General features: G+C 58.3%; 38 protein-coding genes and 4 pseudogenes. 16 read left to right on the top strand and 26 right to left on the bottom strand.

Features of this window, described 5'->3' with window-relative positions; all coding sequences use genetic code 11:
• Positions 1-121 precede the first annotated feature (121 nt).
• Positions 122-703, top strand: a pseudogene (locus EQG66_RS13310) (transposase); the annotation flags it as partial.
• Positions 704-1033: 330 nt separating this feature from the next.
• Here the strand turns inward: EQG66_RS13310 and EQG66_RS13305 are convergent.
• The 5 genes from EQG66_RS13305 to EQG66_RS13285 form a co-directional block, all read right to left on the bottom strand.
• Positions 1034-2677 carry a flavin-containing monooxygenase gene (locus tag EQG66_RS13305; protein WP_029995535.1) on the bottom strand — a complete coding sequence of 548 codons (1644 nt, stop codon included), beginning with the start codon at positions 2675-2677 and terminating at the stop codon, positions 1034-1036.
• Between the two features lie 61 nt (positions 2678-2738).
• The gene (locus tag EQG66_RS13300) at positions 2739-3641 is read right to left on the bottom strand and encodes an alpha/beta hydrolase (protein ID WP_029995534.1); all 903 of its coding nucleotides are present in this window, start codon (positions 3639-3641) and stop codon (positions 2739-2741) included.
• Positions 3642-3809: 168 nt separating this feature from the next.
• Entirely contained in the window at positions 3810-5015 is a 1206-nt protein-coding gene (pcaF, locus tag EQG66_RS13295) for a 3-oxoadipyl-CoA thiolase (RefSeq protein ID WP_029995533.1), read from the bottom strand.
• 22 nt (positions 5016-5037) lie between these two features.
• The gene (locus EQG66_RS13290; RefSeq protein WP_223806615.1) at positions 5038-7107 is read right to left on the bottom strand and encodes an FAD-dependent oxidoreductase; all 2070 of its coding nucleotides are present in this window, start codon (positions 7105-7107) and stop codon (positions 5038-5040) included.
• Positions 7104-8558 carry an NAD-dependent succinate-semialdehyde dehydrogenase gene (locus EQG66_RS13285; protein WP_029995531.1) on the bottom strand — a complete coding sequence of 485 codons (1455 nt, stop codon included), beginning with the start codon at positions 8556-8558 and terminating at the stop codon, positions 7104-7106. The genes EQG66_RS13290 and EQG66_RS13285 overlap by 4 nt, the downstream gene beginning before the upstream one ends.
• 161 nt (positions 8559-8719) lie before the next feature.
• Between EQG66_RS13285 and EQG66_RS13280 the strand changes: the two genes are divergently transcribed.
• The 6 genes and pseudogenes from EQG66_RS13280 to EQG66_RS13255 all read left to right on the top strand — a co-directional run bounded on the left by EQG66_RS13280 (position 8720) and on the right by EQG66_RS13255 (position 15379).
• Positions 8720-9511: an IclR family transcriptional regulator gene (locus tag EQG66_RS13280; protein WP_029995530.1), complete on the top strand. Its 792-nt coding sequence runs from the start codon at positions 8720-8722 to the stop codon at positions 9509-9511.
• Between the two features lie 20 nt (positions 9512-9531).
• Positions 9532-10692 carry an acyl-CoA dehydrogenase family protein gene (locus tag EQG66_RS13275; protein ID WP_029995529.1) on the top strand — a complete coding sequence of 387 codons (1161 nt, stop codon included), beginning with the start codon at positions 9532-9534 and terminating at the stop codon, positions 10690-10692.
• Positions 10693-10721: 29 nt separating this feature from the next.
• Positions 10722-11876 carry an iron-containing alcohol dehydrogenase gene (locus tag EQG66_RS13270; RefSeq protein WP_029995528.1) on the top strand — a complete coding sequence of 385 codons (1155 nt, stop codon included), beginning with the start codon at positions 10722-10724 and terminating at the stop codon, positions 11874-11876.
• On the top strand, positions 11873-13081 hold the full coding sequence (locus EQG66_RS13265) for a CaiB/BaiF CoA transferase family protein (RefSeq protein ID WP_051170537.1): 1209 nt from the start codon (positions 11873-11875) through the stop codon (positions 13079-13081). The genes EQG66_RS13270 and EQG66_RS13265 overlap by 4 nt, the downstream gene beginning before the upstream one ends.
• Positions 13082-13142: 61 nt before the next feature.
• Entirely contained in the window at positions 13143-14021 is an 879-nt protein-coding gene (locus EQG66_RS13260) for a helix-turn-helix domain-containing protein (protein WP_081663831.1), read from the top strand.
• A gap of 46 nt (positions 14022-14067) precedes the next feature.
• Positions 14068-15379 (top strand): annotated as a pseudogene (locus tag EQG66_RS13255) (IS701 family transposase).
• A gap of 61 nt (positions 15380-15440) precedes the next feature.
• On the opposite strand, the gene EQG66_RS13250 reads toward EQG66_RS13255, so the two are convergent.
• A complete protein-coding gene (locus EQG66_RS13250; RefSeq protein ID WP_129405073.1) occupies positions 15441-16373 on the bottom strand; it encodes a tetratricopeptide repeat protein in 933 nt (310 codons plus the stop codon).
• Between the two features lie 121 nt (positions 16374-16494).
• Here EQG66_RS13250 and EQG66_RS15400 point away from each other — a divergent pair, with 121 nt between their 5' ends.
• The 3 genes from EQG66_RS15400 (at position 16495) to EQG66_RS13235 (ending at position 19429) form a co-directional block, all read left to right on the top strand.
• Positions 16495-17829, top strand: coding sequence for a DUF6946 family protein (locus tag EQG66_RS15400; protein WP_181951813.1), 1335 nt, complete (start codon positions 16495-16497; stop codon positions 17827-17829).
• Between the two features lie 152 nt (positions 17830-17981).
• Complete coding sequence (locus EQG66_RS13240) at positions 17982-18317, top strand: killer suppression protein HigA (protein WP_124809294.1); 336 nt, start codon at positions 17982-17984, stop codon at positions 18315-18317.
• A gap of 14 nt (positions 18318-18331) precedes the next feature.
• Positions 18332-19429, top strand: a complete 1098-nt coding sequence (locus EQG66_RS13235; protein ID WP_164975688.1) for a HigA family addiction module antitoxin — start codon at positions 18332-18334, stop codon at positions 19427-19429.
• A gap of 47 nt (positions 19430-19476) precedes the next feature.
• Here the strand turns inward: EQG66_RS13235 and EQG66_RS13230 are convergent, their stop codons facing one another.
• A complete protein-coding gene (locus EQG66_RS13230; protein WP_124809296.1) occupies positions 19477-20100 on the bottom strand; it encodes a S24 family peptidase in 624 nt (207 codons plus the stop codon).
• A 130-nt stretch (positions 20101-20230) separates the two neighbouring features.
• Here EQG66_RS13230 and EQG66_RS13225 point away from each other — a divergent pair, with 130 nt between their 5' ends.
• The 4 genes and pseudogenes from EQG66_RS13225 (at position 20231) to EQG66_RS15725 (ending at position 22801) form a co-directional block, all read left to right on the top strand.
• Complete coding sequence (locus EQG66_RS13225) at positions 20231-21322, top strand: IS110 family RNA-guided transposase (protein ID WP_124809297.1); 1092 nt, start codon at positions 20231-20233, stop codon at positions 21320-21322.
• A gap of 571 nt (positions 21323-21893) precedes the next feature.
• Positions 21894-22094: pseudogene (locus EQG66_RS15640) on the top strand (Arm DNA-binding domain-containing protein); the annotation flags it as partial.
• A gap of 159 nt (positions 22095-22253) precedes the next feature.
• Positions 22254-22558: pseudogene (locus EQG66_RS15635) on the top strand (amidohydrolase family protein); the annotation flags it as partial.
• A gap of 117 nt (positions 22559-22675) precedes the next feature.
• On the top strand, positions 22676-22801 hold the full coding sequence (locus EQG66_RS15725; protein ID WP_281273948.1) for a hypothetical protein: 126 nt from the start codon (positions 22676-22678) through the stop codon (positions 22799-22801).
• A gap of 214 nt (positions 22802-23015) precedes the next feature.
• Here the strand turns inward: EQG66_RS15725 and EQG66_RS13215 are convergent, their stop codons facing one another.
• From EQG66_RS13215 to ligK, 17 genes are all read right to left on the bottom strand, one after another.
• The gene (locus EQG66_RS13215; RefSeq protein WP_129405072.1) at positions 23016-23750 is read right to left on the bottom strand and encodes an SDR family oxidoreductase; all 735 of its coding nucleotides are present in this window, start codon (positions 23748-23750) and stop codon (positions 23016-23018) included.
• 40 nt (positions 23751-23790) lie between these two features.
• On the bottom strand, positions 23791-25239 hold the full coding sequence (locus EQG66_RS13210) for an amidohydrolase family protein (RefSeq protein ID WP_129405071.1): 1449 nt from the start codon (positions 25237-25239) through the stop codon (positions 23791-23793).
• A gap of 78 nt (positions 25240-25317) precedes the next feature.
• A complete protein-coding gene (locus EQG66_RS13205; protein ID WP_129405074.1) occupies positions 25318-26322 on the bottom strand; it encodes an NADP-dependent oxidoreductase in 1005 nt (334 codons plus the stop codon).
• Between the two features lie 68 nt (positions 26323-26390).
• Positions 26391-27320: a 3,5-dioxohexanoate:acetyl-CoA acetone transferase gene (gene kce, locus EQG66_RS13200; protein ID WP_425470253.1), complete on the bottom strand. Its 930-nt coding sequence runs from the start codon at positions 27318-27320 to the stop codon at positions 26391-26393.
• 62 nt (positions 27321-27382) lie between these two features.
• On the bottom strand, positions 27383-28276 hold the full coding sequence (locus EQG66_RS13195) for a fumarylacetoacetate hydrolase family protein (protein WP_129405069.1): 894 nt from the start codon (positions 28274-28276) through the stop codon (positions 27383-27385).
• A 162-nt stretch (positions 28277-28438) separates the two neighbouring features.
• Complete coding sequence (locus EQG66_RS13190; RefSeq protein ID WP_129405068.1) at positions 28439-30823, bottom strand: TonB-dependent receptor; 2385 nt, start codon at positions 30821-30823, stop codon at positions 28439-28441.
• Positions 30824-30867: 44 nt separating this feature from the next.
• Positions 30868-31422 carry a VOC family protein gene (locus EQG66_RS13185; RefSeq protein WP_129405067.1) on the bottom strand — a complete coding sequence of 185 codons (555 nt, stop codon included), beginning with the start codon at positions 31420-31422 and terminating at the stop codon, positions 30868-30870.
• Positions 31423-31451: 29 nt separating this feature from the next.
• Positions 31452-32468, bottom strand: coding sequence for an NADPH:quinone oxidoreductase family protein (locus EQG66_RS13180; protein ID WP_129405066.1), 1017 nt, complete (start codon positions 32466-32468; stop codon positions 31452-31454).
• Positions 32468-33244, bottom strand: coding sequence for an SDR family oxidoreductase (locus EQG66_RS13175; RefSeq protein ID WP_129405065.1), 777 nt, complete (start codon positions 33242-33244; stop codon positions 32468-32470). Before EQG66_RS13175 ends, EQG66_RS13180 begins: the two co-directional genes overlap by 1 nt.
• A 67-nt stretch (positions 33245-33311) precedes the next feature.
• Complete coding sequence (locus EQG66_RS13170) at positions 33312-34589, bottom strand: cytochrome P450 (RefSeq protein ID WP_129405064.1); 1278 nt, start codon at positions 34587-34589, stop codon at positions 33312-33314.
• 33 nt (positions 34590-34622) lie between these two features.
• Positions 34623-35627 carry an MBL fold metallo-hydrolase gene (locus EQG66_RS13165; protein WP_129405063.1) on the bottom strand — a complete coding sequence of 335 codons (1005 nt, stop codon included), beginning with the start codon at positions 35625-35627 and terminating at the stop codon, positions 34623-34625.
• Positions 35628-35731: 104 nt separating this feature from the next.
• Positions 35732-36394, bottom strand: a complete 663-nt coding sequence (locus tag EQG66_RS13160) for a TetR/AcrR family transcriptional regulator (protein ID WP_129405062.1) — start codon at positions 36392-36394, stop codon at positions 35732-35734.
• Positions 36395-36935: 541 nt separating this feature from the next.
• Positions 36936-37778 (bottom strand): class III extradiol dioxygenase subunit beta, encoded by an 843-nt coding sequence (locus tag EQG66_RS13155; protein WP_129405061.1) that lies wholly within the window; start codon positions 37776-37778, stop codon positions 36936-36938.
• Between the two features lies 1 nt (position 37779).
• Positions 37780-38199 (bottom strand): protocatechuate 4,5-dioxygenase subunit alpha, encoded by a 420-nt coding sequence (ligA, locus tag EQG66_RS13150; RefSeq protein ID WP_129405060.1) that lies wholly within the window; start codon positions 38197-38199, stop codon positions 37780-37782.
• Positions 38200-38317: 118 nt separating this feature from the next.
• Positions 38318-39217 (bottom strand): amidohydrolase family protein, encoded by a 900-nt coding sequence (locus EQG66_RS13145; protein WP_129405059.1) that lies wholly within the window; start codon positions 39215-39217, stop codon positions 38318-38320.
• Positions 39214-40284, bottom strand: coding sequence for a 4-oxalomesaconate tautomerase (locus EQG66_RS13140; RefSeq protein ID WP_129405058.1), 1071 nt, complete (start codon positions 40282-40284; stop codon positions 39214-39216). The genes EQG66_RS13145 and EQG66_RS13140 overlap by 4 nt, the downstream gene beginning before the upstream one ends.
• Complete coding sequence (gene ligK, locus EQG66_RS13135) at positions 40277-40951, bottom strand: 4-carboxy-4-hydroxy-2-oxoadipate aldolase/oxaloacetate decarboxylase (RefSeq protein WP_129405057.1); 675 nt, start codon at positions 40949-40951, stop codon at positions 40277-40279. Before ligK ends, EQG66_RS13140 begins: the two co-directional genes overlap by 8 nt.
• A gap of 99 nt (positions 40952-41050) precedes the next feature.
• Here ligK and EQG66_RS13130 point away from each other — a divergent pair, with 99 nt between their 5' ends.
• Entirely contained in the window at positions 41051-42196 is a 1146-nt protein-coding gene (locus tag EQG66_RS13130; RefSeq protein WP_129405056.1) for a LysR family transcriptional regulator, read from the top strand.
• Positions 42197-42202: 6 nt separating this feature from the next.
• On the opposite strand, the gene EQG66_RS13125 is transcribed toward EQG66_RS13130, so the two are convergent.
• Complete coding sequence (locus EQG66_RS13125) at positions 42203-43042, bottom strand: class III extradiol dioxygenase family protein (RefSeq protein WP_129405055.1); 840 nt, start codon at positions 43040-43042, stop codon at positions 42203-42205.
• Position 43043: 1 nt separating this feature from the next.
• On the bottom strand, positions 43044-43412 hold the full coding sequence (locus EQG66_RS13120) for a protocatechuate 4,5-dioxygenase subunit alpha (RefSeq protein WP_129405054.1): 369 nt from the start codon (positions 43410-43412) through the stop codon (positions 43044-43046).
• 209 nt (positions 43413-43621) lie between these two features.
• Here EQG66_RS13120 and EQG66_RS13115 point away from each other — a divergent pair, with 209 nt between their 5' ends.
• Positions 43622-43846 carry a hypothetical protein gene (locus EQG66_RS13115; protein WP_129405053.1) on the top strand — a complete coding sequence of 75 codons (225 nt, stop codon included), beginning with the start codon at positions 43622-43624 and terminating at the stop codon, positions 43844-43846.
• The last annotated feature ends 111 nt before the right edge of the window (positions 43847-43957 follow it).

The following is a 43957-nucleotide window of genomic DNA, read 5'->3' as shown; positions in this document are numbered from 1 at the left end:
ATGACGGCGATCCCATAGACGACCTTCTCCCCGGCAACTGGCAAGATACCAATGCCGCCGAAACAAGGTTCGAAATGAGTTACATCCCGCAAGCCGCCTGATACGTGCCAGTGAAAATGCGCTTACGACCAATGCCGCGCTGCGTGCTGATACGGTCATCGTTGCCATCGTCGATGCCTGCGCGGTCAAGCGGGCCACGGCCCAGTATCCGGTCCTGCGCAACTATGCCGAAACGCACTACGGCGCGAAGAGTTGGAAGTGCCAGCGCCGCGTCGTCGCCCGGATCGAGGCCAGCACGCTGGGCATGGACATCCGCTATGTCGTCACCTCACTGACCGAAGGCTCAGCCGAGCATATCTATGACACGCTCTACTGCGCGCGCGGCCAGACCGAAAGGCTGATCAAGCGCCACAAGGCTCAACTCGCTAGCGATCGCACCTCGTGCCGATCCGCCAACGCCAACCAGATGCGCCTCATCCTCCACACCGCTGTCTACTGGCTGATGTGGCGCATCCAACAGGAAATCCCCAAGACAGCCGCGCTCGCCACAGCCGAGTTCGCAACGCTACGCCTGCGGCTGCTCAAGGTCGCTGCCCGCGTCATCGAAACCTCCTCGCGTATCCATCTCGCCTTCGCGTCAGCCTGCCCGGACGCCGGCGTGTTCAAAGCCATCGCCACCATTCTCCGGCCAGCACCGACATAGCCAGTGCGGCAGTGCCGATGAAAGCCCGAGCCCTCGTCCATCAACCTCGAAAAGCCCATCGCTCCTGCTGCGGGGAAAAACGCCGGCGCCGGCGCTCGCCCAGATCACGCGGCAACCGACCCACCAAACCCTAAACACCCCAGTGCAGCGGGCTCATGAATAAGCCGGGCTAGAGGCGATGCCGCGAAATCGAGCCTTGATTGCTGACAACCCCTCGATCGACGGGCCACAAGCAGCGTGTCCCCCGCACGACCGAACCTGTCACGGCCTTGCGGGGGATGGGGAATGCAACAGTCCGGTCGTTCAGACGCGAACGAATTTCGATGGTCATCAAAGCGCGGTGGTTGCAGTCTGACGATCGAATATCATCGATTCGTAGCCCGAATTCCGTACCGATTGAAGTTCTGAACGGTAATTGCCGAGACCACCGAGATAAAACATCACTGCGTTTTTCTTGCCAGGAATGTTCGCCCCGAAAATCCACGATTCCGCCTTAGGGAACAGTGTCATGTTGGCAATTGTCCGGCAGGTTTCCACCCAGGCATCTTCGGCTTCCTGCGTCGGCTCGATAGTGGAGCGGCCGTCAGCTTCCATGGTTGCAATCGTGTCGGAAATCCATTCCACCTGGCTTTCGAGACTGGGAGGAAGGTTTGTGAATGGACCGTTGGGGCCCAGGATCATGAACATGTTCGGAAAGTCGGCTTCCATCATCCCGAGGTAACCCAGAGGGCCATCGGCCCACTTGTCCCGGATGGTGACGCCACCGCGTCCCCGAATATCGATCTTCGTATAGTTTCCATCGACCGCATCGAAACCTGTAGCGAAAATCACCGCGTCAAGTTCGTGTTCGATCCCACTGGCCAAGCGGATGCCTCTTGTCGTGAATTCTGCGATCGGATCGTCCTTGACGTCTGCCAGCGATACGTTTTTCCGGTTGTAAACACCGTAATAATCCGTCGCGCACAGCGGGCGCTTGGCATAGATATCGCCGGGCGTCAGTTTCCGGGCGATTTCTGGATCCTTCACGATCTTGGCAATTTTCCGCTTGATGAAGTTTGCCGCCGAGGTGTTAACCTCATCGCTGATCGCGACATCGTTGAAGGTCTCGAACATGAAGCGGAATCCACCACCGCGCTGCCACGCTTCCTCGAATACGCACTCCCGCTCGGCCTCGGGGACGTCGATTCCCGCAACGGTGCTCTCGACAAAACCGAAGGCGACATTCGAACTCTTTATCTGCTTCCAGATTTCGTCATAGTTGGCCTTGTAGGTATCGATCGTCTCAGTGTCTTCGGGCCAGTTTCCGATCGGAACGACGTATTGGGCAGATCGTTGGAATACGGTCAGGTGCTTTACCTGGGGCGCCAGGGCAATGATCACCTGAATTCCGGTTGAGCCCGTCCCGATTATGCCGACACGCTTTCCGCTGAGATCGACCCCTTCAGGCCACGCGCCTGTATGGTAAATGTCACCGGCATAGTCGTCGATGCCACAGAACGTCGGCTTGTTGATCGCCGAAAGAAGTCCCAGGCCGGTAATGAGATACTTGGCCGATGCCGTCTCACCCTTGTCCGTTACTACATGCCATAGCCCAGTCGCTTCGTCGAAACGGGTCGATACTATCTTGGTGTTGAACTGATAGCTGCTGCGCAAGTCGAAGCGGTCAGCGACATTGTTGAGATATTCCAAAATCTCGGGCTGAGTGAGATAGCGGGTCTGCCAGCTGCCTTGATCAAGGAGTTCCTTGTCGAATGAGAAGCGATAGCAGAAGCTCTCGGTATCCGAGAGCGCTCCCGGGTAACGATTCCAGTACCAGGTCCCTCCGACATCGCTCGCATTGTCATAGGCCTTTACGTGGAGACCCTGGTCATTACGCAGCTTGTGGACCGCATAGAGCCCTCCGAAGCCTCCGCCGATCACAATTGCGTCAAAGTCCGCGCCAGGGGTCTTTGTCGCGGTCACATTTCTGATCATATTTACCTCCAGCGCGGGATTTCCGCGCAAACCATTGTTGCAAGATGCGTTTTTCCGGCGGTCAAAGTGCGCGATACCACGCTGAGATCCTGAGCAATTCGTCGTCCGCCTCATGCGCGCGCCCGGCAAGGGCCGGAAAGACATGCTGCATTCCGGGGACGACCGAGAGGGTGACGGAAACGCCTGCGTTGCGAGCTTTTTCGCTCAACGACTCGGCATCGCTCAGCAATGCCTCGGCTCCACCGGCATTGATATAAAGCGGCGGGAAGCCCTGAAAGTCATTCTCGAGTGGATTGGCCAGCGGATCCAGCGGGTCCGCAGTGCCGCCAAGAAACATCGAGATCATGCCCTCGAGTATCTGGCGCCCGACAAGAGCGTCCGTCGCCGCGTTGGCTTCGAGTGTCGCGCCACGCAGCGCCATGTCCAGCCAGGGAGAAAAAGCTATGATGCTGCCCGGAAGTTGCCGGCCCAGCTCACGGAGCCGAAACGCAATGGCAATGGCGAGATTGCCGCCCGCACTGTCCCCCGCAGTCGTTATGAATCCAGGGTGGAAACCTCTTTCGATCAAACCGAGATATGCGGCGATCCCGTCTTCGATCTGGGCAGGGAACGGAAATTCGGGGGACCGCCGGTAATCGGGAATGAACGCAGTTACGCCCAGAGCGCTGGCAAGATGCCCTGCGAGCTTGCGATGACTATCTGCCGATCCCACGGCGAAACCTCCGCCGTGGGTGTAGAGAATGACGCGCGCGGAATCGGCGTCTTGCGGAAATGCCCATATTCCCGGGACTCCGCCGACTTCATCTGATTTGTAGCTTACGCCCTCGGGTTCACGTGCTGGTTTGCCCCACTCGTCGAACATACTGCGCAAATCGGCAATCGACATTGCGGGATTGGCGGCCATCCGGCTGCTCCAATCCTCGTACAATTCGCGCAGGAAATCTGCTTCCCGATTGTCCGCCATTTGGCCTCTCCATCCATCTTTTTTTGAACGCCCCAATCGATCGTTGTCCGAAACTTCGGGCGGCCGAGAGCTGATCCAGTGGAGAAGCTATGTCGTGCTTGGCTTCAGGTCTTGAATTTTACTGCGCGTTCCGTTGTCGTTTTTTGCGGCCACCCAGAGGCAGGTCTCCTAGACCCGCTCCAGCAGCAGCGCGCTTCCTTGTCCGACGCCCACGCACATAGACACAATGGCGTAGCGCCCGGTCCCTTGAGCAAGTTCAATCGCTGCGCTGCCCGTAATCCGTGCCCCGGACATGCCCAGCGGATGACCGAGCGCGATCGCTCCGCCGTTGGGATTTACGCGATGATCTTCATCATCCAGACCCAACGACCGCGTGCAGGCCAGCGCCTGGCTGGCAAAGGCTTCGTTCAGTTCGATCACGCCGATGTCGCCCATCGTCAGCGATTGCCGAGCGAGTATCTTTCTGATCGCCGGAACCGGACCGATACCCATGATCCGGGGAGGAACCCCAGCTGCCGCAGCGGTCACCACTCGGGCAAGGGGTGTCAGCCCATATCGACGAACAGCTTCCTTCGACGCCAGCAGCAATGCTGCGGCACCATCGTTCACCCCGGATGCGTTTCCTGCCGTGACGGTCCCGTCGGTACGCACGATTGGTCGTAGTCGAGCGAGGTCATCTATGGTCGTGTTCGGTTTCGGATGCTCGTCAGCGTCAATTATCGCGGCTTGCCCCCGCTTCACTGGGGCGCTGACCGCCACGATTTCCCGCGCCAATCGTCCGTTGCTGCCTGCTCTGGCAGCCTTGGCCTGCGACCGCAGGGCAAAGGCATCCTGATCGGTCCGCCCGATCGAATACTCCATCGCGACGTTTTCGGCGGTCTCGGGCATCGAGTCGACGCCATAGCTCGTCTGCATCGCCGGATTGACGAATCGCCATCCAATGGTCGTATCCTCCATGGCGACAGCGCGTGAGAACGCGGTTTCGGCTTTTAGCTGAACAAACGGGGCTCGACTCATGCTCTCCACGCCGCCAGCGATCACAAGCTGGAGTTCACCGCACCGTATCGACCGGGCACCAGTGATAACCGCCTCAAGACCTGAGGCGCAAAGGCGATTCAGGGTCAGGCCGGGAACTTCCTCGGGTAGGCCCGCGAGCAGGGCAGCCATGCGGGCCACGTTTCGGTTGTCCTCGCCTGCCTGATTTGCGCAGCCAAGCAGGACCTCATCGATCTCGACCAGGTCGATCGACCGATTTCGCTCGATCAGGGATCTGATCGGAACAGCGGCCAGATCGTCGGCGCGTACCCTGGCAAGGGCCCCGCCGTGGCGGCCGATCGGCGTGCGGATGAAATCGCAGATGAACACATCAGCCATGTCTTCAGACCTATCTTCAAGTTCAGGCATCCGCGAACGACCTGGCGTCGCGAACCAGGTTCGTGATCAGTGAAGGGACTCTCCAGCCCAGAGGGTCGGCGGACGAAAACTCGGTGATCCTTGCAACCACGCAAGCCGGAGTCAATGTGTCCGCGTGATACATCAGTCCCCCTCGCCAGCGAGGGAATCCGTAGCCATGAACCAAGACCAGATCGATGTCCTGTGTCGAGGCGGCGATTCCTTCTTCAAGAATAAGGCAGGCTTCGACGATCATGGACGTGATAATTCGATCGACAATCTGCGCCTCACTCAAAGTCCGACGGGCAAAGCCTTCTTTCGCCGAGATCGCCACGATGAGGTCTTCGACCAAGGCGGACGGCCGGAGCCGACCCGCGTCATCGTAATCATACCAGCCAGCCATCGATTTACGGCCAAGTCTACCATGCTCTTCGACCAGGCACTCGAGTATGGGAAGCATTCTTGCGTCGGCGCGGCCGTCCAGGCGTTGTCGCTGGCGATTGGCATATGCAATATCGAGACCCGACATGTCCTGGGCTTCATAGGGGCCCATGGCCATGCCGAATCCCCGCATTGCCGCATCGATGCTCGACGGTGTTGCGCCCTCGGCAAGAAGGATGTCCGCCGTTTGGCGATATCGGGTCAGTATCCGGTTTCCGATGAAGCCATCGCACACACCGGCCACGACCGGCACTTTGCCTAGCATCCTGGCGAGCGCGATGCCCACGCCAAGAGTTTCCGGAGCCGTTCTGCCACCACGCACGATCTCGAGCAGTTTCATCACGTGCGCAGGACTGAAGAAGTGCAATCCCAGGAAGCGCGCGGGCTCGGGAACACTTTCCGCCAGAAGATCGACATCCAGGTACGAGGTATTCGTTGCGAGAATTGTCGAAGGCGGCAGATTGTCACCAAGGGCTGCAAAGATAGCCTTTTTGACAGCGAAATTCTCGAACACGGCTTCGATGGCGATGTCAGCCGCCCCGAGATTTTCGAGCCCCACCACCACGTTCGTCAAACTGCTGATACTGTTAGCCTCTTTCTCGGTCAGGACCCCCTTCTTTGTGCCTTGTTCGACCAGCCCCGAGAATCGCCGCCGGGCATCTGCTGCCCGCTGGGCATCCATCTCGACCAAGGTCACCGTGATTGAGGCTCGGGCAAGGGCGTAGGCTATGCTCGCGCCCATATTCCCCCCGCCTACGACAATCGCCCGTTCGATCGGACGGTCTGGTCTTGGGTAACATGACCGGGTTGAAGCGGCGCGCTCGGCGAAGAAGATGTGGCGCAATGCCTTGGCCTGATCGGATCCGCGAAGTTCGAGGAAGGCCTCCCGCTCGCGATTCATCCCGACATCAAGGTCCCAGTCGGTACTCCCGGCCACCAGTTCCAGCGCGCGCTCGGGGGCCTTCTGCCCTCGGGCGCGGCGGGCAGCATCCCTGGCAATGGCCGACACCGCATCTGGATGTGCCGCTGGCGCGGGACGCCGGTCGGCGACCAGCATGGTATCGAGTTGATTCCGGTCCATGCCGAGAGCGGCGGCGACGGGATCGGATGCAACACTATCGACAAGTCCGATATCATGCGCCTCCCGTGCCGACAGCAGCCTTCCGTGCACAATCATGTCGAGCGCGTGGGGGATGCCCACAATACGGGGCAGACGCTGCGTTCCACCAGCGCCCGGCACTACCCCGAGCGTCACTTCGGGCAGGCCCAGCCGGGCCGAAGGTGCGGCAACCCTGCACCGGCAGGCCAGCGCAATCTCGAGGCCTCCGCCAAGCGCGCTCCCATTGATCGCAGCGATGGTCGGCACGGAGAGTTGCGCGATCTCCCGCAGCACGTCGTTCAAATGCGGCTCTATCGGAGCATCGCCAAATTCCCGGGCATCGGCCCCGGCCACGAACGCCTTGCCTGCCCCGGTTATGACAATTCGCTCGGGATCGCTGGCGGCGGCCGTGCGTATCGCCGCAAGCAGGGCGGCACGTACCGCAGCCTTCAGGAGGTTGAGCGGAGGATTGTCGATGGTCAGAAGCGCAACACGATTTCGCCACTCGATCCGCACCAGTTGCCCATCGCTCACGCACAAACTCCTGCGAAACGCGAAACGAATTTCGTGTTGAGGTAGCCATCGAAAGTCTCGCTGCCGCCTTCGGTGCCATATCCACTGTCACGGACCCCTCCGAACGGGGTTTCGGGCAAGGCCAGTCCAAAATGATTGATGCTGACCATGCCGGCCTGCAGGCATGCCGCAGCGCGGTCCGCGCGTTCAAGCGAGTTGGTGAAGACATAGGACGCCAGGCCGAACGGCAATGCGTTTGCCCGATCGATGGCATCGCTCATGTCGTCAAAGCGCGAAACCACGGCGATGGGGCCAAAAGGTTCATCCCGCATCAGCGCGATACGATCGTCCGCAGTATCGACGATAGTCGGTGCGAAGAAATAGCCCGCATTCCCCTGTCGTGTGCCGCCGGCAAGGATGGCGGCTCCACCGGCGCGCGCGTCGTCGACCAGGCGTTCCATTTCGGCAATCCGCCGGGCGTGACACACTGGCCCCATCTGGATATCGGGCTCAAGGCCGTCACCCACTTTGACCGTCGCAAAGGCATCAACCAGAGCTGCGACAAAGCGTTTGTGAACGCTCGCCTGCACAAAGAACCTGGTCGGCGATATGCAGACCTGTCCTGCGTTGCGCAGCTTGTTGCCGGCCAGCACCCTTGCGGTCGCCTCGGCGTCTGCATCATCGAAAATCAGGACAGGCGCATGACCGCCAAGTTCCATCGTGGCGCGCTTCATGTGACGACCAGCGAGTTCGGCAAGGCTCTTGCCGACTTCGACCGATCCGGTGAAGGTGATCTTGCGAACATCGGGATGGGCCACCAATGTTTCTGAAATCATTGCGGCATTGCCCCAGACGAGATTGAGGCATCCATCAGGCAATCCCGCTTCCTGCAGATAGCGGGCGATGGCCATACACGCAGACGGGGCTTCCGCAGGGCCTTTCAGGATCATTGTGCAACCGCAGGCCAATGCTGCGGCAACCTTTCGCACTGCCTGGCTCAAAGGGAAGTTCCATGGCGTGATTGCCAGGCAGACGCCCACCGGTTCCCGCAGAACCTGCTGCTGTACAGCAGGGGATCGCGATGGGATTATGCGACCGTAGATGCGACGCCCTTCTTCGGCGTGCCAATCGATATGATCGGCCGAAGAACGCACTTCAACAATCGCTTCGGCCAATGGCTTTCCCTCGTCGAGGGTAATGGCGGCTGCAATTGCCTGTTCGTTCTCACGAAGCAGATTGGCAAACCTGCGCAGTATGGCGCTGCGATCAAGCGGCGAAAGCTGCCGCCACCCTTCGAATGCCACGCGGGCCGATCTCACCGAAGCCTCGAGATCATCGGGCGTCGCTTTCGCGATAAGCCCGATCTGCTGGGCGGTCGCCGGGTTGATGACGGGCTGGGTTTCGCGCTCTTCCGGGCCGATCCACGTGCCTGCGATGAACAGTGCGATGTCTGCATAGTCATGTTGAGTCATAACAATCCTCTTCACCGTCGAGTTTTGGCAACCACGCGGAACTGGACAAACCCGATTTTATTCCGCTCTGCGGAAATATATTCCGCAATATTGACAAACCTCTTACTACCAGTGTAGAGACATTTCAAGTCGGCAACGGCCGGGGTGAGAGGAGTATTGCGGTGCGACCGCGCAAGGAGCTTTCAAAACAGGAAGGTACGGACCGCGATTTCGTGGTTGCCCTGGCGCGTGGACTCGAGGTCTTGCGCGCTTTCCGCAGGGAGGGTGAGGCGCTGGGCAACGGCGATTTTGCCGCTCGGACCGGCTTGAGCAAATCGACCATATCGAGATTGACTTATACGCTGCACCGCCTTGGCTACCTCAGCTTCGACCCGGAAACAGCCCGATACCGCCTCGCCCCGCCGGTACTTTCGCTGGGATTCTCATGCCTTGCCGGATTGCCGGTCATAGATCTGGCCAAGCCGTACATGCAGGAACTTGCAGACTATTCGGGCATGCCTGTTGCGCTGGCAGGCAGGGATCGCCTGACGATGATATACTTGGAGCGTTGCCGCGGCTCGAACCCGATCACGCTCGCGATCGACGTGGGAGCCCATATCAAACTGGCGACCACGGCCGTGGGCCGCGCCTTTCTGGCGGGGATATCCGAAGAGCGCAGATCTGAAATTATCGAGGACATCCGCCACCACGAGGGTCAGGCATGGCCGGCAATCGAGAGAGGGATAAATGATGCTCTCGAGACCTACGCCAAACACGGATACTGCCTCTCGATCGGCGAATGGAAGGCGGATGTGAACTCCGTTGCCGTGCCCTTCATCCCTGCAAACGGTGCGCCCGTTCTGGCCTTCAATTGCGGCGGGGCGGCATCTCATCTGACTCGCGACTGGATCGAAACCGACATTGCTGCCCGGCTGATTGAACTTGTCCGCAACGTCAGCGCCATTTCGCCCTGAGCCTTTAGGAAGCCCATTTCATGTCAATGGACAACGAAACTCTTTCACAGTTCCTGGACACGCTGGATCGCTTTGTTCGCGAGCGGCTCATTCCGTGCGAAACCGAGGTGGCCGAGAATGATGCAATTCCCCAGGCTCTTGCCGAGGAAATCCGGAACATGGGTCTTTTCGGCATGTCGATACCCGAGGCGTTTGGTGGCCTCGGCCTGACCATGTCCGAAGAGGTAAAGGCGGCATTTATTCTTGGTCAAGCATCTCCCGCATTCCGATCTCTGTTCGGCACGAACAACGGCATTGGATCGCAGGGTATCATCATTGACGGCACGCCTGAGCAAAGGGAGCACTACCTGCCTCGCCTAGCCACGGGCGAATTGATTTCATCCTTTGCCCTGACAGAGCCCGATGCTGGCTCCGACGCTGGCTCACTTTCCACATCCGCGAAGCGGGACAGCGAGCACTTTGTGATAAATGGCACCAAGCGCTATATTACCAACGCTCCGCTGGCAGGGTTATTTACGGTGTTCGCCCGTACCAAGCCGGGAACCAAAGGTTCCTCCGGGGTCACCGCCTTCCTCGTGGACGGGACTACCCCTGGTATCTCGTTCGGTGCACGCGATCGCAAGATGGGACAGAAGGGATCGCAGACCTGCGATGTGATCTTCCAGGATGTGCGTGTGCATGAATCGTCGATCATCGGCGGGCCTGAATTCGAAAACAAAGGGTTTCGGACAGCGATGAAGGTCCTTGATCGCGGCCGCTTACACATATCAGCTATATGCGTCGGGGCCGCCGAGCGGCTGATCAAGGAAAGCCTCGCTTACGCCCTGGAGCGTAAGCAGTTCGGTGAACCCCTAGCCGAAAAGCAGCTTATTCAGGCCATGCTGGCTGACAGCAAGGCCGAGGCTTTTGCCGCACGATGCATGATCGAGGAAACCGCTCGTCGGCGCGACGCGGGCCAGGACGTGTCAACCGACGCGGCGTGCTGCAAGATGTTCGCCAGCGAGATGGTCGGCCGGGTCGCGGATCGCGCAGTCCAGATTCATGGCGGCGCGGGCTATATGTCTGAATACCCGGTGGAGCGGTTCTACCGCGATGTGCGCCTGTTCCGTATCTACGAAGGCACCACCCAAATTCAACAACTGATAATCGCCCGAAACATGATCAAGGAAGCCGCCTTCTGATCGGAGCAACTTCCTCACCGGAGAAACTTATGGACCTCAACTTCCTGTCTTGTCCGCGCATTATTTGCAAAGCGGGATCGCTGTCCCAAGTCGGTGACCTCGTCTGCGAGCTGGGAGGCAGCCGAGTCCTGCTCGTCACCGATCCTGGCATTGTGGCTTGTGGATTTTCCGAACAGGCCATGTCCAGCCTCGGTGCGGCAGGCATCGCGGTCGAGATTTTTGACCGCGTAGCAGCAGATCCGCCCATGGCAATCGTCTCGGAAGCTGTTGGATTCGCCAAATCGTTCGGAGCCGACGCAATTATCGGCCTAGGTGGAGGAAGCTCCCTCGATACGGCCAAGGTGGTCGCGCTGGCAGCGGCGAGCGGCCAGACTATCGACGGCATGATTGGTGTCGGCAAAGCAATCGGCCAAAGGCTTCCACTCATCCAGATTCCCACAACCGCCGGCACTGGCTCGGAAGTGACGTCGGTTTCCGTCTTGACCAGTGCCAAACAGGAAAAGCTGGCTGTTTACGCGCCGCAACTGCTTCCAGACATTGCGCTGCTGGACGCAGCGCTTACACTCGGCATGCCTCGCAAGATCACGGCAGCGACCGCACTCGATGCCATGGTCCACGCCATCGAGGCTTCGACGAGCAGGACTCGCAAGAATTTGATTTCCGACGGTCTGGCAGACAAGGCCCTTTCGCTCCTGGGGCAAAACTTGCCGCGCGTCCTCGACACCCCATCGGATCTAGCCGCACGCGAAGCAATGTTGCTGGGCGCAACCCTTGCAGGCATGGCATTCATCAACGCCAGCGTGGGTTCGATCCATGCACTATCGTACCCGCTGGGAAGCCATTTTCACGTGCCGCATGGACATGGCAATGCTCTGGTTGCTGCACCAGTGATGCGCTTCAATCTGGTAGTCGCAGAAGCTGAATACGCGCATCTTGCCAAGGTATTCTTGCCGAATCGGACCTTTGCAAGCAACGCGGAGGCTGCCAATAGTCTCATTTCGGCAATGGAGGAAATGTTCGCAGCGAGCGGTCTGGAAACGCGGCTATCGCAGCTGGGCATTTCTGCCGATGCCGTTCCGGCGATGGCGCGCGAAGTCACCACGGGACTTACTCGCCTGATAGCCAACAATCCTTGCGACATGTCTTATGATGATGTCGTGTCACTATACGAAAACGTGCTATGACCTCGGGTCCCCTCACAGGAATCCGTGTCGTTGACCTCAGCCGTGTTCTCGGCGGACCATACTGCACGCAAGTTCTCGCCGACTACGGCGCCGACATCATCAAGATCGAACCACCTCAAGGAGACGAGACGCGAGGATGGGGCCCTCCATTCAAGGATGGTCTCAGCGCCTATTTTTCGGGCGCAAATCGCAACAAGCGATCGATCGGCATCGACGTTGGCAAGCCCGAAGGACGCACGGTCGTGCTCAAGCTGCTGGAGAGCGCGGATGTGCTGGTCCACAACTTCAAGAGCGGGACTTTGGAAAAATGGGGGCTGGGCTACGATCAAGTGCTTCAAGCGCTGTTCCCGAAGCTTGTCCTTTGTCATGTGACGGGCTTCGGCGCTGACGGTCCCCTGGGCGGACATCCGGGTTATGACGCGGTGGTCCAAGCAATGACCGGATTGATGAGCATCAACGGCGACCCCGGAAACGGGCCGGTCCGTATGGGCACTCCGGTGGTTGATATCGGGACCGGCCTTATTGCCTGCAATGCAATCCTTGCCGCATTGATCGAGCGCGGCAGATCGGGGCTTGGCCAGAAAATCGAGGTTCCGCTCTACGACTGTGCGATCAGCATGCTGCATCCTCAGGCCGCCAACGCCCTGATGTCAGGCAAAATTCCGGTAGCAACGGGCAACGGACATCCGAACATCGTGCCTTATGACATGTTTGAGACGCGCACCGGAAAGATCTATCTTGCCGTTGGCAACAATGGCCAGTTCGCCAAACTTTGTGCAGTTTTGAAACGCCCGGATATTGCCGTGGACGCCCGCTTCGTCGATAATGCCGCAAGAATCGCGCATCGCAGGGAACTTGGCGAGTTGCTGACGCAATGCCTTGCCGAGCTTGAGGCCGAAACTCTCGAACATATGCTGCTGAATGCCGGCGTGCCGACAGGCGTTGTGCGCAACGTGAGCGAGGCGCTGGCGCATCCCCATACCATTCACCGAAACATGGTGGTGAAGATGGGCAATTACAGCGGCACGGGAATTCCGGCACTGTTCGGCCGGACGCCCGGGTCTATCCGCAGTGCACCGCCAAGCTTCGGGCAGGACAGCCGGTGCATTCTGCTTGAATCTGGGTACAGCGAAGCTCAAATTGCACAGATGGAAGAGCAAGCCATAGTGTTTGGTGCAGGAGAGAACGAAACTGGCCAGGTTTGAAATGGCCGATCTCGACTGAGATTTTTCCAATCACCATGCGCTCTGGGTTGGGGGGTGAGCCATGAATGATCTAATTCCGCCAGAAGATATCACGAAATGGATTCCTGGACGCAAAACGATCGACAGCACTGCACAAGGCTGGCGCGGATTAACATTAATGGGTTATCGTTACGCTGGCCTCGAAGTCGAGATTCCGCCGATGCGGGATTATATGATCGTGGTCTATCAAGACGCCGATACCAGCATGCGCCGTCGTTGCAATGGCCCTTGGCAAACCGAGAAACTTCGGCCGGGCTCCATTTCCCTGCTCACACGGGGTGAACAATCGACGTGGCAATGGGACGATGCGATCAACGTCAGGCATATCTATCTTGGCCATAGTGCGATCAGCGAAACCGCTGCCCAAATATTTGACCGGGACCTCGCGAGCATCGATATTGCAGACCGTGTTTGTACGACGGATAATATGATCCAATTCTGTCTAAATATGCTTGAACAGGAATACAGTGGTTTTGGAGTAGGCGAGTGCCTCTTCATTGATGCATTACGAACGCAACTTGCAGTCCACCTGATCAGAAACTATGCTGATATTGCAATAAAGGAAACTCATATTGGTACTTTAGGATCAAATTTGCGGAAGGTGGTTTCAGAGTACATCGAGGAATCGCTAGGCGATCGAATTCATCTCGAGGATTTGGCATCGATCGCGGGATTAAGCCCGTTTCATTTTTCCCGAAGGTTCAAGCTCGAATTCGGCGTGACACCACATGCATTCGTAATTCAACGAAAAATTAAGAAAGCAAAGGCATTGCTTCTCAAACGGGATCTGCCTTTGAAAGCGATTGCGGCTGATTGCGGTTTCTCCGATCAAAGCCATATGAACAGAACATTCAGAAAGGTGTTAGGCATTACACCAGCGGAATATCGCCGATCTGCCTAGCACTACTTTGGCAGAAATGTGATTTTGGGGATTCCCCTGACGTCGAATGCGTGATTCATGGAGAGCCAGCTTTGACGGAGGCTGGCGATGGGCGAGAACTGGCAGGCAGACTTGGAGCGGTGGCTTGGAGCGGTGGCTTGGCCCGTATTTGGAGGGGCTGGGGAACAAGACAGGACGTCGGATGTGTCCGGCCTATATCGCCGGCCTGATTGGGCCGGGTGATCGCAAGAGCATTCAGCCCATGGCGGCCCGGTCGGACGCGGTCGCTTATGACCGGCTGCATCATTTCATCGGTGCCGGCCTGTGGGACAGCGCCCCGCTGGAAGCGACCTTGTGGAGCCAGGCGGACGAACTGGTTGGCGGTGACGACGCTTGGCTGATCATCGACGACACCGCCCTGCCGAAGAAGGGCAAGGCGTCAGTGGGTGTCGCACCCCAATACGCCACGGCGCTGGGCAAGAACGCGAACTGCCAGACGCTGGTGTCAGTGACGTTGGCCTCCGGCGAAGTTCCACTCATGCTGAGCTTGCGTTTGTTCCTACCGGAAAGCTGGACGAGCGATGTTGGGCGGATGGACAAGGCCGGCGTGCCTGCTTCCTTGCAGGAATATCGCACGAAGCCAGAGATCGCGATCGAGGAGATCGATCGCGTTATCGCGGCCGGGGTGCGCTTCGGCTGCGTGCTGGCCGATGCCGGTTATGGGTTGTCCGCTCCGTTCCGGCAGGCACTGAGCGAGCGCGGCCTGTGCTGGGCCGTCGGCATCCCCCCGGCACCAGAAGATCTACCCGGCCGACGTGCAACTGATCTTTCCGGTCGCTGGTCGCGGGCGGCCCCGGGTGCGGCACGTGCCGGACGTCAAATCCCGGGCCGCACACACCATGCTCGAAGCCGCGAAGTGGCGTCAGGTTAGTTGGCGCAAGGGAACGAAGGGACGCCTAGCCGCACGCTTTGCCGCCGTGCGTGTGCGCATCGCCGACGGAGCTCCCCAGCGGATCGGCTCCGCCGGAGCCCAGCACATGCCGGGGGAGGAAGCCTGGCTGGTGGGCGAGCATCGCTCGAACGGCGAACGCAAATGCTATCTCTCGAACCTGCCCGCCGGCACCCCGGTCAAGGACCTGGCCGGCGCAATCAAAGCGCGCTGGATATGCGAGCAAGCTCATCAGCAACTCAAGGAAGAGCTCGGCCTGGATCACTTCGAGGGCCGGTCCTGGACCGGACTCCACCGCCACGCTTTAATGACCATGATGGCCTATGCCTACCTCCAAAGCCGCCGGATCGCTCAGGCGGGACGGAAAAAAAAGAGTCCTTGGCCCGCCGCCGCAACCCACACTGCCAGCAGTGCGCCAAGCCATTCTTGACCACCTGTCACGCTCTCCACCGCCCCAATGTCCTCGCTGCGGATGCCTCTTGAACGCAAGGTCAACCAAACTTCTGCCAAAGTAGTGCTAGGGTCTCGGCCTTTGCATACCATTCGTGCCCCGCAGGGAGGTCCCCAAGCTCGATGTGGACAGCGCCCAACAAAGTGCATGGTCTATAGTCGCTTGAGGTCAGTTGATGCGCTTCGCTTGCCAGTGCCTTCGCCTCGTCGAGGCGGCGCAGGTCACGCATTGCTCCGCCACGCGTTGTCGCCAAGGCCGACCTAAGTTTGGGATTTGATCCGACCTTTGCCAAGGCCGCGTCGGTCAGACGCAAAGCTCGCTCCGGTTCACCAGCCTTACGCCAATGCCCGCTCGCATTCACGGCATTCCAGGGATCACCGCTGCTTTCCCATGCTTTGGTCAGGGCTTCGGCTTCCAACGCATGCCAGGCTCTCTGCAGTTCGTCGGTCCAGCAGTAATCGGCCTCGGTCTTGAGCCATGCGAGGTCCTCGACAGTGAGGCGTTGCCCGGTGGCGACCTGCCTGAGTAGCGCCATCACGCGCCGATAATCTTCGCTTTCGATATATCCCACGCCGAAGCGTTGCCGCAGTTCCTTGGCCTCTCGATTTCGACGGAGGGCGGGGTCATTAGCCATGGCGGCGAAGGTTGCCTTGACCGCAGCGGCTCTGGCATCAGCGCGTTCCGCCAATTCTGCCGCATCCTTCACGGCCTTGACCGAAGCCTCTTCAATGCGCGCGGCTTGCTCCTGCTCGGCCGCGGCCTGAAACTCTCCCAGGGTTGCCTTACCGTCCGTCAAGGTGACGAGTGCATGCAGGCCGGTCGTGGCGAGAAACTGCCGCTGTAGCGTGGCCACCTGCTCGCCTGCATCGATCCTCAAGAGAATCCCGTTTAACCGGGCGCCCAGTTGAGTGGCGCCGGGGAGGTCCTCAAGAAAATAGCGTTCCGCTAGGTCCGTGTGGTGAGATCGTGTCATTGCCCTATTTTACGCTCGCGGTCCTGCGCGCCGAGGATATCTTCACTTCCGACATCGTGCGACTTTCTATGTGGCACGCTGGCCTTTTGGATCTCTTAACATCTCAAGGCGAGCTCGTCGTATGGCCGTGAGCCTATTGCCTGCTGTTGACATGATGCTGGAAGAAAAGGAGCTCGGCGCCATGCAAAGTGAATCGACCATCCGCCGCCTGCATGTCCCGGTATTGCGACCCGAAGACGTGATCCATCACCTCGGATCTCCAACGCATTGGCAGCCAGGTCGTTCTGCCAAATCGGTGGCTGATCTCTGGTTTTCTGTGAACGGGCTTCCGCCTTCAGTGAAATCGGCTCTCAATCATGACCCCGCGTTCAAGGGAGCTACATTGGTCGATGCGTTTTTTGAGCGCCCGGTCGACCTTGGTGATGGTCAGCGACCGAGTCAGACCGACCTCATGGCGATCCTTCGTCTTAATAGGCACCTTGGTGTTCTGGCCGTCGAGGCGAAAGTGGACGAGACTTTCGGCCCGACAGTCCAGGAGTGGCTTTCAGAAGCAAAAGGGGATGCGACCGCACGCCCGGCACGCCTGGAGCGGCTATGCCGAAATCTCGATCTCGATCCGGCGACGGTCGGGAAAATTCGATACCAACTCATTCACCGCACGGCCTCCGCAGTCATCGAAGCCCAACGCTATTGCGCGCGCGATGCAGCGATGATCGTTCAGAGCTTTTGCCCGAAACGCTCTTGGTTTGACGACTACCGGGCCTTTGCCGAGGCCATGGGTTTTCCAGATGCGCCAGTCGGCGCAATCACTCCGGCAAAGGTCTGCGACGGCGTTGCGCTGCGGATCGGATGGGTAGCGGAGCCAAACGGAGGGGCGATCAAGCGGCTCGGGACGGCACGAACCGTTCCTGCGCTCACGGAATTGGGCCGGGTACAGCTGTCGAAATCCTTCTTCATGCGTGACATGCTCTATTCGGAAGTGGCCATGGTCCACGGGCTCAACAACGCGCCCGATGACCCGGACCTAGCCATTAAGGCGGGCAAGCGGCTGTGCGAGGACCTGCTCGAGCCACTGCAGGATCAGTGGGGGCGGATCGCGATCCGCTCGGCTTACCGCTCGTGCGAGGTGAACGGCTTCTGCAACGAAATGCAGCGCAAGAAGAAGGCTGGCTACACCTGCGCGTCCAACGAGAGCAACTACGCCGGACACATTTGGGATCGCCTTGACGCCGGAGGCTGCTTGGGGGCGATGGCCTGCGTAGTCGTTCCCAGTTTCTGGGCGAACAATCAGGAGCCAGGTGATTGGCGGATCCTGGCGCGATGGATTCACGAGAATCTGCCTTATTCGACGCTGTATTTCTTTCCGACCTATTGGGCGTTCAACATCGGCTGGCATGAGCGGCCCGAACGGACGATCAAAAGCTATGCGGAGCCGGCAGGCCTATTCACGCCTTAAGATGGAAAAGCGAACAGACGTAATCATGGAGGCAAGGTCGCCTGTCTCGGGTCGACGCCAAGTCAGCAATAGCTCGACCGCACCCTCCCTTGCGCAATCAGCAAGCCTCCGTTAAGGCGTTACCTATTAGGTAACGAAAATGAGCCATTCTCTTGGATATCGATTTTCGAAAGCGCAAGCTCGAGAAGACCTTCAATGCGCAGGCAGAATTGCTCAAAGCCTATGGGACACCCATGGCCAAGGCGATCATGAAGCGCATGACGGTGCTTCGTGCTTCGCGCGACCTGAGTCTGGTGCCGGTTACGCCTCCCGAACGAAGGCATCAGCTGACCGAGCACCGGGACGAGCAGTTTGCAGTCGACTTGGTTCATCCCAAGCGACTGATTTTTGAAGTGAACCATGATCCAATCCCTCGCAACGAAGACGGGGGAATCGATCTAACCAAGGTGACAGCGATAACGATCATCGAAGTGGTCGATTATCACTGATGGAGAATGCAACGATGGCGACCGCAGCCAATCAGTTCCGACCGGACTATGCCGTTCCACCCGGCTGGATCCTCGAAGAACGCCTGGAAGTCCATGGCATGTCACAAGCTGAGTTCGCTCGGCGATGCGGGCGCTCGGCCAAGCTCATCAGCGAGATTATTGCCGGCAAGGCACCACTTGAACCGGAAACTGCAATCCAGTTCGAGAAGGTTCTCGGAGTTGACGCCGATCTGTGGCTCTCGATCGAGTCCGGTTACCAGCTCCATCGAGCCCGTGAGGCTGACGCAGCACGGGCAAAGGACGCTATCGCCTGGTCGAAGACATTCCCCATCAATGACTTGGTAAAGCGCCGCTGCTTCCCAAAGCCCGTCAATCCCGTCGACGCGGTCTCGAAGCTGCTTGCGTTCTTCGGCGTAGGATCGCTCGACGCTTGGAATAGCCAGTACGGCTTGGCGAAGGTTGCCTATCGGCACTCACCGTCGTTCAAAAGCAATGAAGTTGCGCTCGCGACCTGGCTGCGTCTCGGCGAACTCGATGCGGAGCAGCAGGAGTGTGCAGATTATAGCGAAACGCAGTTCAAGCTGGCGTTGAAGCAGATCCGTGCCCTCACGCGTGAACCCGTCGAGCGAGCCGTTCCCCTTGTGCGCGCGCTCTGCAACGAGGCCGGTGTCGCAGTCGCTTTAGTGCCGCCGCTTGCAAAGACCGCGCTTAGTGGCGCCGCATGGTGGATTTCGCCTCGTAAGCCCGTGATCCAGCTCAGTGCACGCCATAAATCAGACGACCATTTGTGGTTCAGCTTCTTTCACGAAGCCGCGCACATTCTGCTCCACAGCAAGAAGAACGTTTTCGTCGATGACAAGTCGCGCGATGGCACCGACGAGGAAAAGGAGGCCGATGCATGGGCCTGCAACACTCTCGTTCCGACTTCCGCGTGGAGACAGTTCGTCGCAACCGAACCGCGCAGCGAACGGGCGGTTCTCGACTTTGCTGACAGCCAGGGTATCGCGCCAGGCATTGTCGTCGGCATGCTTCAACACAGCGGCATCTTGCCTTGGACCCATTTGAATGGCCTGAAGATCCGCCTCAAGTGGTCAACCGGCGCCGAGGATTGAGCGGTCGTGCGCCTCGCTCTGACGGGGCAACGCTCGAGCCGGCGGATTCACGCTAGCTGCATGCCGATCCAGATGACGCGCCCTACGATCTGTATCGCGTTTCTGATTAGTCCATCCCAGTTGGGATAGTTTGGATTGTCAGTCAGTACGGCGATGCGGTTTCGCGCCGGTTCGAGCGCGATCCTTCGTACCAGCAATCCGGTATCGGCTCGGATGACGTAGAGTCCGTCGCGAGGATTTTCGTTGGCGAGATAGCGCTGAATCAGCACCTCATCGCCATCCCGCAATGTCGGATACATCGCGTCGCCTTCGATTCTGACGATCGAAACTCCCGTCGGCTTGTGACTGAGACTGCGCAGCCATGCCTCGTCGACCAGACGGACACGCCCAAGGCTATCGTCAGCATCGGTGGCGCCAAGAACCGGGATCGCAATCGTCGATAGCCCCGCGCTTTCCGGAACCTCGTCTCCGCCAAAGACAGCGGCGGGGACGCCAAAATGAACCGACAGCTGCGCGATGTCGCTGTCGTCGAGATGCGCCGGGCTACCCCGCTTGATGAACTGTTGGATGTAGGCCGCATTCCGGCTCAGCAGGCGCGAGACTGACGAATAAGATTCGCCCCGTTCCTTGATTAGCTCGTCGAGCGCGCGGCGAGGATCGAGCTTGGCCATTCCTACGATTTCCTAGAACATGTTTCGTAATTCGAAGGAGCAATCCCATTCGGCGAATCCATTTCCGATTGCTACCCTCACATTGGTTTGCGGACGTCGGAAGTTTGCAGGGCTCCTGCCGCGAGATTAAATGACGCCGCGCCAAAATGCTATGTTTTCATGGAGGATAGTGTTGGCAGGTCGGAGGTACTGGGTTGGTTTGGATACCGGAGTTGCGGAAACAGCAGTGTGCCTCATCGACGAATTCGGTGAAATCCTGTTCGAAGGAAAACGAGAAACGCATGCTGGCCAGATAAAGGATATCCTGCGCCCATTTGGTGTCGAAGCGGTGCAGCGCATCACCATCGAAGCGGGCGTAGGCACTCACATGGTGCGTGAACTCCAGGCTCAGGGCTTTCCCGTCTATGTCGCTGAGGTTCGTCGTGCCTCCAAGTTCCTCGCTATCCGGCGGCAGAAGACTGACTCCAACGATGCGAGAGGGCTTGCGGAGCTCGGCCGCGTCGGACGCACCATCGGGGCAGAGGTCTTCGTAAAGCCACTCGACTGTCAGAACTTGCGCAGCCTCCTCAATGTCCGCAAGAACCTCATTCAGCAGCGCATGAAGATCGACGCCCTGGTTCAGTCCATCGTCCGTTTGCACGGAGGAAAGCTGAAGACGAGCAGCGGGGTTGGCAGGCTCGCGAGCGGCATCGAAGATCAGCTGGAAATTCTGCGGGCGGACGGGCTCGATGTCGATGCCGACGTCCGGCCGCTCATTTCGATTGCGGAAAACCTTCGTTCGCATATTGCAGGAATGGACAAGCGGCTCCGTGCGGCAGCTCTTGCTCATCCGGTTTGTTCAAACCTCATGACCGTCCCTGGCGTCGGTCCAATCACCGCCTTGTCCTTTTACAGCGCCATCGGCGATCCGTCGCGCTTTCAGCGAACCCGCGATGTTGGCCCCTATTTCGGATTGACCCCAACAATCCATCAGTCGGGCGTTCTCGCCCGGGTCGGCCGGATCAGCAGGTTCGGTAGCAAGCTCACGCGGACTCACCTGGTTTCGGCTGCCACCGTCTTGCTGTGCTCGACAAAGACGGAAAGCGCACTGCAGGCATGGGGGCTGACACTGAGGAAGAAAGTAGGCTTGTCGAAAGCCAGGGTTGCTGTGGCTCGAAAGCTGGCGGTCGTCATGCTTCACATGTGGAAGTCTGGATCCTCCTTTGACCCGGCTCGCACATGACAAGTTCCTCCTGACGGAGGGGCAGGCCTGGACCCCGCATCGTTTTCTGGGGCTCTCACCCCGGCGTAGGTAATTGGGCCAGGCCTGCCGATCACAGCCGCCAGACTATCCATTCCAATCGCGTGTTGGACGAGATCGCCTGAGAGTACGCGGGCCAAGTTGGAACGCTTCATGAACGGTTTTCTGCGGGCCTTTCGGTCCCTACAAGGCTAGATTTTCTGCTTTTGTTCACGGTGCAAAAATGGCGGAAATCCGCCATTTTTTGAAGATTCGAGTCCTAGCAAAAGACTCGAACCTCTAAACCACACCGAAATGCGGGCTTTTGTGCGGGCCTTCGCAAAAACCACATCGTCTATGTTGCTGTTATAACACAGAAAAAATTATTCGATGCGGGTCCTCTTCTGGGCACCATTTGTTCTTCCGGGGGCGTCCGAGGACGTCCAAAAAACGGGAGATTTCCGCCATTTTCTGTGCTATAAGCGTCCGAAGACATCCGGGCGAATACGGCACCAATCGGGAACAATCGTGGTATCCTGAGTGGTATCGACTGCCCCATCTGGACGGCGATACCATGACCAAACTCCACGTGACGACCATTAGCAGTGCCAAGGCTCGTGACAAGGATTACAAGCTGGGAGACGGTGCCGGCCTCTATCTCCTCGTTCGTCCAAACGGATCGAAACTCTGGCGCCTCAACTATAGCTGGCTCGGCAAACAGAAGACCTTGGCGCTTGGACAGTGGCCTGAGCTGAGCCTTGCCGATGCCCGCGACAAGCGCGACGAGGCTCGGCGCCTGCTCGCTCTGGGTGTAGACCCTTCCCACCAACAGAAAGTCGACGCGGCAAAGGCCAGAATCGAGGATGATAACACCTTCAAGGCCGTCGCCAAGGAATGGATCGCCAAGCAGGAACGCGAGGAGATGGCGGAGATCATGCGGGCATTTCGCGTCCTGCTCGACAGTCGGGACGAATCTGGTTCAAGGCCACCTGCCCCGGCCGGCTTGATGGCAAGGGGCCGCCATGTGATGCGTTCGCCACCGCGGTCGCGCCTCTGGTCGTCGACCATCCCAACCGCGTCCTGTGGGGCACGGACTGACCCCACCCCAACATGGAAAAGGCCGTTCCCGATGACGGGTTTGTCGTCGACATGATCCCGCGCATTGCACCAGGGGCGGAATTGCAACGCAAGATGCTGGTCGACAATCCGGCGCGCCTCTACTGGCCTGAAGAATTGTAAAGTACGCCGAACTGCGCCGCGAATTGCCTCTCCTGGCAGCTTGCCGGGCGACACGGTTTAAGGTACAGCCAATTAACAGAACAATGTTCTGTTTAGCAGACCAACAGGGAGATCAAGGTGACCGACTATCCGGCATTGCACTTGATGATCGACGGGGACACGATCGGCGCAGGCGCGCGGGAGACGCTGCGTTCGACAGCGGTGCAGTCCGCTTTTCACCAGCACTTGGGCGGTTCGAGTTGAGCCCTTCAGGAACACTGACGCACCGAGCTTCCCCGCCTGTCTGAAACGCGATGGAAATGGCTCAACCGGCTACCCTCGATGGCGGTAGTTCGGGGGCAAGGGTGCTTCGTCAAAACCGGTAATTCATTAACGCACCGGGCGGCGGGGAGTTCTAGCCTCTGACGAGTGTCATTCCACAGTCGTCCAGGGATGTTCTACTCCTGTCGATTGCACCTTAAGGCTTCACCCCGCCATTCGCGCTGATGGTTTCCGCAGTTACCCAGCCGGCATCCGCGCTGACAAGAAAACTGACCAGTGCCGCTATGTCGTCAGGCCTGCCGAGGCGACCCATGGCGGTCATGCCGACCATCATCCCCCTGAAATCCTCCGGCTGGTTTGCCAGCATGTCGGTCTCGGTGAAGCCGGGAAGGACAGCGTTCACCGTGATGCCTCTGGGCGCCAGCTCATACGCCAAGCCCTTGCAGAACTGCTCGATCGCCGTCTTGCTGGCGCAATAGGCTGGCGCGAACGACACCCGCCGGGTTCCCAGTGTAGAAATAGCAACGATCCTGCCATTGTCCGCCATCACCTGGCTTGCGCGCTGCATGGCGAAGAAGGTTCCGCGTGTCATGTCGAACAGGGAATCGTACATCTCCGGTGTGGTTTCCAGAAAGGCGACGGGTACGCTCACGCCGGCGTTGCATACGAGAATGTCGAGGCCGCCCATCTTCTCCGCGGCGGCGTCAACCAGCGCCATGGAAGCGTCACGGTCAGCGATGTCTGCTTTGAGCGCATGGGCAACACCGCCTGCAGCCACGATATCGGCGACCAGCGCATCAGCGGCGGCGGAGTTGCTGTGATAGTTGATCGTGACCGCGCATCCATCGCGCGCCAGTGCCCGCGCGATGGCCGCGCCGATGCCGCGTGACGCGCCGGTGATCAGAGCGCGCCTTGCAGAAGCTTCTTGCATATGACTTCTCCGATGTTTCAACGGCGACCAGAAGCTGCTTTTACCCCCACAAGGGTGCCCAGGCTTTCCGCATGGCATCCGAGTCAATGCGCGCAAAGCGTTCGTCGATGGCATCTCTCGACGCTTGAATACGGCGCTCGATGCCCGTCCACTCGTCGCCCACCAGTCGGCCCGCACGCTTGCGGGCTACACCGTTGATCCAGACGCAGTCGATGTCATTCGCATTGGCGTAGAACATCAGGGCGGCAACCGGATCGCGAACGGGTGCGGTATTGATGGAATTGAGGCGCGTAAGGATCACATCGGCTTTTTTGCCTGGCGTCAGGGTGCCAATCTCGTTCTCAAGGCCCATGCAGGTTGCTCCGCCGAGCGTTGCATATTCCAGCATCTTGGCGGCAGGATAGCGCAAACTGCCGGGCAGCTTTCGATCCATGCTGCTGGGATGCCTGCCCCCATTTTCCTGCTCGCCATGCAGGTACCGCATTGATTGTAGCATGAGCCGCATTTGCGCAAACATATCGCCCGAAAAGCCCGATACGATATCAACGCCTAACGACGGCATGCGGCCGGTCTGCGCCACCCGTTCAAGGATTGGAAAGCCCGGCCCCATTTGCAGCTCGGTTTCTGGAGTGGTCGATATCCACCCGCCTTCCTTCGCAAGCAATTTCAGATCATCATCTGTGAGCTGATTGCCATGCGAGAGCAGAAGGTCATCCCCTAACGCGCCTGCCTTGAACAGTTGCGTAATGAGACTCACACCCGGATTGCTGACGACAGTGGAATGGAAAGTAATACGTGCAGGTTCGAGCGTCCTGCTCCATGCGAGTTCGTCCAGTACAGGTTCGATACTGGGGAACGTGAAAAACTCGCTTGATGCGATTCCGAAGCGTAGCAGTGAATCATTGGCCGGGAAGAACTTTTCGCGGACCCGCCGCGCGTTCCGCATCTGAAAATCTTCAATCGGACCCGCCGTGTCCATCAGGATTGCTGCGGAGTTAATTTTCTGTCCTGGCTTGTATTTTGGGTTGCGATATACCCCGTAACAGAAGATGCCCCGCATTCCTGCGTCGACGAGCCCCTGTACCAGCGCATCGGAATGGTCAGCGGAAATTTGCAGGTGTGAATGATCGACGACGGTCGTAATACCCGCATTAATCATCTCAAGAGCGCCGACATAATTGCCGAGATAGGCGTCTTCCGGCTCATAGCAGACGGAGTACATCGTCCGTATCTCGGCAAGATACTGGAAGAGGCTCCAGTCGGTCGCCACGCCGCGCAGCTGCGTCTGCCAGACATGGCGATGGGTATCCACAAATCCGGGACTCGCCACCATTCCGGTGGCATCGATAGTCTCGGCATCATCGGCGACGATATTGGGGGCGACATCGGCAATGCGGTCGTCGATCAAAAGAATGTCGCCAGTGGTGAGATCGCTCGTGGCGCGATCCATCGTTAACAGCGTAGCGTTCTTTATCAGGGTCTTTGCCATTCCATTTCCCTCGTCCCTTTAGGCGTCAGCGCAGCGCCTATTTGCTCGCCCCCCTCATTTCCAGGTCAAGCAAACCTATTAGAGAGCCAGCAACTGCTTTCCGAGATTCTGCCCGCGGAAGATCCTGTTGAGCGTCTCTGGCGCATTTTCGAGGCCTTGTTGCACATCCTCGACAGAAACGAGCGAGCCATCATCCAGCCATCCCTTCAGCGTGGTAAATGCTTCCTCGAACCTGTCCTGAAAATCAAATACGAGAAAGCCGGTCATGGTCGAGCGACGGAGACCGAGCTGCATGTAGTTCTTGATTCCGGCAGCCGGAGCATTTTCATCCGCTACGTAGGAAGAGATACCACCGCACAGGCATACTCGCGCGCCAATTGCCAGGTTTGCGAGCGCTGCGTCCAGGACAGGACCGCCGACATTCTCGAAGACAATATTGATACCATCCGGAGCCAGCTTCTGAAGCTGTTCGCCAATATCCTGCGATTTGTAGTCGATACAGGCGTCAAAGCCCGCTACTTCGGTCACCCAGCGGCATTTCTCCTCGCCCCCGGCAATGCCGATGACGCGGGCACCTCTTATCTTGGCTATCTGCCCTGCGACTGACCCGGTCGCCCCGGCCGCGCCCGATACGACCACTATGTCACTGGTCTGGGGCCGTGCGATTTCCGTCATGCCAAAATAGGCTGTGAGGCCGGTAAGGCCCAGCACGTTAAGCGCCTTGAGTTCCGAATCTGTGCGAAGGGGAACGACATCGTTGTCTTCGGTGAGCAGGCAATAGTCCTGCCACCCAAAACTGCCCTGAACCTTGAGACCGACCGGAAACTTTTCATTCTTGGAGCTGACAACCTCGCCCGCGGCATAGGATTCAACGACGTCGCCGATTGGTATGGCGGGCCGATAACTGTCGAAGGAAATCCAGTAAAGTTGGGCGGGCTCAAAGGCGAGATGGGTTACGCGGACGACAAACTCCCGATCGGTCGGCACAGGCACCGCGTCTTCGACGAGCGCGAGGTCACCCGGACGCAACAATCCTTCTGGTCGCTTTTTCACGATCCATTTACGGTTGGTCCCGTCACTCATCATTCACTCCATTATGTTCTTCGCTACGGCAGGGCCAGAATCTGCTGGCAGTTGGTGCAAAGGCACGATCAGAATGCGACATTGTCTCCGCCCTTGAGCGCAAGTATCTCGCGCGCTTCGGCAGGCGTTGCAATCTCCAACGAAAGCGGCTTCAGTATTGAACGGATGATCTGAACCTGCTCCGCGTTCGATGTGGCAAGTCGTCCTTTGCCCGCAAAAAGCGAGTCTTCGAGGCCGACCCGGACATTAGCGCCGTTGATCGCCCCCATGGTAAGGAACGGCATCTGATGCCGCCCGGCCGCCATTACGGACCAGAGATAATCTTTGCCGAACAACCGGTCCGCCAGACGCTTCATGTGAAGAAGGTTCTCGGTGTCCGGTCCTGTACCGCCAAGAATTCCGAAGATGGTCTGGACGAACAAGGGTGGTGTAACGAGTTTGCGATCAAGGAAATGCGCCAGATTATAGAGGTGGCCGGTGTCGTAGCATTCGAACTCGAACTTAGTGCCATGGCCCTTTCCAAGCTGGTCCAGGATTTTCTCTATGTCCGCAAAGGTGTTGCGGAAAATGGAATCCCGCGAGGCCTCCAAATAGGGCGCTTCCCACTCGTGCTTGAATTCCTTGTACTTTCCCAACAGCGGGTAAAGACCAAAGTTCATCGATCCCATATTCAGCGAGCAAAGCTCCGGCGACGCGCGCAGCGGCGCCGCCAGTCGCTCTTCGATTGTCATGATATGGCTGCCGCCGGTCGTGATATTGACGACCGCATCGGTACTTTGCTTTATGCGGGGAAGAAACTGCATGAACACGTTCGGATCTGCAGTCGGCTTCCCGGTTTCCGGATCGCGCGCGTGCAGATGAAGGATCGACGCGCCAGCCTCTGCCGCGCCGATCGCGTCGGCGGCGATTTCATTCGGTGTGCACGGCAAATGCGGCGACATCGTCGGCGTGTGAACGGAACCTGTCACCGCGCAACTGATGATGACTTTGTTGGAAATGACAATTCTCCTGTAGCTTTTGGTGGGCGCAGACCCAGCTGAAATTCTCGCTAACGCGCTTTCTATGCTTGCAATCGGGTCACGCGGTTGGTGAGCGCACCAATGCCCTCTACGACCAGGCTGACCTCGTCGCCGACATTGAGTCTGCGATCCAATTCGAAGCCACAGCCGTTGAGCACGGTGCCCGATCCAATGATCTCTCCAGGTGTCAGTGGAGCAATTCGGCTGGAATTGCTTATCGCGTCCTCAAATTTGTGGAACATGGTACTGGTCGAGCCTTTGCTCCACCGTTCGCCATTCACATAGGCTTCCATCGTTAGCGCATAGGGGTCTTCGAATTCATCGACGGTTGCGATGCATGGGCCGATGCTATTGCCGAAATCCTTGCCCGTTCCCGGCCCGGCGCCGGTCTTGAGGAACACCGCCTGAAGGTCCCGCGCCGACCAGTCGTTGAACACCGTGTAGCCGAAAATATGGTCACGCGCGTTCTCGCGGCTGACCGCGATGCCCGTTTTCCCGATCACGCATGCCCATTCTAGCTCGTAATCGATCCAGTCGGTGTCGATCGGGAACGGCACATCGTCGCCGGGTCCGAATACATGGGCAGTATCGCTGTTCACGTAAATGGTCTGGCGCCTGAACTCCGGATGCATCGGTGTGTCCAGTTTCGCCAGAGCGACTTCAAGATGCTCGAGAAACAGCATGGAATCCCGCAGGCGGATAGGTCGCGGCAGCGGAGCCAGCAAACGGGCGTCCTCTAGCAACACACGAGCCTCAGCTGGAGCGCGGTCGGTCCATTGCCGCGCCTGGGTCAAGGCCTCGTCACCGGCTTCAATGAACTGTTGCATCGTAGAAGGAAACCGAGATCCCAAGCCGGCGAAATCGACTATGAACCCGCCGGAATGGAGGGCGCCAATGCTCTCGCCATTCGCCGACCGAAATGTAACCAGTTTCATTGTTTATCTCCGTTTATCGAAATGCATCCAGCAAAGATGCGGAAGGTCGTGCCGAGCATCATCGCTGAAGTTGTGCGAACCTCGCTTCTTTGCTCCGACTAGTACGTCGGCACCCGGATAAACCTGGGCACCGACGCACTTGTTATATTCTGCTAATCGTCTTTAAAAACGCACCGTAGCGGTCACACCGTAAGTTCGTGGCGGATCGATGTAGCTCAGCAGACTGTTGCTCGCCAAAAAGCTGTTGGCTGTAGCTGAAGCAATCGTTGTCTTGTCCGTGATATTCTTCACGAACAGTCCAACCTGCCACTTGTCGGACCCGCCAATATAATCGATCGACGCGTCGAATTTGGTGAACTCCCCTTGCGAAATCGTCCGGATATTGAAAGGCGAGAAATGAATGCGGGAGGAGTAGTTGACATCGCCCCGCAGCCTCAACGAACCGCTTGCCAGATCATGAGTGTACTCGAACCCAGCCTGACCCTGCCATTTCGGGGATTGGGGAAGGGTGTTGCCTTTGTAGTTCAGCACGGGCGCACCCACCAGATCCGTATTTGCCGTGATGAAATCCTTGAACTTCGCATTGAGGTAGCTGCCGTTCAGATCCAGCCTCAACCCCGGCGCCAAAATGGCCTGGATCTCACCCTCAAAGCCGTAAGATCGAGCCTTTGCCGCATTCTTCGTATTTACGATATTGCCAATGATCACCGACACCTGAAGGTTGCTGTAGTCATAATAGAACGCCGCAAGGTTCGCTTGCACCCGTCCACCGAACAGGCGGGTTTTCACCCCTGCTTCATAGTCCCAAAGCTTTTCCGGATTATAAGGTGTAAGCTGGGTTGCGCCCAGATCGAAGCCGCCGCTCTTGTAGCCTTTAGCTACGGTGACATAGAAAGTGCTGTCTGGCGCGAAGAAATAAGAGAGGGTTGCCTTCGGCGTGAAGGATGTTTCGGAGTCCGACCGTGGCGCTGGCGTGAACAGCGCGGAGGAGAGTGGATTGGGAGTGGTCATGGCAGAGAAATCGAACTGAACCGAGTCCTTTACCTTGTGCCGTTCCCACGCATAGCGGAGGCCACCCGTCAATTCGAGTTCCGGCGTAATTTTCCATGTAGCCTGACCGTATCCCGCAACCGTTTCGGTCTTGCCGATGCCGCCCGCCCAATAGCCATGGACATAGCCATTGGGCGACGCCGGAATGGGGCCAAGCCCGAGCAGGTTGAGCAGGTCGACGCCAAGCGGAATATCGACATGCCCGTTGATCCGCTCGCGAAAATAATACACGCCGCCAACCCACCTGAACGTATCTGAGTCACCTGAAAGCTGTAGCTCTTGGCTGATCTGGTTCGCCTTCTCGGAATTCGTCAGCGGCGTGGCATCGCCGGTCCCATCGGCATATTTGTCCGTGTAGTTCGAATGGCGATAGGCGGTGATCGATTTGAGTGTGGCGAAGGACAGGTCATGTTCGACCGTCAGGCTGGCGCCGTAAAAGGTGCGCCGGTTGCTTGGGTCGATCAATGAATCGAAGTCGCGCACTGTTGGCGGGATTGGCCCGCCCAGTTGCTGGCGCGTCAGCAGTGTCGACAGCATGACCGGGAATACTGCCGGATAAGCCTGGCCGCCATAATGGCCGCCATAGTTCCGGTCGTTCTCATGGTGATAGTCAAATGCCGCCGTGATCGTCGTTTCGGCAGACGGCTCGAACCGTAGCTTGGCGCGGACGCTTTGGGTTGCGGCGTTATCGACATCGTTGCCCGTGCCGTAATTCTTGCCATAACCGTCGCGATTGACGATCTTGACGGCGAGGCGTCCGGAGACCGTGTCAGAGAGTGGCCCAGAAACTGCTCCTTCTTCGGTAAACAGATTATAGTTGCCGATGGTCTGCGTGAAATAACCGGACAGATCGCTGGTCGGATCGGCAGTGATGACGTTGAGCGCACCACCCGTTGCATTACGGCCGTAGAGCGTTCCCTGTGGACCGCGCAGAATCTCCACGCGCGCGACATCGTAGAAGCCGCTGAGTGCTGTAGCCGGGCGACTGAAATAAATACCGTCCGTATAATAAGCGACGCGCCCTTCGGCACCCGCATTGATCGAGTTGAAACCGACACCGCGGATCGCGAGGCGCGCTGTGCCGCCGTACATGCCGAAATTCATGCTCGGGACCGACGAGGCGAGGGACGACGCATCCGTAATATGGTTCTTTGCGAGCGCGTCGCCGGTCAGCGCCGTCACGGCGAGTGGTGCGCGCGACAGCTTTTCTTCGGTCTTTTGGGCTGTAACGATGATTTCGCCTATGGCGTCAACATCGCTTGCGGCCTGCGCTGGTGCGTCGGACTGCGCATGTAACGGGCTCGAACTGCCGATAGCAATCGCGGCAGCCGCACATGTGGCCGAAAAATATATTGAAGATGCTTTCATGCATTTCCTCCCTCTGATGGCTGATGGCTCAGCGATTCTGGTGACCCTTGAAGGTCTGTTATCAGTATGAATCAGTCTGTCGTACGAACGACCGACTGTCAAGATCAAAACGGTTAGCGGTCCTTCCACGATGATTTCGCCTCTAGATCGGCCTTATGAGAAGCTTGAACGGACTACTGAAACAGTTCCTCGAACGGACGAACAGGGCGTTCGCCAGTCCAATCAACTGAACTCGACCACATTTTGGTGAAGGCAGAATCAATCAGTGGGCCGGATGAAATAAGTTCTACGAGGCGATAGCCATCCGATCCTGAAGCTTCCATGAAATAGACTTGGTCGCCACTTGGCATCCAGGCGTGAAAGACATTGTCGTATCCCATCTCTTCGTAGCGTCGCCGCTCCGCTTCGATATCGCTGCAGGCCTGACCGAAATGATGGAAGCCATAGCCATGGGCCTGGATGGCATCACGCTGGATGCCAGGCTCGTCATTGACCAGTTCGATCAGTTCGATCTGCATCAATCCTGCAAAGCCGAGGGCAGCGTTGAACAGCGCGCGGCATGGCTCGCCACGATAAACAGGGTCTGTGCCTGAAAAATTTTCCGCCAGAAACCAGGGCCCCGCCTTCATGGTGTCTGTCCAGTAGGCTATCGCCTTGCGGAGATCGGGGACAGTATATGCTATCTGGATCAGCCCATCCTTGGGGCGACCAAAGCCAAAGTTCGACAAGCTGAATTCCTTCTGTCAGCAAAGCGTGATCATGCCGTCCCGTCCTGTGCGATCTTCACGACGACCTTTCCTATCGCCGAGCGGCTGGCGAGGCGGGCAATGGCGTCGCCACCTTCCACCAGATCATAGATGCGGTCGATGCGGGGGCGGATGCGACCCTCGCTCCACCACGCCAGCAACTGATCGATATGCCGCCTGTGCCGTTCTGGCTCGCGTTCCATGAAGCCTCCCCAGAATATGCCGCGCACGTCGCATGACTTGAGAAGGGTGAGGTTGAGGGGAATTTTCGGGATGCCAGCCGGAAAGCCCACGACCAGATAGCGACCTTCCCAAGCGATGCTTCGGAGCGCGGGTTCTGCATAATCGCCGCCTACGGGGTCATAAATGACATGTGCACCCTCGGGACCTATCGCTTCCTTGAAAGCGTGGGCGAGAGCTCTGGTCGCGTCCTTGTCAAATGGGGCACGGCCATAGACCAGCGTCCGGTCAGCGCCTGCTGTATGTGCAGCAGCGGCTTTCTCGTCACTGGAAACCGCCGCTACTACTGTTGCACCAAGAGCTTTCCCGATCTCTATCGCGGACAGGCCAACGCCTCCCGCTGCACCGAGAACGAGCAATGTCTCACCGGATTTGAGATTGCCCCGATCCATCAACGCATGGATGGTCGTGCCGTATGTGAATATCAGGGCAGCGCCTTCGATGGGATCGGCATCGTTTGGCATGCGGATGGCCGCCTCGGCGGGAACAATGACTTGCTCCATTAGGCCGCCATTGGGCACCAGCAGCGCAATCAACCGGTCACCGATCGCCCAGCCGGTCACACCCTCGCCGACCGCCTCAACTTCTCCGGAGATTTCGGCACCGGGAGCGAACGGGCGCGGCGGCTTGAACTGATATTTGTCCTCGATGATCAGCACATCGGGATAGTTCAGCCCGCAGGCCAGCACCCTCACGCTTAGCTCGCCTTCGCCCGGCTGGGGCGCCGAGATGTCGGTCAGCTCCAGCGTCTCCGGTCCGCCGGATTTCATCGATAGAAGGGCTTTCATCAATATCCTCCGCGGATGGTCGTGCCACCGTCGACAACGATACCTTGGCCAGTGACATAGGCACCTCCTTGCGAAGCGAGAAAGACTGCCACGCCGGCAATCTCTTCAGGCTCCCCGATGCGACCGAGCGGCGTCACGCGGCGCAGTGCGGCTTCGGCTTCGGGATCTTCCCATAGGGCGCGTGCAAAATCGGTGCGGACGACGCCAGGCACGATCGCATTGACACGTACATTGTACGGCCCGAACTCGGTCGCGAGGTTGCGCACCAGCTGCAGGTCCGCAGCTTTGGATATATTGTAAGCGCCGATCACGTCGGAGCCGGTCAGTCCTCCGATCGATGAGATGACGATAATCGCACCATCCCGTCGATCGCACATTTCCGGTGCGACCATGGAAATCAGCCAGTGGTTGGCGAGCACATTATTATCGAAGACCTTCCGGAACTGGTCGTCGCTGATGCCCGCCATCGGTCCATAATAGGGATTGGAGGCTGCATTGCAGACAAGCAGGTCGATCTGGCCGAAGCGCTGCCGGGTTGCGGCGACCATCGATTCCAGCGCCGCCTTGTCCGAGATGCTGGCGGCAATTGCGATTGCGCGGTCATCGCCATGCTTGTCGTTGATCACTGCGGCAACCGCATCGCATGCGGGCTGCTTGCGGCTGGAAATCACAACCTTCGCGCCCGCGTCCGCATAAGCCTCGGCTATCGCGCGTCCAATTCCACGCGAGGACCCGGTTATGACCGCAACTTTGCCCGTCAAATCAAACAAGCTCATGCCTCCGTTAGTCCTCCTTGCTTGCCGCACTGGCTACAAGCCGTAGCTTGGCGCGGCGCTCGTCATGTCATTGATACGTAAAGTTTACCGGCAAGCTCTTGATCGAGCAGAGGTTGGCCGAATGGGTTCGCTTTGGCGGCCCCGCCAGTTCCACCGACACCAGACGCTTGAACAGCTCCTCATAGAAGATTCGCATCTCGAGATTGGCGATGTTCCGGCCAAGGCACAGATGCGGTCCGTGGCCGAACCCCAGATGGACGTTCAGCGGACGGTCCAGGGAAAATGTCTCGGGGTTCTCGAAAACATTCTCGTCCCTGTTCGCCGAGAGATAGGACATCATGATCCAGTCGCCCTTGCGGATGGTTTGGCCGCGCAGCTCGTAATCGACCGCGGCCGTCCGCATGAAACTCAGGAGCGGACTGGCCCAGCGCACGCCTTCATCCACAAGATTGGCAACAAGCGACCGGTCAGCGCGAATACGATCGACCAGATCAGGTCTTTCCGCCAACGCCCACATCGCTCCCGCTGTGGACGCCGATGTCGTGTCGTGGCCTGCCGTGGCAACCACGACCATTTGGCTCATCGCTTCCCAGTGGGAAAGCAGCTTTCCGTTCACCATTCCGTTTGCGATCTTGGAACTGATGGAGTCGTCCGGGTTGGCCCGGAGCCTGTCAACAAGCGAATAGAAATAGCCCTTATAATCCTCCAGCACATTGTGATCGAGGGCGACGCCCTCATTCGCCGTGCCATAATCGGGATCCTGGGGGCTTTGGAACGCCTGAGTCAGGCGCAGGATGTGATCCTCGTCCTCGCTCGGCAGGCCCAGCAGCTTGAGGATGACGCGCAGCGGATAGCGCACCGCTGCATCCTCGACGAAATCGGCCGATCCTCCCTTTGCAAGGAATTCCTCTACCGACTTGATGGCGATGGCCCGGATGGAATCTTCCAGCCCCTTGACACCCTTGGGAGCAAAATCCGCGAAAGTGAGGCGCCGGTTGGCCCAGTGCTCCGGCGGGTCCATCGTGATGAGCGCCCGTAGGAAGGGTGGCGCACCCGGCGCGTCCATTTCGGCCAAAGCGGCCTTGCTGGACAGGATGCAGCGATATCCATTGGAGGGAAAAATATCTGGCTGGTGACTGACTTCGCGCACATCGGCATATCGGGTCACCACCCAGAAAGGATCATAGCCATCGGGATAGGCCATGGCCAGGGGCAGCTCACGTCGCAGATAGGCGAAGTCGGCGTTGATACCGGTCCATTCCGCAAATGCTGCAGGACTGACAATATGTTCGGCAATGGTCCGGGGTACTATTGCCTTCTGGGAGGTTTCCGCTGCCTCAGACAATGTTCTCTCTCCATGTTTACGATTTTGTTCTTGCTAGTGGGAATGGCCGCATCCCGAATGACCGGCAGCAGCCCGCGCCGCTCGCTTGTCGAGGAAGCGATCGAAGAGCCCATAGATCTCCAGAAAATTGGCGGTCGCTTCCGGGCTGCCATATTGGCGATACAGAAAATTTACCGCTCCGATGATGCGCTCGGGCAGATCCCAGTCCGGAAGGTCGGGAAGCTCCGCTATTTCCAGAGCCGTGTCCATGATTGACAATCCTGCCTCGAACCGCCTGCGTGTTTCTTCCTGAAATCGAACCATGAAGGTACGAAATTCCGTGACACTGGACTTGTCGGCTATCGGACCATGCCCAGGCATGACAACATCCACATCGAGCGACAGAATGTGATCGCAGGCCGCGATCCACCCCTCAATCGAGCCTTCCCATAACACCGGATAGGATTTGTTGAACAACAGATCGCCTGTGTAGACGACGCGATCCTCGACCGAGTGCACCAGCACGTCGCCGCTCGAATGCGCTGGCCCCACCGCAGCAAGGACGACGTTCTTGTTCCCGACTTTCAAGCGCTTTTCTTTTACAAATGTTTCGTGCGGCAGGGTTACAATAACGCCAGCAGCATCCTCGACAGTCAGCGCGCAATTCTCATGGATGTAATGCGCACCCGCACCAAGTTCCTGCCAATTCCCGAAGATTTTGCGATAGTCCTCCGGAGTCACATTCAGGAATTCATCTGCCGCCGCTTTCGACGCCAATATATGAGCCCCCTTGACGAGCTGGTTGCCAAAAATGTGATCGGCGTCGTTGTGGGTGTTAACCAGAAAATCGATGTTTTTCGCCGCCGGAACTGCATCCGCCATCACTGCCAACATCTCGCCGGTCAGTTTGAGGCCAAAGAGTGTGTCGATCAGCAGGCTCTGATCTTCGTCCGTAATGAGGCCAGCGTTGTTCCACCCCCAAGAACCATCAGGCTGCAGATAAGCGTAGGCTCCGGGCCCAATTTCCTGCAACCCCTTATCGTATGCCCACTTCGACATCTGACCAACTCTCCTCGATTTGTATTGACAGTCTGTCGTACGAACGACCGACTGTCAATACAAATCCGGACGACCGGTTAGATATCAGTAAATTCTAAAGGTTTTCATTTATGGGCGGGAATATCCAACACGGCTTTTGTGCCGCCAATGACGAACGGAAGAAGGCGCTCGCTAACAGCAACGAAGTTCGTCGCGCTTGCCGCACCTCCTGAGATGCGCTTTAGCCTGTCGTTCTTCGCTTGAGTTACGCTGTCCAGCATGCACCCGATGATGAACTGATACGCATAAGCGAGGTTGGTGTGCGTTGACGGCGGGCAGGTTGCTTTCAGCCAACCCAGCAACTCGATCCCGATCGGATCCAGCAATTCAGGAACCAGATTCTCGTGATCTTCGGCGGTGACGTACATAAGCCTAACAAACAGGCTGATGTAGTTGCGCCAACCTGTTTCTCCACTGAGCGCTAGCTTCATCATGGGCAGCACGATCGCGGTGATAGCCTCGTCGAGATCCGGTGTCGCCCCGCCGCGTTTGGCGGAAAAGTCGGCATACATAGCTCGACGCAGACTATTCATCTCCTCAAAGCGGCGTGTTAGTACCTCTCGAAGAAGGACATCCTTCGTTTTAAAGTGATAGCTTAAGGTGCCGAGCGTGTCACCGGAGAGGGCAGCAATCTGCCGGGTCGTCGCGGCGTCATATCCCTTTTCCGCAAATACCTGTTCGGCTGCGTCAAGAAGTCTATCCCAGCTACCCCCCTTTGTCGCGGCCATACGATCTCCAAGAAAAGGGGAAACCTATTGCCGAGGTTGGCAGGTTGGTCAAGTGTACGAGGCTCTTCGTGTCGGCGGGTCTTTCTTGGCTCAAAGAACGACCAATTACGTCAGAAAAACGCACCTACTATTGTCTGATGACCCGCCTGATCGAACGACCGCTTCAGTAAGCGATGACGCGTAAGCGGGCAGTCCGGATCGTCCAACGCAAGGGACATCATGAAGCCGGATCGCGCAACGACCATACTGACAGCAGCAGCACGAATCGAAGTGTTCAACGCGCGATATAAGCAATCTGGGACTCGAACCTCCCAAGCAAAAAGTCCTAGGGTATCGCTATGGGTACCGGCTCGCGTATGATTACCAAGAATGTTGGTTTTCCGCGCCTTAGAGACCCCTTTTCGAGTCCTCTTCTGCCTAGAATCCGAGGATGTACGGCCACGTCCGAGGGACGACCCGATCGGGTCTGCACCCGCTCAGTGTCAAAACTGGCTTGGTCAGCTACCTAAGTAGCGAAAAATCCTCGGTGCACGCCTTTTGTCTAGGCCGGTTCGAGAACGATATGGCCGATTGCCGTATTGCTGCACGGAATATGATAATGCCTATGGAGTCGAGTGACGGCATGGCCCAGTGCACCGCGCATGATCAGCCACATGACCATCTCGATGCCTTCACTGCCCGTTTCACGCAGATATTCGATGTGCGGAATATGCCGGGCCGCATCCCCGGCAGTTTCGAGAAGGTCGAGAAACCTGTTGTCCCATTCCCGGTTGAGCAGGCCCGCGCGCGGCCCCTGTAACTGGTGGCTCATGCCGCCGGTGCCCCAGATCTGGACGTTGAGATCTTCCGGAAAGCTCTGGACCGCGCGGGCGATCGCTTCGCCCAGCGCCCAGCATCTGTTGCCCGAAGGCACCGGGTAGGTCACGACATTGACAGCCAGCGGCACAACCCTGACCGGCCAGGCCGCTGGCGCACCGAACATCATCGACATAGGCACCGTGAGGCCGTGATCAACGTCCATCTCGTTGATGATGGTCATGTCGAACTCTTCGAGGATCAGGCTTTGGGCGATATGCCATGCCAGACCCGCATGGCCCTCTACGTCGGGAACGGGGCGCGGTCCCCAACCCTCGTCCGCAGATTTGTAGACATCGCCACAGCCTATCGCGAAGGTAGGAATGATATTGGCATCGAAGGCAGAGGCATGGTCGTTATAAACGAGAATGACCACGTCTGGCTTGGCTGTCGTTTCCAGCCATGTGCGTGTCCACTCATATCCTTGAAAGATCGGGCCGAAATATTCATCCCCGGTCTTGCCCTGATCGACAGCGACGCCGAGCAGCGGAACATGGCTGGAGCCGATACCGGCAGTAATGCGCGCCATATCAATATTTTCCTTTGATCGAGCGCAGCCCTTCAGGACTGCGGCCGCCGTTGTTCATCATTTCGCGATATTCAGGGAAGGTCATGTCAGTCATCGTGCTGACCGCTTCGGCAAAGCTCAGGCCGTCCGTCGAGAACAGCTTGGCCAGAAAATAGACATTGCCGCCCAGATCGAGCAGGCGATTGAAATCGCGGCTGAGCAGCGCTTCCTTGGCCTCCTCCGACAACTTCCAATCGTTCAGATAGGCGCGCTCGTCCGCCTTGAACCGCTCACGGTTCTCCGGCTTCATCAGGCTCATGGCGAACTGATTGATCCAGTATCCTTTGCGCGCGCGGGCTGCCGTGAATACTCGCGTTCCCGGAATGTCATCAAATTCAGCCAGATACTCGTGGATGCTCTGGTGTCCCAACGCAGAATTCATTCAAACCCCTCCAACAGTGGAAGCCAACACCTGACTCGGCGGTCTATAAGGGATACAAATATCACAATAGATTTCCATTATATAGCAATATATTGATTTATGGGATCCAAATTGGTCTTCACTGCGCCATTTCACCATCCACACCGAGTTCCTCCGGCCAATATAGCCGCATGGGATTTACGACGAGCAACTTGCGCTGAAGCTCTGCCGTGTGCGCAATCCGGGGGATCATGTCGACGATATCGCCATCATCGGGGACGTTGCTCTCCATATTAGGATGCGGCCAGTCGGTGCCCCACAGCACTCGATCCTCATATGCCTCCACCAGAGGCGCAACGGCACGCGCAAACATGTCCCAGGGGCTTCCGTTGGGATCGAGCCGATCCGGGCATGTCGCCTTGAACCAGATGTCTTCCCGGCTATCGAGGAGGCGTCGGAAAGCCTGCATGTCCTTTCCGTCCGGCCCCTGCGAGACATCTGGCCGCCCCATATGGTCTATCACCAGCGGCACCGGGATCGCGTCCATGAACGGACGCAGCTCTTCCAGAATGTCCGCCTCGAAATAGATGACGACATGCCACCCGGCGGGCAGACGCCTTGCCACCTCGATGAACTTGTCCTTGGGGGCGTCGTCGACAAGGCGCTTGAGAAAGTTGAAACGCACTCCGCGGATGCCCCCCTCATGCAGCCTCGCGAGTTCGGCCTCCGAGATATTGGGATCAACGACGGCAACGCCGCGCGCCTTGCCCTGCGATCGGGAGATCGCGTTCAGTGTCGCGCTGTTATCCGTGCCGTGGCAGCTCGCCTGCACGATGAAATTCCGGCTAAACCCCAGATGATCTCGCAAGGCGAACAGCATGTCCGGGCCCGCATCCTGCGGATGGTATTTCGCCTTGGGACTGAACGGAAATTCGTCCATCGGGCCAAAGACATGGCAATGTGCGTCGATTGCCCCCACCGGAGGCACATAGCGCGGCTTTGAGGGTGAGGAATGCCAGGATTTTATGCGCGCACTCATGTGAATATCACTCCATCCATGAGCTTGCGGGCGGTACGCAGCAAGGCTGCTGAGGTGACGGCGCCATTCTCGTCGCAATCCAGCACGCAGGTGAGCTCGCCGGTTGGATGCTCCACCGAGAGCGTCTTGCGATCTCCGGGCGGCACACAGGCGACACCGGCGGCGGGGGAACCGTCGATAAGGCACGCGGTCGCGACGCTCACCGCCCCCAGCACGCCGATGGTGGCATGGGCGCGGTGTGGAATGAAACTGCGTACGCATATGGCCCCTCCGGCACGGGGCGGCGCTACCAGCATCATTTTGGGGACACTCTTTGTGGTTACGTCGCCCAGGTTCATCATCGGCCCTGCAACCAGGCGGATCGCCTCGATCCTTTTCTTGAGGTCAGTATTTGCATCGAGGCTTTCCCGGTCTTCATAGCCAGTGATGCCCATGTCGGATGCTTTCATGACGACACAGGGCATGCCGTTATCGATCAGGGTCACGGCAACGCCCTCGATTGTGTCGAAAGCATTGCCGGTCGGCAGCAGCTGGCCACAGCTCGATCCAGCGGTATCGCGAAACTCAATGGGGACCGCGGCGTGTGTTCCCGGAACGCCATCGATGGCAGCACTGCCTATATAGCTGACTTCGCCGCCCGGTGTCTGCACCGTCCCAACAGCGACCTGCCCCGTGTTTTCCATCCAGATTGTTACGCGCGTTTCCGGGTCCGATGCGGGCACCAGTCCCCGTTCTATGGCGAATGGACCCACGGCAGCGAGCATGTTTCCGCAATTCTGGGCATCGCTCACCACTGCCTGATCGACGAAAACCTGAAGGAACAAGTAGTCAACATCGACGCCCGCGCGCGCGGATTTGCTCACCACGGCTACCTTGCTGGTCAGAGGATCCGCTCCCCCCATGCCGTCGATCTGACGCAAATCGGGCGACCCCATTGCCCGCAGCAAAAACGCATCTCGCGCTCGCTGATCGGCTGGTAGGTCTTCCTTCAGGAAGAAGCCGCCTTTAGATGTCCCGCCCCGCATCCACATGCAACGCGCGGAGCCGGGGGCGAGTGTGTCAGACATATTTCAGCCCTTGCCGCTCAAGCCGCTCCCGCATCTTGTACATATCAAGACCGAGAACGCCCGATGCGAGCTTTTCGCGCTTCTCGCTCTCGTTCGCTTCGCGTGCCTGGGCGGCTTCCAGCACGGCCCGCGCGTTGGCGCGCGGCACCACGCAGACGCCATCGTCGTCCGCAACGATCACATCGCCCGGATTGACGAGCGCACTGGCGCAAACGACAGGGATGTTGACGCTGCCCAGCGTATTCTTGACCGTGCCCTGAGCATAGACCGCCTTGGACCAGACGGGGAACTGCATTTCGGTCAGATCGCGCACATCACGGACGCCCGCATCAATCACCAGCCCCCGACACCCGCGCGCTTGCGCCGAGGTTGCGAGGAGATCCCCGAAATACCCGTCCTCGCAGGGGCTTGTGGGGGCAAGAAGCAAAATATCGCCTTCGCGCAACTGCTCGATTGCGACGTGAACCATCCAGTTGTCGCCCGGCGGCGCGCTGATCGTCACGGCCGAACCAGCGATACGCGCACCCGCATAAATCGGGCGCATATAGCTGGCCAGCAGGCCAGTGCGCGCCTGAGCTTCATGCACAGTCGCAACTCCGCATCTGGCCAATCCGTCTATGACATCGGCAGCGGCGCGCTCGATGTGCTGGACGACTATTCCGGTCATGCTTGCCTCTTTTCCTACCCTCCGCAAGCATGCCGCGGAATGGCGAAAATGAACAAACATATGTCTGGCAGAGCTATTAGATTTTGCTAAGATAAAAATATGAAAGTTTGGGATTTCAATCTGCGCCATTTGCAGGCGATGACAAAAATCGCCGAATTTGGAACAATGAATGCAGCGGCCCAAGCCGTCAGCCTCTCCCAACCGGCGATAACCCAGGCGCTTGTCCAGATTGAAAATATGCTGGGCATCGCGTTGTTCGAGCGGCGGCACAACGGCATGGTCCAAACTCAGGCGGCCGCGATCTTCCTGCCACGCGTAGAGGCGGCGCTGTCCCATATCGCCAGCCCCCATGTCACGATGTCACGTTTGCGCGCGCTCATAGCGCTAGCCGACGCGGGAAGCTATATTGGGGCGGCGCAGACCGCCAATCTGGCGTCGCCCTCACTGCACCGCGCAGTCAGCGATCTGGCGCTGGTCTTGCGCTGCACGCTGGTCGAACGACGCGGCAAGGTGGTCCGCCTGACCGAGGCGGGCGTCAGGCTGGCCCGCGCATTTCGCCTTGCCAAGGTGGAGCTGGAGAATGGGCTGGCCGAGCTGGAGGCGTTAAAGGGACATGAGACCCGCACTATAGCCGTAGGCGCCATGCCACTTTCACGTGCCAGGGTTCTTCCCGCAGCAATCACGACCTTTCTCAAAGCCCGTCCACAAGTCCGTATTTCCATCGTGGAAGGCTCCCGCACGGAACTGGTCGAGCCGCTTCGCAACGGAGCACTGGATATGATGATCGGCGCCCAGCGCGATCCGCTCATGGAGCCCGATCTGGTCGAGCGCCCACTGTTTCGCGACAGGCTTATCGTGATCGCACGAAAAGGCCATGCACTCGACGGAGCCGCGCCGGACTTGAGGAAGCTGGGGGACTTTCCGTGGGTGGTTGCGGCGCGTGGGGCACCCCTGCGCGCATTGTGGGAGAATATGTTCGAGCGGCATGGACTGCCTTTGCCCGCCGTCCCTATAGAGTCAGGGTCCATGATGACGATCCGGCAGTTACTGATGGACAGCGACATGCTGACCCTCGCTTCCCCCGATCAGGTGAGGGTTGAGCTGGAGGCAGGCTGGCTGGCCAAGATCATGGATCTGCCGACCGATCTGGGCCGCAACATTGCCCTCACCACCCGCGTTTCGTGGAAACCGACCGAGGTTCAAGCCGAATTTGTTGCCCATCTCGAACGTGCGGCAGCGGCTTGAACCGCATCACGCGGGCTCATACACCACAGTCGCGGCCGCCGTGTTCGATATGGGCACATGATAGTTCCGGTGGATCTCGTTTGCGGACGGCCCCAGCGCCCCGCGCGCCGCAATCCAGTTGAGCACCTCAACCCCTTGAGTACCCGCCAGACGAACGATTTCGTGGATGGAGTCTTTGATGATGGCTTCGGGATCGTTCACCAGATGATCGAGCACGAAACGGTCATAGTCGGGATTCATGAACCCGGCCCTCTCGCCATCAAGCTGATGAGACAAACCACCTGTGCCTACCACAACAATCCGCTCGTTACCCGCCCAGCTGGCCAGCGCCTTGTGCACGGCGCGGCCCAAAGCAAGGCATCGTTTGGCGGAGGGCAGCGGATGCTGAACGGTGTTGATGCCGATGGGCACCAGCTTCAAAGGCCAAGGCTCACATTTCGGATAGGCCAGGGCGAAGGGAATCGAGACGGCATGGTCCACCAGCATCTGCTGGCAGGTCACGGGGTCAAATTCCTCTTCCAGCAGTGTCTCGATGATATGCCAGCTCAATTCCGGATGCCCGACGAAGGACGGATAGAGAGGCAGCCCCCACCCTTCGTCGGCATTGTGATAGTGCGGCGCCGCACCAACGGCGAAGGTCGGCATGCTATCGAGAAAGAAGTTCAGCCCATGGTCATTGGAGAACACGACCGCCACATCCGGTTTCACCTTCCCCAGCCATTCCTGAACGGGAGGAAATCCGTCGAAGAACGGCTTCCAGTAAGGAGTCTGTTCATCACCTCGATGAATTGCCCCACCGATAGCAGGAACGTGGCTGGTGAAATAAGCGCCTACGATTTGAGCCATCTTATGCCTCCGATATTTGAGTTTGCGGCGCCTGATCGAGCAGAAACTGTTTGAACTCCGCGACTGTTTTGCCGGTCTGCAATGCTCCGACATCCTGGACATTCAGCCCAAAGATTCCCGCCAGCTTGGCAAGGTAGTAAATGTTTCCACCGGCCGCGATCATACCCAGAATGTCGCGGCGAGCGACGGCATCGCGCTGCTCCGGTGTCAGCCCGTAACGCGCGCAATAGGCCGACTCATCCTCCAAAAACTGCTGCCGATTGGAAGGAAGGTTGAAAGAAAAGCACATGGCATTCAGCGCATAACCCTTGCGCGCGGCTGCGCCGTCAAAAATGTGTGTGCCCGGAATGGGATCAACCTTATTGTGCATCGCCTGTCTCCCGCCTTGGACGTGAAAGGCTCATCGCGAGCCGCCCGGACCTTTCACTATTGCGCGCGGACGAGCTTCTTGTTGACCTGGGTCAAGATAAGCCGGCGCCCGGATGACCGGGATATATTTCTAAGCTGAATTAGCATAATCTTATAGCGTGGCAGTGCTTACGATTTGCCGATCCTTGGGGTTCGCCGCAGAATGAGGGCATGACTTTGGCCCTTGTTGGATATGGAGAAGCGGGATCGACCTTTGCGGTTGCGGGCGCGTGGGGCGGCCTTGCGCGCGGTTGGGATCTGAAGGCAGACCGGCGTGCCGCGATGGTGATCGATGGCCTGCCTGCATCGGGCAGCGTGCAGGAAGTGCTGGCCAACGCCAGGTTGGTGCTCTCCCTCGTAACGGCAACAAGTGCCTATGATGTTGATTTTCATTGAGAGTTGACCCGGTGTTTTCACTGAGAAGTGACCCGTCTTGTGATTATGTTTCGATTAATTCCTGTGGGTCAAGATAGTGCTTTCTCCTTTTTGGGTTTTGCCTGCTGGGCA

Source organism: Sphingobium fluviale (assembly GCF_004122115.1).
GTDB lineage: Bacteria > Pseudomonadota > Alphaproteobacteria > Sphingomonadales > Sphingomonadaceae > Sphingobium > Sphingobium fluviale.
Note: the sequence above shows the minus strand (reverse complement) of the source record. Positions and strands in the feature narration are given on the sequence as shown.

Coding starts and splice junctions, on each gene's coding strand:
- EQG66_RS13175 (WP_129405065.1), bottom strand. CDS start 33,244: ATGAGCTTGTTTGATTTGACGGGCAAAGTTGCGGTCATAACCGGGTCC.
- EQG66_RS13160 (WP_129405062.1), bottom strand. CDS start 36,394: ATGGCCGCGACAAAGGGGGGTAGCTGGGATAGACTTCTTGACGCAGCC.
- EQG66_RS13155 (WP_129405061.1), bottom strand. CDS start 37,778: ATGGCGCGCATTACTGCCGGTATCGGCTCCAGCCATGTTCCGCTGCTC.
- EQG66_RS13235 (WP_164975688.1), top strand. CDS start 18,332: ATGGCGACCGCAGCCAATCAGTTCCGACCGGACTATGCCGTTCCACCC.
- EQG66_RS13305 (WP_029995535.1), bottom strand. CDS start 2,677: ATGATCAGAAATGTGACCGCGACAAAGACCCCTGGCGCGGACTTTGAC.
- EQG66_RS13230 (WP_124809296.1), bottom strand. CDS start 20,100: ATGGCCAAGCTCGATCCTCGCCGCGCGCTCGACGAGCTAATCAAGGAA.
- EQG66_RS13180 (WP_129405066.1), bottom strand. CDS start 32,468: ATGAAAGCCCTTCTATCGATGAAATCCGGCGGACCGGAGACGCTGGAG.
- EQG66_RS13165 (WP_129405063.1), bottom strand. CDS start 35,627: ATGTCGAAGTGGGCATACGATAAGGGGTTGCAGGAAATTGGGCCCGGA.
- EQG66_RS13250 (WP_129405073.1), bottom strand. CDS start 16,373: ATGACACGATCTCACCACACGGACCTAGCGGAACGCTATTTTCTTGAG.
- pcaF (WP_029995533.1), bottom strand. CDS start 5,015: ATGGCTGATGTGTTCATCTGCGATTTCATCCGCACGCCGATCGGCCGC.
- EQG66_RS13265 (WP_051170537.1), top strand. CDS start 11,873: ATGACCTCGGGTCCCCTCACAGGAATCCGTGTCGTTGACCTCAGCCGT.
- EQG66_RS13300 (WP_029995534.1), bottom strand. CDS start 3,641: ATGGCGGACAATCGGGAAGCAGATTTCCTGCGCGAATTGTACGAGGAT.
- EQG66_RS15400 (WP_181951813.1), top strand. CDS start 16,495: ATGGCCGTGAGCCTATTGCCTGCTGTTGACATGATGCTGGAAGAAAAG.
- EQG66_RS13125 (WP_129405055.1), bottom strand. CDS start 43,042: ATGGCTCAAATCGTAGGCGCTTATTTCACCAGCCACGTTCCTGCTATC.
- ligA (WP_129405060.1), bottom strand. CDS start 38,199: ATGAATTCTGCGTTGGGACACCAGAGCATCCACGAGTATCTGGCTGAA.
- EQG66_RS13120 (WP_129405054.1), bottom strand. CDS start 43,412: ATGCACAATAAGGTTGATCCCATTCCGGGCACACACATTTTTGACGGC.
- EQG66_RS13205 (WP_129405074.1), bottom strand. CDS start 26,322: ATGAGTGACGGGACCAACCGTAAATGGATCGTGAAAAAGCGACCAGAA.
- EQG66_RS13195 (WP_129405069.1), bottom strand. CDS start 28,276: ATGAAACTGGTTACATTTCGGTCGGCGAATGGCGAGAGCATTGGCGCC.
- EQG66_RS13210 (WP_129405071.1), bottom strand. CDS start 25,239: ATGGCAAAGACCCTGATAAAGAACGCTACGCTGTTAACGATGGATCGC.
- EQG66_RS13140 (WP_129405058.1), bottom strand. CDS start 40,284: ATGTCTGACACACTCGCCCCCGGCTCCGCGCGTTGCATGTGGATGCGG.
- EQG66_RS13285 (WP_029995531.1), bottom strand. CDS start 8,558: ATGACTCAACATGACTATGCAGACATCGCACTGTTCATCGCAGGCACG.
- EQG66_RS13270 (WP_029995528.1), top strand. CDS start 10,722: ATGGACCTCAACTTCCTGTCTTGTCCGCGCATTATTTGCAAAGCGGGA.
- EQG66_RS13260 (WP_081663831.1), top strand. CDS start 13,143: ATGAATGATCTAATTCCGCCAGAAGATATCACGAAATGGATTCCTGGA.
- ligK (WP_129405057.1), bottom strand. CDS start 40,951: ATGACCGGAATAGTCGTCCAGCACATCGAGCGCGCCGCTGCCGATGTC.
- EQG66_RS13215 (WP_129405072.1), bottom strand. CDS start 23,750: ATGCAAGAAGCTTCTGCAAGGCGCGCTCTGATCACCGGCGCGTCACGC.
- EQG66_RS13115 (WP_129405053.1), top strand. CDS start 43,622: ATGACTTTGGCCCTTGTTGGATATGGAGAAGCGGGATCGACCTTTGCG.
- EQG66_RS13275 (WP_029995529.1), top strand. CDS start 9,532: ATGTCAATGGACAACGAAACTCTTTCACAGTTCCTGGACACGCTGGAT.
- EQG66_RS13130 (WP_129405056.1), top strand. CDS start 41,051: ATGAAAGTTTGGGATTTCAATCTGCGCCATTTGCAGGCGATGACAAAA.
- EQG66_RS13145 (WP_129405059.1), bottom strand. CDS start 39,217: ATGAGTGCGCGCATAAAATCCTGGCATTCCTCACCCTCAAAGCCGCGC.
- EQG66_RS13225 (WP_124809297.1), top strand. CDS start 20,231: ATGACGCCGCGCCAAAATGCTATGTTTTCATGGAGGATAGTGTTGGCA.